Here is a 56672-nt window from a genome sequence, read left to right on the forward strand (position 1 = left end):
GCGGATGCCGAGCGCGTGGCGCACGCCGCGGACGACGTCGGCGCTCATGCCGCGGATCTTGCCGATCTGCACGTCGGAGAAGCCGTGCCGCTTGGCCTTGCGCAGCAGCCCGGGCGTCAGCTCGGGTGCGGCGGTGACCTCGGCGGCCACCTCGTTGATCAGCACCAGCTGGTCGACGAACCACGGGTCGATGCCGGTGGCCGCGAAGATCTCCTCCGGCGTCGCGCCCGCCCGGATCGCGTCCATGACCTTCTTCAGCCGGCCGTCGTGCGGCGTGCGGATCGCGTCGAGCAGGGCGGGCTTGTCGAGCTCCACCCACTCCTGGTGCCAGTCGAAGAGCGCGTCCTTGCTCTCCAACGACCGCAGCGCCTTCTGGAGCGCCTCGGTGAAGTTGCGGCCGATCGCCATCGCCTCGCCCACCGACTTCATGTGCGTCGTCAGCGCCGGGTCGGCGCCCGGGAACTTCTCGAACGCGAACCGCGGCACCTTGACCACGACGTAGTCGAGCGTCGGCTCGAAGGCCGCCGGGGTGCTCTGGCCATCCTCTCGGGTGGTGATGTCGTTGGGGATCTCGTCGAGGGTGTAGCCGATCGCGACCTTCGCCGCGATCTTCGCGATCGGGAACCCGGTCGCCTTGGACGCCAGCGCGCTCGACCGGGAGACGCGGGGGTTCATCTCGATGACGATCACCCGGCCGTCGGCCGGGTTGACGGCGTACTGGATGTTGCAGCCGCCGGTGTCGACGCCGACCTCGCGGATGATGCCGATCGCCAGGTCGCGCAGGTGCTGGTACTCGCGGTCGGTGAGCGTCATCGCGGGCGCGACCGTGATCGAGTCGCCGGTGTGCACGCCCATCGGGTCGAGGTTCTCGATCGAGCAGACGATGACGACGTTGTCGGCCTTGTCGCGCATCACCTCCAGCTCGTACTCCTTCCACCCGATGATCGACTCCTCGATCAGCACCTCGGTGGTCGGGCTGGCGGCCAGGCCGGCTCCGGCGATCCGGGCGAGGTCGCCCTCGTCGAACGCGATGCCCGATCCGGTGCCGCCCATGGTGAACGACGGGCGCACCACGACCGGGTAGCCGAGCTCGGCGACGGCCTTCTCGCAGTCCTCGAGCGAGTGGCAGACGAAGCTGCGCGCGACCTCGCCGCCGACCTTCTCCACGATCCCGTTGAACAGCTCGCGGTTCTCGCCGCGGTGGATCGCCTCGAAGCTCGCGCCGATCATCTCGACGCCGTACTTCTCCAGCACGCCGCGCTCGTGCAGCGCGATGGCCGCGTTGAGCGCCGTCTGGCCGCCCAGCGTCGGCAGCAGCGCGTCGGGGCGCTCCTTGGCGATGACCTTCTCGACGAACTCCGGCGTGATCGGCTCGACGTACGTCGCGTCGGCGAACTCGGGGTCGGTCATGATCGTCGCGGGGTTGGAGTTCACGAGGACCACCCGCAGGCCCTCGGCCTTCAGCACCCGGCAGGCCTGGGTGCCCGAGTAGTCGAACTCGCAGGCCTGGCCGATGATGATCGGACCGGAGCCGATCACCATCACGCTCTTGATGTCCTCGCGGCGGGGCATCAGGCGTCCTCTCCATTGTCGTGGTGGTTTCGAGACGGTTGCTGCGCAACCTCCTCAACCACCGTGTCGGTGGTTGAGGAAGGCGCGCTGGCGCCTGTCTCGAAACCACCCATGAGGCTCACGAACCGGTCGAAGAGGTACGCCGCGTCGTGCGGGCCGGCGGCTGCCTCGGGGTGGTACTGGACGGAGAAGCCCTTCAGCCTCCCGCCGGCGTCGCGGAGCTCGAGGCCCTCGACCACGTCGTCGTTGAGGCAGACGTGGCTGACGCTCGCCTCGCCGTACGGCGTGCTCGTGCTGCCGTCGAGCGGGGCGTCGACCGCGAATCCATGGTTGTGGGCGGTCACCTCGACCTTGCCGGTGGTGCGGTCCATCACGGGCTGGTTGATGCCGCGGTGGCCGTACTTGAGCTTGTAGGTGCCGAAGCCGAGCGCCCGGCCGAAGAGCTGGTTGCCGAAGCAGATGCCGAAGTACGGGATCCCCGCGGCGAGCGCGCCCTGGAGCACCTCGATCTGGTGGGTCGTCGCGGCCGGGTCGCCGGGGCCGTTGGAGTAGAACAGCCCGTCCGGTGCGACCGCCTTGATCTCGTCGAGCGTCGCGGTCGCCGGCAGCACGTGCACCTCGATGCCGCGCTCGGCCATCCGGTGCGGCGTCATGGTCTTGATGCCGAGGTCGAGAGCCGCGACGGTGAACCTCTTCTCACCCATGGCAGGCACGACGTAGGTCTCCTGTGTGGAGACCTCCGAGGCGAGCTCGGCGCCGGCCATCTCCCCCGCGGCACGCACCCGCTCGAGCAGCGCTGCCGGGTCGCTCTCGGTCGAGGAGATGCCGACCCGCATCGCGCCGCGCTCGCGGAGATGGCGGGTCAGGGCGCGGGTGTCGATGCCGGAGATGCCGACGACGCCCTGCTCGCGCAGCTCGTCGTCGAGCGTGCGGCGTGCCCGCCAGCTCGAGGAGCGGCGAGCGGGGTCGCGCACGACGTACCCGGCCACCCAGATCTTCCTACTCTCCGGGTCCTCGTCGTTGACGCCGGTGTTGCCGATGTGGGGAGCGGTCATCACGACGACCTGGCGGTGGTACGACGGGTCGGTGAGCGTCTCCTGGTAGCCGGTCATGCCGGTGTTGAAGACCGCCTCGCCGAACGTCTCGCCCTCGGCGCCGAAGGGCTCGCCGTGGAAGGTCCGGCCGTCCTCCAGGACCAGGATGGCGGCGCCCATCAGGCCAGCTTCCCGTCGAGCACGGTGGCCTTGCCCCGCAGGAACGTGGCGACCACCCGGCCGGGCAGCTCCATGCCCCGGTAGGGCGTGTTGCGGCTCAGGCTGGCCGACTCGCTCGGGTCGATCGTGCGGGTGGCGGCCGGGTCGTAGAGCACGACGTTGGCGGGCTCACCGATCGCTACCGGACGGCCGTGCTGGTCGGAGACCCGGCCGATGCGAGCCGGGGCGTGGGACATCCGCTCGGCGACGCCGGCCCAGTCGAGCAGTCCGGGGTCGACCATGGTCTGCTGCACGATCGACAGCGCCGTCTCGAGGCCGAGCATGCCGAACGCCGCGGCCGCCCACTCGCAGTCCTTGTCCTCGTGGGGATGCGGCGCGTGATCGGTGGCGACGATGTCGATGGTGCCGTCGGCGAGGCCGGCGCGGAGCGCCTCCGCGTCGGCGGCCGTGCGCAGCGGCGGGTTGACCTTGTAGATCGGGTCGTACGTCGCGGCCAGGTCGTCGGTGAGCAGCAGGTGGTGCGGGCACGCCTCGGCGGTGACCTGGACGCCCTTGGCCTTCGCCCAGCGGATCAGCTCGACCGACCCGGCGGTGGAGACGTGGCAGACGTGCAGGCGCGACCCGACGTGCTCGGCGAGCAGGACATCGCGGGCGATGATCGCCTCCTCGGCGACCGCGGGCCAGCCGGCCAGCCCGAGGCGGCCGGAGAGCTCGCCCTCGTTCATCTGGGCGCCCTCGGTCAGCCGCGGCTCCTGGGCGTGCTGGGCGACGACGCCGTCGAACGCCTTGACGTACTCCAGCGCCCGGCGCATCAGCACCGCGTCGCTCACGCACTTGCCGTCGTCGGAGAAGACCCGGACCCGCGCGGCGGAGTCGGCCATCGCGCCCAGCTCGGCGAGCTGCTCGCCGCGCAGGCCGACGGTGACGGCTCCGACCGGGAAGACGTCGCAGTAGCCCGCCTCGCGGCCGAGCCGCCAGACCTGCTCGACGACGCCGGCGGTGTCGGCGACCGGCTCGGTGTTGGCCATCGCGTGCACCGCGGTGAAGCCGCCCAGGGCGGCAGCCCGGGTGCCGGACTCGACGGTCTCGGCGTCCTCGCGGCCCGGCTCGCGCAGGTGCGTGTGCAGGTCGACGAGGCCGGGCAGCGCGACGAGGCCGGTCGCGTCGATGACCTCGGCTCCCTCGGGGGAGTCGGCAGCGTCGCCGATCACACCGTCGTGGAGCAGCAGGTCGGTCGGTGCACCGCCGAGGACCGAGACGTTCTTGATCAGGTAGGTGGTGCTCACTCTTCTCCTCCGACGGCGGGCGCGCTTCCGCCCAGCAGCAGGTACAGGACGGCCATCCGCACGGCGACGCCGTTGGTGACCTGCTCGACGATGACGGACCGGTCGCTGTCGGCGACGTCCGCGGTGATCTCCATCCCTCGGACCATCGGGCCGGGGTGCATGACGATCGTGTGGTCCTGGAGGGTCGCCATCCGGCGGCCGTCGAGGCCGTAGCGGCGGGAGTACTCGCGGGCGGTCGGGAAGAACCCGCCGCTCATCCGCTCGCGCTGGACCCGCAGCATCATCACGGCGTCGGCCTTCGGGATCACCGCGTCGAGGTCGTAGGAGACCTCGACCGGCCACGTCTCGACGCCGACCGGCAGCAGCGTCGGCGGCGCGACGAGGGTGACCTCGGCCCCGAGCGTGTGCAGCAGCAGCGCGTTGGAGCGGGCGACCCGGCTGTGCAGCACGTCGCCGACCACGGCGACCCGTCGCCCGTCGAGGCTCTTCGTCTTCCCTTGGCCGAGGTGCCGGGTCATCGTGAACGCGTCGAGCAGCGCCTGCGTGGGGTGCTCGTGGGTGCCGTCGCCGGCGTTGACCACGCTGGACCGGACCCACCCGGAGTGGGCGAGGCGGTGCGGGGCGCCGCTGGCGCCGTGGCGTACGACGACCGCGTCGGCGCCCATCGCCTCGAGCGTCAGCGCGGTGTCCTTGAGGCTCTCGCCCTTCGACAGGCTCGAGCCCTTCGCGGCGAAGTTGATGACGTCGGCCGAGAGCCGCTTGGCGGCCGCCTCGAAGGAGATGCGGGTGCGGGTGGAGTCCTCGAAGAAGAGGTTGACCACGGTGCGGCCGCGCAGTGCGGGCAGCTTCTTGATCGGCCGGTCGGCGAGCTCGCGGAGCTCGGCGGCGGTGCTGAGGATCAGCTCGGCGTCGTCGCGGCTCAGGTCGCCCGCGCTCAGCAGGTGGCGCTTCACTCGACGACCTCCCCCGGGATGCCCTGGATCGTGACCGCGTCGACGTCGTCGACACCCTCCAGCGTGACCTTCACCCGCTCGACCAGGGACGTCGGGAGGTTCTTGCCGACGAAGTCGGCCCGGATCGGCAGCTCCCGGTGGCCGCGGTCGACCAGCACCGCGAGGCGCACCGCCTTGGGGCGGCCGATGTCGTTGAGCGCGTCGAGCGCGGACCGGATCGTGCGGCCGGAGAACAGCACGTCGTCGACCAGCACGACCGTGCGGCCGTCGACGCCGCCGGGCGGGATCTCGGTCGGCAGCAGCGCCCGCGCCGGCTTGAGGCGCAGGTCGTCGCGGTACATCGTCACGTCGAGCGACCCGACCGGCACGGCGTACCCCTCGACGGAGGCGATCCGCTCGGCGATCCGCCGGGCGAGCGGCACGCCGCGGCTGGGGATGCCGAGCAGGACGAGGTCGTCGGCGCCCTTGTTGCGCTCGAGGATCTCGTGGGAGATGCGGGTCAGCGCCCGCTGGATGTCACCGGCGTCGAGGACGACGCGGGCTCCGTCGGACGACGCCGACGGGCTGGGTTGAGGGTGCGCAGGCAACGGCCCCGGACCTCCTTCTCCGCCTCACGGGACGGCTCGTTAAAGGATGTCGATCGGGAGTCACCCTACCCCGCGCTCGGCGCGCGGCCGAACCGGACCGGCCGGCTTCTCACGCGTCGGACACGTCGACCAGGACCTGCCGACCGCGCCGCCCTCGACGGTGCTATTCGCGTCCGCCCATCAGCCGGTCGGTCAGGGCCTGCACGTCGCGGTCGATGTGATCGATCTTCACGATGATGGTGCCGAACTCAGCTCGCAGGACGCCGATCTCGGCGCGCACTGTGCGCAGCGTGAGCGCGATCATCGCCACCACCAGGGCGACGAACCCTCCGATGAGGGTCCAGGTCTGCGCGTCGTCCACCGTGCCAGTCTCCCCCGTGCGGTCGAGTCAGCGCCACCCGCCCGCGGTCCCCTGTGGACGAACTACCCCTCTCAGGGGGCGTCAGTGACGTCGACCAGGACCTTGCCGACCGCGCCGGCCTCGACGGCGTCGTGGGCGGCGGCCGTCTGCTCCAGCGGGTAATGGTGCAGCGGGAGCCCGGCGTCGTCGCCGACCCGCAGGGCCCCGTCGGCGAGCGCGGCGCAGACGTCGTCGACCGCGGCCCGCAGCAGGCCGGCGTCGAGGGTGTAGAGGATCAGGAACTGGAAGCGCAGGTTCTTCCCGAACGCCACCCGCAGCGGCATCGTCATCTCGTCGCCGCCGTTGTTGGCGTAGATCGAGACCAGGCCGTGCACCTTGACGACGTCGAGGTCGAGGCCGACGTTCTGGGCCGGAGCGACCTCGACGGCGATGTCGACGCCGTCGGGCGCGAACGACCGGATGGCGTCGGCCGGGTCGCCGGCCGTGTAGTCCACCGTGTGGTGGGCGCCCGCCGCGACGGCCAGCGCGGCCTTCTCCTCGCTGCTGACGGTCGTGACCACGGTCGCCCCGGCCCAGCGCGCCAACTGGATCGCGGCGTTGCCGACCGCACCCGCGCCGCCGGCGACCAGCACCACGCGCCCCGCCAGTGCACCCGGCCCGAGGCGCGCGGGGCCGAACTCCGACGCGGTCAGCGCGCGGTGCGCCGTCACCGCCGGGACGCCGATGCTGGCGCCGAGGTCGAAGTCGGCGTTGTCGGGCAGCCGTACGACGTTGGCCACCGGCTGCACCGTGTGCTCCGCCGCCGTGCCGTGGGCCCGGCCGTGCTGGGCGAGCACCACCCACACGCGGTCGCCGACCGAGAACCCGGTCACCCCGTCGCCGACCGCGTCGACGACGCCCGCGCCGTCCTGGCCGGGCGTGACCTCGGCGTACCCGCTCATCATGCCGGCGCGGAACTTCCAGTCGGTCGGGTTGACCCCGGCGCGGACGACCCGCACCCGCACCTCCCCCGGCCCGGGCTCGGGCAGGTCACGCTCGACCAGCTGGAGGACGGACGACGGGCCGGTCTCGCGGTAGACGACTGCGCGCATGGCTTCCTCTCGCGGGGGTGGGTACACCACCACTACCAGAGGTAACCCGACCCAGGAGGTTCATCCATGCCCGAGCTCCCCTTCCCCGAGGACGTCCGCGCGCTCCTCGAGAAGCCGAACCCGGCCGTGGTGGCGACGCTGCGCTCCGACGGCGCTCCGGTGACGGTGGCGACCTGGTACGTGCTCGAGGGCGACCGGGTGCTGCTCAACATGGACCACACCCGGGTGCGGCTCGGACATCTCCGGCGCGACCCCCGGCTGAGCCTGACCGTGCTCGACGAGGGCAACTGGTACACCCACGTCTCGCTCGTCGGTCGCGTCGTCGAGACGTACGACGACGAGGACTTCACCGACATCGACCGGCTCAGCCGGCACTACGGCGGGAAGCCGTACCCCAACCACGAGAGCCAGCGCATCAGCGCCTGGATGGAGATCGACCGCTGGCACGGCTGGGGCGCCGCGAAGCACTGACGTCCGTCGGCCCCGGACCCGTCAGCCGCGCGCTGCCCGGTGCGCCCAGACGTGCCCCCACTCGTCGATCTGGATCTGCAGCCGGTCCTGGCCCCGGTCCAGCACGCTGAGAAGCCAGAAGAACGCCCAGATCCCCATCGTGACGACGGTCAGCAGGGCGTGCAGGAAGTGGTTGACACGCGACCGGTACCCCAGCACCGGGCCGTGCGGCCCCTCGAGCACCACGGTGCCACCCTGGTCGACGACCTGTCGCTCGACGGCCAGGGCGAGGCCGCGCTCGAGCCTCTCCGCCGGCAGCGTCGGCCACGTGCTCGGCTGGGCGGCGCCGTGGAGGAGCGCCGGCTGGAGCGAGTACGTCGCGGCGATCCACCGCTTGCCGTCCCAGCGCCGCCACCGCTCGCCGTTCCAGCCGAGGTCGCCGACCGCTCGGTCGGCCGCCTTGCCGCGGCCGGACGGGCGGGCCTGGAGGATGGTCATGGCCTGATGGTAGGCCGTCCCGACGGTGTGGATCGTGGTTTCGAGGCCGCGCGGCTACAGGGCGGCAGCCATCCCTGCGCACGCCTTCAGCCACTGCATCCGGGTGTGCTGCGACAGCTGCGAGTAGGGCACCACCGAGCCGGCCACGAGGGCCGGGTCGTACGGCACGCGGTACACGCCGCGAGTGCGCTGCTGGTAGACGTCGACGAGGTCGGCGGCGAGCTTGCTGTCGACGGTCGCGGACGGGTCGGACAGCACGGTGACGGTCTTGTGCTTGAGGTTCTGGTAGCCGGCGTCCTGGAGGGCGTCGAGCATCCAGAGGCCGCTGTAGCCGGTGTCCTCGCGGACCGTCGACGTGACGACGAGCAGGTCGGCCGCGCCGGCGGCGGCGAGCCAGTTCTCGGCACGCATGTTGTTGCCCGTGTCGATCAGGATGACCCGGTAGAAGCGCTCGAGCAGCTTGTGGATCGCGTCGAAGTCCTGCGCCCGGATCGTGCCGGTCACGTCGGGCCGCTCGTCGGAGGCGAGCACGTCGAAGTGGGCATCGCCCTGGGAGCGCACGAAGGCACCCAGGTCGCCGATGCGCGACTGGTAGACGTCGGTGAACCGCTCGAGGTCCTCCAGCAGCTCCCGCGTGGTGTTGCGGTGGGCGCTGCGAGTGCCGCGGATGCCGAGCGTGCCGCGGGTCTCGTTGTTGTCCCACGCGACGACGCCGCCGCCGCGGACGGTGCCGAACGTGTAGCCGGCCGCGAGCACGCCGGTCGTCTTGGCCGCGCCGCCCTTGGGGTTGATGAAGGCGATCGTGCGCGGGCCGTCGAAGTCGCGCTGGATCAGCCGGCGGTCCTCGACGTACGAGCGCTCCTCGGCGCCCATCTTCGGGTTGACCAGCCCGCCGGTCCAGCGCCGCATCTTGCCGCGCCAACCCCAGTTCGCCGGGCCGAGGTCCTGGTCGGCGTCGCGGCGGTCGAGGAAGTCGGTCGCCGACATGAAGCGCCGCATCTCCGGCTCATCGTCCGTCGGCTCCGGCGGCGCCGCGTGGGCGGCCGGAGCCTCGACCGGCTGCCGCTGCGCCGGCGGCGGGCCGGCGGGCGGCGGGGTCGCGGGCCGGTACGACGGCGGCGGCGCGGTCGGCCGCGAGACGATCTCGGCGCCGGACGCGTCCGGCGTGGGGTCGGTGAGCGGGTCGTCGAGCCCGTCGGTGAGCGGGTCGCCGTACGTCAACGGCTCGCGGCCCCCGGCGCCGCCCTCCCGGGCGTCGCGTCGCGCGGCGTACGCCGCGAAGTCGTCCGGCGTGTACAGCCGGTCACTGGTGTCGTCGGCATCGTGTCGCGAGCCCCCGTGCCATGCTTCCTGCGACATCGTTCCTCCCTCGTCGGCAGGTCGGTCCTGCCCAGCCATCGTCCTTCCCCCAAAACAGATGAGTCACACGCGCGCGAGCGGTTCAGTCACAGGTCGTCGAGCGCCCTGGCGATCGCGCGGTGGAAGGTCGGGTACGCGTACTGCATCTCGCGGAGCGTGGCCACCGGGATCGCCGCGTGGACGGCCGCGGTGAGCAGCCCGATCACCTCCCCACCGTACGGCGCGGCCACGGTCGCGCCGACCAGCACCCCGCGGTCGGCGTCGGCGACCACCTTGACCACGCCCTCGGCCTCGGCGATCCAGCCACGGCTCGACGCGGCGACGTCGGCGTGGCCCACCGCCACCCGGAGCCCGGCGTCCCTGGCCTGCTCCTCGGTCAGCCCGACCGCGCCCACCTCGGGGTCGGTGAACGTCACCCGGCTGATCGCGTGGTGGTCGGCCCACGGCCCGTCCTCGCCGAGCAGGTCCCGCACCGCGATGCGGGCCTGGTAGAGCGAAAGGTGCGTGTAGGCGCCACGACCGGTGACGTCGCCGACCGCCCACAGCCGCTCGGCCGCCCGCATCCGCTCGTCGGTCTCGATGCTGTCGGCCTCGGGGTCGAGGCCGACGGTCTCCAGCCCGAGGTCGGGGAGGCCCATGTCGCGCCCGACGGCGACCAGCAGCCGGGCGGCGGTGAGGGTGTCGTCGTCGACGGTGAGCGTGAACGCGCCGTCGTACCTGACCGCGGTGACCTCCACCCCCGTCCGCACCTCCACCCCGTCGCGGCGCATCGCCGCGCTGACGACCTCGCAGGCCTCGGGCTCCTCGGGGCAGAGCACCCGGTCGCGCATCTCCAGCATCGTCACCCGTGTGCCGAACTTCGCGAACGCCTGCGCCAGCTCGCACCCGATCGGTCCGCCCCCGAGCACCGCCAGCGACGCCGGCGCCTCGGTCTGCCGCATGACGTCGCGGTTGGTCCAGTACGGCGTGCCGTCGAGCCCGTCCAGGTCCGGCACCGCCGGCCGCGTGCCCGTGTTGAGCAGCACCCCCAGGCGGGCGTCGTACGTCGTGCCGTCGATCTGGACCCGGCCCGGGCCCGCCAGTCGACCCTCACCGCGCACGATCCGCACGCCGGCCTCCGCCAGCGGCTCCGCGTGGGAATGGTCGCTCCAGTCGTGGTTGGCCTCGCGGATCCGCCCGGCTGCGCGCGACCACGGGTCGCCGCGCTGGGCGGAGTGGATCAGCAGCTTCGACGGCGTGCAGCCCCAGAACGGGCACTCGCCGCCGACGAGATCGCGCTCGACGCCCACGACCGAGAGGCCGGCCTCGGCGAGCTTGCGGGCGGCGTACTCACCGCCCGAGCCGAGCCCGAGGACGACCACGTCAACGCTCTCGCGAGCCTCCTCCGTCATGCCGCCACCCTGCCATCATGGGTCATGCCGCTCTCGACACGACGAGCCCTCATCGGCGCCGGCCTGGCCGGCGGAGCCGTCCTCGTGGCGGGCTGTGACGCGGAGCCGGAGGCCGATGCCCCGCCCGCGACCGCCACCCCGCCCGCCGAGCTGGCCGTCCCGGTGTTCGACCCCGGCGACTGGGACTCGGTCCGCGCCCAGTTCCCGCTCGACCCCGACGTCGCCCAGTTCGCGGCGTTCGTGTTGTCGCCGCACACCGCCCAGGTGGACGCGGCGATCGACTTCCACCGGGCGCGGCTCGGGTTCGACACCGAGGCGACCCTCCTCGACGGCCCCCGGCTGGACGACGAGGTCCGCGCCGCTGCCGCCGGGTTCGCGGGCGGCGCCCCCGCGCAGTACGCGCTGACCGACAGCACCACGATGGGGCTCGGCATCGTGTACGGCGGGCTGCCGCTCACCGGCCGCGACGAGGTGCTCTCGACCACCCACGACTTCTTCGCGACCGAGGACTCCCTGCGGCTGCTCGGCCTCCGCACCGGGGCGCGGGTCGTGCGGGTGTCGCTGTACGACGACCCGGCCGCGGCCACCGTGGACGAGATGGTGGACCGGCTGCTGGCCGGGGTCACACCCCGTACCCGCGCCGTCGCGATCACCTGGGTGCACTCGAGCACCGGTGTCCGCACACCCGTCCGCGAGATCGCCGATGCGCTGCCCGACGACGTGCTGCTGTGCGTGGACGGCGTCCACGGCTTCGCCGCCGTCGACATGGACATCCCCGACCTCGGCTGCGACTTCCTGGCCACCGGCACGCACAAGTGGCTCTTCGGACCGCGCGGCACCGGACTGGTCTGGGGCCGCGACTGGGCCCCGATGACGGAGCTGATCCCGACGTTCACGCCCACCAGCCCGGGCGGCCGGATGTCGCCGGGCGGGTACCACGACTTCGAGCACCGGTGGGCGCTCAGCGAGGCGTTCGCGTTCCACGAGCAGATCGGGCGCACGGCGGTCGTCGACCGCACGGTCGAGCAGGCGACCCGGCTCAAGGAGGGCCTGGCCGGAGGCCCGGTCACCCTCGTCACGCCGCTCGACCCCGAGGTGTCCGCCGGCATCGTCTGCCTCGACGTGCCCGGCCTGGCGCCGCCCGACGCGATGCAGCGGCTCCGCGAACAGGGCATTGCGGCCAGCGTGACGCCGTACGCCACGTCGTACCTGCGCCTCGGGCCGAGCATCGTCACCGACGCCGACGAGGTCGACGCCGCGGTCGAGGCGGTCGCGGCACTAGCGTGAGAGGTGCCGGGCCTGCGCCAGCGTGAAGAGCCCGAAGCAGGCGAGCCCGACGCCGATCGCGCAGAGCAGGGCGGGGCCGAACGGCTTGTCGAGCAGCTCGAACAGCGCCTGGTCGAGCCCCCCGGACTTCTCGGCGTCGTGGGTGACCGCGGCGTACCCGAACAGGATGCCGACGATGACGAAGGCGACCCCGCGCGCGGTGTAGCCGATCTTGCCGAAGACGAGGTACGCCGTGCCGGTCTTGCCGCTGCGCCCCTCGGCGTCGAGCTCCTCGGCGAACTTCTCGGTCCAGGCGCGGTAGATCCCGTACAGCCCGAAGCCGATGATCGCCACCGCGACCAGGCCGACGAGGAGCTGGCCCGCGGGGGCGCTCATCAGCCGGGCGGTCCACGTCTCCTCGCTCTGGCCGGACGAGCCGGAGCCGAGCGCGACCTTCAGCCCGCTGGCGCCGATCACGGCGTAGATCGCGGCCTTGCCGAGCGACACCACGCGCTTGCCGACCCGCTTCGCGCCGTCCTCGTCGCGGTGGCCGACCGCGGCTTCGAACAGCTGCCACGCCGCCAGTAGGAACATGCCCAGCGCGACGACCCAGATCAGCACCCCGCCGAGCGGCTGCTGCGCCAGCTCCCGGAACGCGCCCGTGCTCGACGGGTTGCCCGAGCGGTCGCCGAACGCGAGCTGCACCGCGAGCCAGCCGATCAGCAGGTAGACGATCGCATACGCGACCAGCCCGGCGCGGGCGACGTGCTCGATCCAGTCGCTGTCAGGAGAGATCGGCGAGCGCTGACTCGATCGCGCGGTGGAAGGTGGGGTAGGCATAGATCATCGTCCTGAGCGTCTCGACCGGGACCTCCGCGTGCACCGCGACGGCCAGGAAGCCGAGGATCTCGCCGCCCGCGGGGCCCATGGCGGTCGCACCCACCAGCACACCCCGGTCGGCGTCCTCGACGACCTTGATCAGGCCGTGCCCACCCGGGCCGTGGGTGAAACCGCGCGACGACTGCTCCAGCCGGGTCGCGCCGGTGCGCACCGACAGGCCGGCGTCCTGCGCCTGCTGCTCGGTCATCCCGACGCCGCCGACCTCGGGGTCCGTGAACGTCGTGTGCGGCACGGCGTGGTAGCGCGCGGGCGCGCCGGACTCCCCCAGCACGTCGCGCAGCGCGACGGCGGACTGGTACATCGAGACGTGCGTGAACCCGCCCTTCCCCGTCACGTCGCCGATCGCCCAGAGCCCGTCCTGCACCCGCAGCCGCTCGTCGGTGTCGAGCGCGCGCGCCGCCGGGTCGAGGCCGACGGTGTCGAGGCCGAGGTCGTCGAGGTTCGGGTGCCGTCCCGCGGCGACCAGCACCTTGTCGGCGACCAGCTCCTCGCCGGTGTCGAGGGCGAGCGTGAACGCGCCGTCGGCGTACGCCGCCCGCTGGACCTCGACGCCGGTCAGCACCCGGATGCCCTCGTCGGCGAAGACGTCCGCGAGGAGCTCGCTTGCCTCCGGCTCGTCGGCCGCGAGCAGCCGTGGGCCGTGCTGGACCACGGTGACGCGCACGCCGAAGCGCGCGAACACCTGCGCCAGCTCGCAGCCGATCGGGCCGCCACCGACGACGACCAGCGACCCCGGCAGCTCGGCGACGCGCACGGCGTCGCGGTTGGTCCAGTACGGCGTGTCCGCCAGCCCCTCGACCGGCGGGATGGCCGGACGCGTGCCGGTGTTGAGGACGACGCCCCGGCGCACGGCGTACGAGATCGTCTCGCCGCCGGTCTCGACGCTGACGCTGCCCGGGCCGGCCAGGCGGGCGACGCCGTGGTGCACGGTCGCGCCCGCGTCGCGCAGCCGGTCGACGGCGATGGTGTCGTCCCAGTGGGTGGTGGCGTCCTCGTCGATGCGTCGGTGCACGACCGACCACGCGGGGGTCGCCGTGGCCTCGCCGGCGACCTGGGGTGCCCGGCGGGCCTCGGCGACGGCGTCGCTGCCCCGCACCATCATCTTGGTCGGGATGCAGCCGTAGTAGGGGCACTCGCCGCCCACCAGGTGCTTGTCGACGGCCACCACCTCGAGCCCGGCCTTCGCGGCGCCGGTCGCGAGGGCCTCGCCCCCGGGACCGGTGCCGATGACGACCAGGTCGACCTCGCGCTGAGTCATGGGCTCAGCGTAGGGGTCAGACCAGGGTCGCCTTGTTGCGCAGCACCGACCCGAGGATGCCGTTGACGAACTGCGGGGACTCGTCGGTCGACAGCTCGGTGACCAGCGTCATCGCCTCGCTGATGGCGACGGCGTCGGGGACGTCGTCGGCGTACAGGAGCTCCCAGACGCCGAGCCGCAGCACGTTGCGGTCGACGGCGGGCATCCGGGTCAGCGACCAGCCCTCGGAGTACGACGCGAGCACCTCGTCGATGCGCGCCCGGTGGCCCTCGACGCCGCGCACGAGCACCGCGGTGTAGTCGTTGGTCGGGCCCTCGCCCTCGGCGATGGCGCGCTCCAGCGCGTCGGTCGCCGACTCACCGCGCACGTCGGCGGCGAAGAGGACGTCGAGCGCGCGCTTGCGCGCCTTGGTGCGAGCAGACATCAGGCCTTCACACGACCGAGGTAGGACGAGTCGCGGGTGTCGACCTTGACCTTCTCGCCCTGGTTGATGAAGAGCGGCACCTGGATCTCGTGGCCGGTCTCGAGGGTGGCCGGCTTGGTGCGGCCGGTGGCGGAGTCGCCGGCGAGGCCGGGCTCGGTGAAGGTGATCACGAGCTCGACCGACGCGGGGAGCTCGATGAAGAGCACGCGGCCCTCGTTGGTGGCGACGATCGCCTCCTGGTTCTCCAGGAGGAAGTTCTGCGCGTTGCCGACGAGCTCCGGCGCGATCTCGATCTGGTCGTAGGACTGGACGTCCATGAAGACGTACGACGAGCCGTCGTTGTAGAGGTACTGCATCGTGCGGCGGTCGACGGTCGCGGTCTCGACCTTGGTGCCGGCGTTGAAGGTCTTGTCGACGGTCTTGTTGGACTCGACGTTCTTCAGCTTGGTGCGCACGAAGGCGGGGCCCTTGCCCGGCTTCACGTGCTGGAACTCCACGACCGACCAGAGCTGGCCGTCGATGTTGAGAACCATGCCGTTCTTGAGGTCGTTCGTCGATGCCATGCGCGCGTGTCAGCCTTCGTACGTCGGTGGGTTCGGGAGGCGCGGGCCCCGCGGGCGCGCCAGCGCACGAGTCTATCGGCTGGCGCGGCGCCGGGAGTAATCCGCTACGAGAGCTGCCACACGATCCGGACGGTCACCGACGCCTCGTCGCGGCCCGCGCGGATCGGCACCTTGCGGAGCATCTGGTCGTACGCCGCGGCACGGGCCGAGGTCTCCACGACCGGGGTCGGCAGCGGGCGCGCCGACACCTCCCGGATCGTCATCACGTCGCCGAGCGACTGACCCGAGGCCGCGGCGTACTGCTCCGCCTTGGCGCGCGCCTCCTCCACCGCGGCCTCCCGCGCGTCGGCCATGACCTCGTCGGTTTCGCCGACCAGCAGCCGCAGGTCGGACACGCGGACGTCGTTGCCGCCGGCGGCGACGGCCGCACTCACCGCGGCTCCTCCGCGGGACAGGTCGTCGACGAGCACCGACGCGCGCTGGGAGACGCGGTAGCCGACCACGGTCGGCGGGTCGTAGTCGTCGTAGTCGTAGACCGGGTCCATCGACAGCCCGGTCGTCTGTACGTCGCCCTTGGCCACGCCCTCGTCGGCCAGCGCCGACAGCACGCGGGACATCGACGCGCTGGCGGCGTCGAGCGCGTCGCCGAGGTCGGCCCGCTGGAGGCTGACGGCGAGCGCGAACGAGAGCTGGTCCGGCACGGCGCTCGCCTCGCCGCGCCCGGTCATCGTGAGCTCGCGGGGCCGGTCGGCGTCGGCGCCGCCCTCCGACGACGCCGCCGCTGGACTACCGCCGCCGGAGCTGCCGAGCAGGTACGCCGCGACCAGGCCGACGGCCACGACCAGGGCGATGAGGAGGGTGCGCGTGCTGACGGTGATCGAGCGGTCCATGCCCGGTCCGACGCGCTCGCCGTACCCCCGGTTCCCGACTCAACGTCGGGCGACGACCTCGAGGGCCATCCGGTAGCCGTCGATGCCGTGGCCGGCGACGACCTCGGTGGCGTACGGCGTGACGAGGGAGGTGTGCCGGAACTCCTCCGGGCGCTGGTGCGGGTCGGAGATGTGCACCTCGACGAGGGGGGCGACCAGCTGCGCGCAGGCGTCGAAGATCGCGTACGAGTAGTGCGTCCACGCCGCCGCGTTGAGCACGACCGGGGTGGCGTCGTCGGCGGCGGCGTTGAGCCAGTCGAGCATCTCGCCCTCGTGGTTGGTCTGCCGCACCTCGACCTGAAGCCCGAGCTCGCGGCCCCAGCCGACGCACAGGTCGGCGAGCTCGGCGTGGGTCGTGCTGCCGTAGATCTCCGGCTGGCGGCGGCCGAGACGGCCGAGGTTCGGGCCGTTGAGCACCAGGACCTTCACGAGGGGCCTCCGATCGCGGCGTAGGCGGCGCGCAGCAGGTCCTCGTCCGGGCCCGCGAGCACCGCCGGGCTGGCGAGGTCGTGCAGCACCACGAGGCGCAGCAGGTTGCCGCGCGACTTCTTGTCGACCTTCATGGCGGCGAGCAGCGTCTCGAACGGCGCGCCGGCGTACGTCGTGGGCAGGCCGACCCGCCCGAACGCCGCGTGGTGCCGGGCCACCACGTCGGGAGCGAGCAGCCCGGCGCGTCCGGCGACCTCCGCGACGTAGACGCAGCCGATCGCGACGGCCTCGCCGTGCCGGATCCGGTAGTCCTCGGTGCGCTCGATGGCGTGGGCGAGCGTGTGGCCGTAGTTGAGGACCTCGCGGCCCGGGTGTCCCTCGGCGCCGCCGGTCTCCTTGAGGTCGCCGGCGACGACCTCGGCCTTGACGCGGATCGCGCGCTCGACGAGCTCGCGCACCTCCGCCGACTCCGCGGTCAGCGCGGCGGGGTCGGTCGCCTCGACCAGGTCGAGGATCGCCGGGTCGGCGATGAAGCCGCACTTCACGACCTCGCCCAGCCCCGCGACCAGCTCGTCGCGCGGCAGCGTCGCCAGCGTGGCGAGGTCGCAGAGCACGCCGGCCGGCTCGTGGAAGGCGCCGACGAGGTTCTTGCCGGCGCCGGTGTTGATGCCGGTCTTGCCGCCGACGGCCGCGTCGACCATGCCCAGCAGCGAGGTCGGCACGTGCACGACCCGCACCCCCCGCAGCCAGGTCGCCGCGACGAAGCCGCCCAGATCGGTGGTCGCTCCCCCGCCGTACGTCACCACGGCGTCGGAGCGGGTGAAGCCGGCGGCGCCGAGCGCCTCCCAGCAGGCCGCAGCGGTCGCGGCGGTCTTCGCGGACTCGCCGTCGGGCACCGGCAGGTCGAGCACGTCGTACGCCGAGCCGAGCGCGTCGACCACGGGCGCCGCGGTGAGCCCCTCGGAGTGGACGACGGCCACCCGGGTGGCGCCCGTGCCGAGCAGCCCCGGCAGCTGGTCGAGGATGCCGTGGCCCACGACGACGTCGTACGGCGCCGGGCCGGCGACCGGGATGACCGTGCTCATGCGGCGATCCCCAGGGCCTCGACGATCTCGTCGGCGATCTCCTCGGGCGACCGGCCGTCGGTGTCGACGACCAGCGTGGCGACCGACTCGTAGACGGGCGTCCGCTCGTCGAGGAGGGTCTTGATGCGGCCGCGGACGTTGCCGAGCAGCAGCGGCCGGGACGAGCCGAGCCCGACGCGCTTCACTGCGTCGGAGAGCCCGACGCGGAGGAAGACGACGTCGTGGCCGGCGAGCAGGTCGCGGGTGCCCGGGTCGAGCACGGCTCCCCCGCCAAGCGCGAGCACGCCCTCGTGCGCAGCGATCGCCTCGGCGACGGCCGCCCGCTCGAGGTCGCGGAACGCCGCCTCGCCGTCGTCCACGAAGATCTCGGAGATCGTGCGCCCGACGGTCGCCTCGACGTCGTGGTCGGTGTCGCGCACGGACAGGCCGAGGCGCGCCGCCACCAGCCCGGCGACGGTCGTCTTGCCCGCCCCCATCGGGCCGACCATCACGATCATCGGTAGCGCAGCGTGTCGAGGTAGGACTCGGCGTTGCGCCGGGTCTCCTGCACGGAGTCGCCGCCGAACTTCTCCAGCACGGCCTCGGCCAGCACCAGCGCGACCATCGCCTCGGCGACGATGCCCGCCGCAGGCACGGCGCAGACGTCGGAGCGCTGGTGGTGGGCGACGGTCTCCTCGCCGGTGGCGACGTCGACGGTGCGCAGGGCGCGGGGCACGGTCGCGATCGGCTTCATCGCCGCGCGGACGCGGAGGACCTCGCCGGTCGTCATGCCGCCCTCGGTGCCACCGGAGCGGCCGCTGACCCGGCGGATGCCCTCCGGGGTCGGCACGATCTCGTCGTGCGCGAGCGACCCCGGGGTCGCAGCGAGCTCGAAGCCGTCGCCGACCTCGACGCCCTTGATCGCCTGGATGCCCATCAGCGCTCCCGCGAGACGCGCGTCGAGGCGCCGGTCCCAGTGCACGTGGGACCCGAGGCCGGGCGGCAGCCCGTGCACGACGACCTCGACGACGCCGCCGAGCGTGTCGCCGTCCTTGTGGGCCTGGTCGATGCGCTCGACCATCTGCTTGCTGGTGTCGGCGTCGAGGCAGCGCACCGGGTCGTCGTCGAGCCGCGCGACGTCGCCGGGCTCGGGCCAGCTGCCCGCGGGGGCGCGCACACCACCGAGCTCGATGACGTGGGAGACGACGCGCGCGCCGACCGCCTGCTCGAGGAAGTTGCTGGCGACGCGGCCGAGCGCGACCCGCGCGGCGGTCTCGCGGGCGGAGGCGCGCTCGAGGATCGGGCGGGCATCGTCGAAGGCGTACTTCTGCATGCCGACGAGGTCGGCGTGCCCCGGCCGTGGGCGGGTCAGCGGGGCGTTGCGGGCCAGCGCCTCGAGCTCGACCGGGTCGACCGGGTCGGCCGACATCACCTTCTCCCACTTCGGCCACTCGGTGTTGCCGACCTGGATGGCGACCGGGCCGCCCTGGGTCTTGCCGTGGCGGACGCCGCCGACCAGCGTGACCTCGTCCTGCTCGAACTTCATCCGCGCGCCGCGGCCGTAGCCCAGCCGCCGCCGCGCCAGGGCGTCGGCGATGTCGTCGGAGGTCACCCGGACATGGGCGGGCAGCCCCTCCAGGATCGCGACCAGGGAGGGGCCGTGGGACTCACCCGCGGTCAGCCAGCGCAGCATGGGTCCAGTCTTTCACGGTCGGTACGGCGGGCCGCGCGGGTCACCCGGACACGAGACTCGACCACAGCGGGCCGCCGAGCACCACGCCGACGAGCGCCCCGCCGAGGAGGTAGGGGCCGTACGGCGTCGGCTCGCGCAGCAGCCCGCGGTCGCGCTGCAGCACCGCCCGGCCGAGCGCGACGAGCGCGAACACCGCGAAGCCGGCGTACACCCCGACGACGAGCTCGCCCCAGCCGAGGAAGCCCAGGACGGTGCCGACGACCGCGGAGAGCCGGACGTCGCCGTACCCCATGCCCGCCGAGTGCAGCCACCACAGCGTGTGGAAGACCAGGAAGGTGGTGACGCCGCCGACCGCGGACCGCACGACGGCGGTGCCATCGCCGGCCACCCCGCCCACGAGCACGACGAGCCCCACGGCCAGGCCGAGCATCGGCCACACGACCCGGCTCGGGATCAGTTGGGTGTGGCGGTCGACGATCGCCAGCAGCACCGCCTGCGGGACGAGCGGGAGAACCACCCACAGCGCCGGCTCCAGCCCGATCGCCAGGCCGAGCACGGCGCCGACGACGGCACACACGACGGCCGACCTCAGCAGCATCCGGGGCCGCTCGGCCACCTCGGCGATCGGCGACGGCAGTCCGGCGATCACGACGGGGACGGCGAGGCCGGCGGGACCGCACAGCAGCACACCGAGCGCGGCTGCCGCAAGGTCCTCGGTCACCGCGCGTGTCGCGCGCGGAGCTCGGCCTCGCCGGCGGCGCGCATCGCGTCCAGCGGCGCCGGCACCCCGGTGAACATCTCGAACTGGAGGACCGCCTGGTGCACCAGCAGGTCGAGGCCGGAGACGAGCACCCGGCCCTGCGCAGTCGAGGCGAGGGCGGACGCGGCGAGCGGGGTCGGCCACGGGTCGTAGAGCACCTCGAAGACGACCGGCGCGTCGGCGGCCCGCGCGACCAGGTCGGCGTCCTGGGCCGAGGCCGGGATCGTCGAGACCAGGACCTCCCCGTCGACCACCCCGTCGGCCAGCGCGCCGACATCGACGGCCGGGGCCGCGGGGTGGGCGGCGATCGCGGCGGCCGTGGCCGCAGCGCGGTTGGCGCAGCGCGCGAGCAGTCGCACCCGGCGGGCGCCGAGGTCGCACATCGCGAGCCCGGTCGACGCGGCCGTCGCTCCCCCGCCGAGGACGGTGACCGCGGTGACCGCGCCGTCGTAGCGCTCCCGCACCGCGGAGGCCGCCCCGGGCAGGTCGGTGTTGTCGGCCAGCACCGGGGCGCCTTCCTCGAGCAGCAGCGTGTTGGCTCCGCCCGCGAGCCGGGCCCGCTCGGTCACCCGCGGAGCCAGGTCGAGGGCGACCCGCTTCAGCGGCATCGTGAGCGACAGCCCGCGCCAGTCGGCGTCGAGCCCGTCGACGTACGCCGCGAGCCCGGCCTCGTCGACGCGCACCGCGTCGTACGTGATGTCGGTCAGGCCCGCCGCGGCGTACCCCGCCCGGTGCAGGACCGGTGAGAGCGAGTGGGTGATCGGGTCACCCAGGACGGCGCAGCGCATGGTGCTCCCTCAGCAGCGGTCGGACTGCGTCTCGCAGTACTCGTCCAGCTCCTGCCGGAACCCGAGGAACTCGTCGTAGGAGTCGGTGAACTTCGTCTTCCCCGTCTTCAGGTTGACGGTCACGTAGAAGAGCCAGTCGCCGTCGGCGGGGTGCGCCGCCGCCTCGATGGCGTCGTCGCCGGCCGCCTCGATGGGCCCGGGCGGGAGGCCCGGCTGCGTGTAGGTGTTGTACGGCGAGTCCGCGACCGAGTCGATCTCGTCCTGCGTGAGCCGGGCGATCGTCGGCCGGTCGAGCGCGAAGTTGACCGCGGCGTCGATCTGGAGCAGGCCGTTGGTGATGCCGTTGTCGGGGTTCTCGACGCGGTTGTAGATCACCCGGGAGATCTTCGGCATGTCGTCGCCCCGACCCTCTGCCTGCACGAGGCTCGCGACCGTCATCAGCTCGTGCGGCGTGTAGCCGAGGTCCGCGGCCGCGGCCTCGAGGTCGGCGTCCTCGGCCGCCTGCTTCCAGCGGTCGACCATGTCGGTGAGCATCGACTCGGGCGTGGCGTCCGGGCCGAAGTCATAGGTGGCCGGGAAGAGGTAGCCCTCGGGGTTGCCCTCCGCGTAGTCGGGGAGGCCGAGCTGGTCGGGGTTGTCGAGCACCTTCTCGAAGTCCTTCTTCGAGTAGTCCGTCTGCTCGGCGAGGATCTTTACCATCTCCTCGACCCGCAGTCCCTCGGGGAGGGTGACCGTGTCCTTGACCATGTTCGACGGGTCCACGAGGACCTCGACGACGTCGGCGGCGGCCATCTCCTTCTTCAGCGGGAAGTAGCCGGCCTGGATGCTGTTGGACTCCGGGTTCGCGTTGGCGGCGTCGATGAAGGCCTCGACCGAGGCCACGACCCCGTCGGCCTTGAGGTTGCGGCCCATCACGGCGGCGGTGTCGCCGCTCTGCACCTGGAAGGTGACCTTGCCGTGGCCGGGACCCTCGTAGTCCTCCGCGGAGGAGAACTGGTCGCCGACCTTGTCGATGCCCCAGGTGACGACGTAGTAGAAGCCGCCGATCACGACGGCGAGCGCGACCAGCACGGCCAGGCAGCCCGGGACGCTGCGCCCCTTGCGCCGGCGACCGGGCTCGTACGTCGTACCGTCGCCCGACGGCTCGTCGTCGAGCGGAACCGGTTCGTGGTCCGCGTCGTGCTCGTACGTCATGAAGTCTCCTCGAGGATCTCCCCCGGCGCTTCCCCCGTCGCGCGCTCGGCGTCCAGTGCGTGCTGCAGGATGAGGACGGCGGCAGCCTGGTCGACGACGGCGCGCCGCTTGCCCCCCTTGCGGCCCTGGTCGCGCAGCATAGCCTCCGCGGAAAGCGTGGTCATGCGCTCGTCGACCAGGCGCACCGGCACGGGCGCCACGCGCCGGGCGAGCGTCGCCGCGAACTCGCGGACCTTCAGCGCGGCCGGACCCTCCCGCCCCGAGAGCGAACGGGGCAGGCCGACGACGACCTCCACGACCGTCGACTCCTCCTGCTCGGCGGCCAGGATCTTCGCGATCCGGGCCAGGTCGCCCTTGCCGCGGCGCACGGTCTCGACCGGGCTCGCGAGGAAGCCGGAGGGGTCGCTGCGCGCGACCCCGATCCGGGCGTCCCCGGGGTCGATGCCGAGACGTACGCCGTGGCGCATCGGTGCTCCGCCCGGCTCAGCCGGCCGCGACGCGCCCCACCTCGGCGGTGACGACGGCCAGCGCCTCGTCGATCCGCGAGGTGTCGGCGCCGCCGCCCTGGGCGACGTCGGCCTTGCCACCGCCCTTGCCGCCGACCAGCGGGCCGACCGCACGGACCAGGTCGTTGGCGCTCAGCCCGCGGGCCTGCGCCTCGTCGTTGAGCGCGGCCACGACGGAGACCTTGCCGTCGAGGGCACCGATCACGACCACGGCGCCGGGCTCGCCCTGCGGCAGCCGGCCCCGCACGTCGAGCGCGAGCGTGCGCACGTCGCCTCCCCCGGCGCCGTCGGCGCGGTGGGCGACCAGGTTGACCGGCCCGACCTTCGCGGCGCCGGCGGCGAGCTCGCCACCGGCGGCCAGGAGCTGGCCGACCCGGATCTTCTCGATCTCCTTCTCGGCCGCGCGGAGCTTCTCGACGATGTCGTTGACGCGCTCGGGGAGCTGCTCGGGGCGCACCTTGAGCACCTCGGAGAGCTGGTTGACCAGCACGTGCTCGCGGGCGAGGAAGCGGTAGGCGTCGCTGCCGACCAGCGCCTCGACCCGGCGTACGCCGGAGCCGATCGACGACTCGCCCAGCAGCTTGATGACGCCGAGCTTGCCGGAGCTGCCGGCGTGGGTGCCGCCGCAGAGCTCGCGCGCCCAGTCGCCGACGGAGACCACGCGCACGCGGTCGCCGTACTTCTCGCCGAAGAGCGCCATCGCGCCGGACCTGACCGCCTCGGCCTGGCTCATGACCTCGGCCTCGACCGCGAGGTCCTCGAGCACGACGTCGTTGACGCGCGCCTCGACGTCGGCCATCACCGACTCCGGGACGGCGCCGGTGGCGGAGAAGTCGAAGCGGAAGCGGCCGGGCGAGTTCTCCGAGCCCGCCTGGGTGGCGGTCTCGCCGAGCGCCTCGCGGAAGGCCTTGTGCACCATGTGGGTCGCGGTGTGCGAGCGCGAGATGGACCGGCGTCGCTCGAGGTCGACGACCGCGTGGGCGCCGAGCCCAGCGCTGACCTCGCCGTCGAGGACCTTCGCCTTGTGCACGATCAGGCCCGTCACGGGCGACTGGACGTCGTAGACCTCGATCCGGGCTCCGTTGGCGAGCTCGATGACGCCCTGGTCGGCGAGCTGGCCGCCGCCCTCGGCGTAGAACGGCGTGCGGTCGAGGACCAGCTCGATCTCCTCGCCGGGCCCCGCCGACGGGACCACGCCTCCCGCGGCGACGATGCCGCGCACGGTGCCCTCGTCGACCGTCAGGTCGTAGCCGGTGAACTCGACGGCGCGGCCCATCGAGTCGACGACCTCGCGGTACGCCGTGGCGTCGCGGTGCTGGCCCTTCTTCGACCGCGCGTCGTCCTTGGCGCGCTGCCGCTGCTCGTTCATGAGCCGGCGGAAGCCGTCCTCGTCGACCGAGAGCCCCTGCTCCGAGGCCATCTCGAGGGTCAGGTCGATCGGGAACCCGTAGGTGTCGTGCAGCGCGAACGCCCGGTCGCCCGAGAGCTGCGTGCCGCCGGACCGCTTCACCTCGGTGGTCGCCATGTCGAAGATCTGGGTGCCGGCGCGCAGGGTCTGGCGGAACGCGTGCTCCTCGGCGTACGCGACCGTGGAGATCCGCTCCCAGTCCTGGTGGAGCGACGTGTAGGTCTCCCCCATCTTGTCGCGGCTCACCGGGAACAGCTCCGGGAGCGCCGGGTCCTCGTAGCCGAGCAGCCGCATCGAGCGCACGACCCGGCGCAGCAGCCGGCGCAGGACGTAGCCGCGGCCCTCGTTGCCGGGCGTGACGCCGTCGGCGATGAGCATCATCGAGCTGCGCACGTGGTCGGTGACCACCCGGAACCGGACGTCGTCCTCGTGGCTGGTGCCGTAGCGGCGACCGCTCAGCTCCTCGGCCTTGGCGATCACCGGGTAGAGCACGTCGATCTCGTAGTTGTTCTCCTTGCCCTGCAGGAGGAACGCCACGCGCTCGAGGCCCATGCCGGTGTCGATGTTCTTCTTCGGCAGCGAGCCGGCGATGTCGAAGTCGGACTTCGAGCGGACCGCGGAGAGCTCGTCCTGCATGAAGACGAGGTTCCAGAACTCCAGCAGCCGGTCCTCGAGCTCGACGGGCATGTCGGGACCGAGCGCGGCGGGGTCGAAGTCCGGTCCGTACGCCGGGCCGCGGTCGATCAGGATCTCCGAGCACGGTCCGCCCGGGCCGGGCACGCCCATCGACCAGTAGTTCTCCTTCTTGCCCAGCCGCAGGATGCGCTCGTCGGGCAGGCCGGTGACCTGCTTCCAGAGCGCGATGGCCTCCGGGTCCTCGTCGTAGACGCTCGGGTAGAGCCGGCCCTCGGGCAGCCCGAAGCCACCGTCGGCGATCGGCTTGGTGACCAGCTCCCAGGCGAGCTCGATCGCGCCCTCCTTGAAGTAGTCGCCGAAGGAGAAGTTGCCGCACATCTCGAAGAAGGTGTTGTGGCGGGTGGTCTTGCCGACGTCCTCGATGTCCGCGGTGCGCACGCACTTCTGCACGCTGGTCGCGCGCGGGTACGGCGGCGTCTCCTGCCCGAGGAAGTAGGGCTTGAACGGCACCATGCCGGCGTTGACGAAGAGCAGGTTCGGGTCGTCGAGCAGCAGCGAGGCGGACGGCACCGGGGTGTGGCCATTGCGCTCGAAGTGAGCGACGAACCTCCGGCGAATCTCCGCGGTGTCCATCAGTCTGTGCTGCCTTCCTGCTTCTCGGTGGTGGGGATCGCCTTGTGGCGACCTCCGGTGAGCTCGGGAGTCCCATGAGGCACGAGGCCGAGCCGCTCGCGCAACTCGGATTCCTTGTCGGCCTTGCCCTGGGCGACCTCGTCGCGGAACATCCGGGCCCCGACCTCGAGGGCGCCGATGCGGTCCTTGAGGCCGTCGACCGTGAACGCCTCGGCCGCGCGCCGACCCCGGACCATCGCGTAGACGGCGGTGCCGGCTCCGGCCGCGAACCAGAGCCCGCGCCTCATGCCGCGCTGTCCTCGGCTCGCTGGCGGGCCGCCCACTCGCGACGCGCCTCGCGAGTGTCGACCTTGCGCTGCTTGCGCGCGCGGCGCACCTCGCGCTTCATCTCGAACCGGATCCGGTTGCGGGCCTCCGGGTCGAGCGCACGTCGTACGCCGTACGCGAAGCCGGCCGCCTTCACGACGGTCTCGCGGAGCACGAGGTCGGCGAACAGCGCCCCGCCGATCTGCGGCGCCGCCTCCGGCTCGGGCTCGCGCTCCCCCAGGTTCGTGATCACGAACTCGGTCTCGGGCGTCGCCCGCGGCTGGGGCCGCGCGATCCGGCGCTCGATCTCGTCGAGCTGGGCGCGCAGCGCGGCTGTCTCGGCCCGCGCCGTCGCGAGCTCCCGCTCGGTCGCGGACCGGGCGCGCACGAGCGCGACACCGAGCACCAGGGCGGCCAGCGCGAGGAGCCCCGCCGCCGTGGGCACGATCCAGTCCTGCATGGTCACCGACCCTATCGCGCGGCCCCGGAGGTCGAGCAGCGAGCGCCAGCGAGCGTCGTCGAGACCCCCGCACCCCACGACGGCGCGCACGCTGCAGGGGTCTCGACAAGCTCGACCACCGGAGACCACCGCACCCGACGACGGCGCGCACGCTGCGGGGGTCTCGACAAGCTCGACCACCGGAAACCACCGCACCCGACGACGGCGCGCACGCTGCGGGGGTCTCGACAAGCTCGACCACCGGAGACCACCGCTGGTCGAGCAGCGAGCGCCAGCGAGCGTCGTCCGGGTCAGTCCTTGCCCCGGATCAGTCGGCGTACTCGCTCCCAGCGCTCCCGGATCGCCGCTTCGGCGCCCAGGGACGTCGGCTGGTAGTACGCGCGGTCGAGGACCACGTCGGGGGCGTACTGCTGCTCGGCGATGCCGAACGGCTCGTCGTGGCTGTACTTGTACGTCGCGCCGTGGCCGATCTTCTTCGCCCCGGCGTAGTGGGCGTCGCGCAGGTGCGGCGGCACCTGGCCGATCTTGCCGGCCCTGACGTCGGCGAGGGCGGCGCCGATCGCGGTGGTCACGGCGTTCGACTTGGGGGCTACGGCGAGGGCGATGGTGGCGTGCGCGAGCGTGAGCTGGGCCTCGGGCATCCCGATCAGCTGCACCGTCTGGGCGGCGGCGACCGCGGTCTGGAGCGCCGTGGGGTCGGCCAGGCCGACGTCCTCGGAGGCGAGGATCATCAGCCGGCGCGCGATGAAGCGGGGGTCCTCCCCCGCCTCGATCATCCGCGCGAGGTAGTGCAGCGCCGCGTCGGCGTCGGAGCCGCGGACGGACTTGATGAACGCGCTGACCACGTCGTAGTGCTGGTCGCCCTGGCGGTCGTAGCGCACCGCGGCCCGGTCGACCGCCGTCTCGGCGGTGGCGAGGTCGACCGTGTCGAGGCCCTGCGCGACCGCGGCGCCACCCGCGGCCTCCAGGTAGGTCAGCGAGCGGCGCGCGTCGCCGCCTGCGAGCCGGACGAGGTGGTCGAGCGCCTCGTCGTCGACCTTCACCGCACCGGCGAGGCCGCGCTCGTCGACGATCGCCTGCTCCAGCACGGCGCGTACGTCGTCGTCGGTGAGCGACTCGAGCCGCAGCAGCAGGCTGCGCGACAGCAGTGGCGAGATCACGCTGAAGAACGGGTTCTCCGTGGTGGCGGCGATCAGGGTCACCCAGCGGTTCTCGACGCCGGGCAGCAGTGCGTCCTGCTGCGCCTTGGAGAAGCGGTGCACCTCGTCGACGAAGAGCACGGTCTCGCGGCCCCCGGCGACCAGCTCGGCGCGGGCCGCGTCGATGGCGGCGCGGACCTCCTTGACGCCGGCCGAGACCGCCGAGACCTCGACGAACCGGCGGTCCGTCTGCTGGCTGACGATCGACGCGATCGTCGTCTTGCCGGTGCCCGGCGGACCCCAGAGCAGCAGCGACATCGACTGGTCGCCCTCGACGAGGCGACGCAGCGGCGACCCGGGAGCGCGCAGCTGCTCCTGGCCGACCAGCTCGTCTAGCGTGCGCGGGCGCATGCGTACGGCGAGCGGCGCCGACGCGTGCGTGTTCGCGTTCAGAGAGCCGCCGCCCCCGGGCCGGGTACCGGCACCGGGGGCGTCGAAGAGTCCCTCGTCCACGGACTCAGCCTACGAGTCGTGCGTACGGATCAGGCGCTCGCCATCGTCTTCCGCTCGAGGTCGTACCACGTGTCGGCGTAGCCCGGCTCGTTGGCGGCCAGCGGCGACGGGGTCGCGCCGGCGTCCGGAGCGCCGGTGTCGTCGACACCGAGAAGCGGCGCAGTGACCGGCTTGTCCGGGTGCTTGCCCAGCTCGCCGGCGAAGTGGCAGGCGACCTTGTGCCGCTTGCCGACCTGCAGCAGCGGGGGCTCGACCCGGGCGCAGATCTCCTGGGCGAGCGGGCAGCGGGTGCGGAACCGGCACCCCGACGGCGGGTTGATCGGGCTGGGCACGTCGCCCTCGAGCCGGATCCGCTCGCGCCGGCCACCGATGGCGGCCTGCTTGACGTCGGGCACGGCCGACAGAAGCGCCTGGGTGTAGGGGTGGTTCGGCCGGTTGTACAGCGTCTCCCGGTCGGCGATCTCGACGATCTTGCCGAGGTACATCACCGCGACCTCGGGGCAGAAGTGCCGGACCACGGCCAGGTCGTGGGCGACGAAGAGGAACGCGATGTCGAACTCACGCTGCACGTCCTGGAGCAGGTTGACCACCTGCGCCTGGATCGACACGTCGAGGGCGGACACCGGCTCGTCGGCCACGAGGACCTTCGGCTGGAGCGTCAGCGCGCGGGCGATGCCGATGCGCTGCCGCTGACCGCCCGAGAACTCGTGCGGGTAGCGGTTGTAGTGCTCCGGGTTGAGGCCGACGACCTCCAGCAGCTCCTGCACGCGCGGCAGGATCTTGTCCTTGGGCACGATCTTGTGGATGCGCAGCGGCGCCCCGATGATCGAGCCGACCGTGTGCCGCGGGTTCAGGGACGTGTAGGGGTCCTGGAAGATCATCTGGATCTCCCGGCGCAGCGGCTTGAGCGCGTTGGCGCTCGTCTTCGCGATCTCACGACCGTCGAAGTTGATGCTGCCGCCCGTCGGCTCGTAGAGCCGGGTGATCAGCCGACCGGTGGTCGACTTGCCGCAGCCGGACTCGCCCACCAGGCCCAGCGACCCTCCGGTGGGCAGCTGGAAGGAGACCCCGTCGACGGCCTGCACGTACCCGAGGGTGCGGCGGATGATGCCGGCCGACTTCACCGGGAAGTACATCTTCAGGTCGCGGACCTCGAGGATCGGCTTCGCGTCGAGGTCGAGCTGCGTCGGCGCGTGCGCCTCCACCTCCTTGCTGAAGTCCGCGGCGTCGTCGGTGGGGTCCTCGCCCAGCCGACCCTCGGCCGGTGCGACGTCGGCGTTGGGCTGGTCGTTCATCGTTCCTCCACCAGGTCCGGCACGATCTCCGGCAGGACCTCTTGTTCGTACACGGCATCCGGGTTCGCGAGGTGGCACCGCTTCAGGTGCTCCTCGGACCGGGTACCCGGAGTCAGCTCGGGCAGCGTGGTCCGGCACAGGTCGCCGGGAACCTTGTCGCGGTGGGTGCACCGCGGGTGGAAGGCGCACCCGCTCGGCGGGTCGAGCAGGCTCGGCGGGTTGCCCGGGATCGGCAGCAGCCGGGAGTTGGTGTCACCGGTGACGTCCGGGACGCTCGACAGCAGTCCCCACGTGTAGGGCATCTCCGGGTGCGTCATGATGTCGCGGCCCGTGCCGTACTCGACGCAGCGACCGGCGTACATCACCAGCACGTCGTCGGCCATCTCGGCGATCACGCCGAGGTCGTGGGTGATGATGATGACCGCCGACTCGAACTCCTTCTGGAGGTCCTGGAGCAGGTCGAGGATCTGCGCCTGCACGGTCACGTCGAGCGCCGTCGTCGGCTCGTCGGCGATCAGCAGGCTCGGGTTGTTGATCAGGCCCATCGCGATCATGGCGCGCTGGCGCATGCCGCCCGAGAACTGGTGCGGATAGTCGTCGACCCGGCGGTCCGGCTGCGGGATGCCGACGCGGTCGAGCATCTCGACGGCGCGGGCCTTCGCCACCTTCTTGCTGACGTCGTGGTGGACCCGGTAGGCCTCGGCGATCTGGTTGCCCACCGTGTAGTAGGGGTGCATCGCCGACAGCGGGTCCTGGAAGATCATCGCGACGTCGCGGCCGCGACGCCGCCGCATCTCCTCGTCGGAGATGGTGAGCAGGTCGGTGCCGTCGAACATGATCCGGCCGCTGACGATGGCGTTGGAGCCGCGGTGGAGGCCGAGGATCGCCGAGCTCGACACCGACTTGCCCGAGCCGGACTCGCCCACGATGCCGAGGGTGCTGCCCTTGGCGAGCGTGTAGGAGAGCCCGTCGGTGGCCTTCACGATGCCGTCGGCAGTCGGGAAGTGCACCTTGAGGTCCTCGACGGAGAGGAGAGGTGTGGTCATCTCGAAGTTCCTACTAGTCAGGCCAGGCGGACGCGGGGGTCGATGTACGCGTACAGCACGTCGACGACGATGTTCGCGAGGATCACGAACGCACCCGCGAGCAGCAGCAGGCCGATGAGCACGGGCAGGTCGTAGGACTGGTTCGCACGCACCGCGAGCGCTCCGAGGCCGTGGAAGCTGAACACGGACTCGGTGATGATCGCACCGCCGAGCAGGCTCGCGAAGTCAAGACCCACCATCGTGACCAACGGGGTCAGCGCCGCACGCAGCGCGTGCTTGAACAGCACCTTGCGCTGCTTGAGCCCCTTCGACTTCGCGGTGCGGATGTAGTCCTCCGTCAGGGACTCGAGCACGAACGCCCGGGTCATCCGGACGTAGCCCGCGAGGTAGAAGAGCGCGAGTGTCAGCGCCGGCAGGAGCAGGTTCGACAACCAGCCGCCGATGCCTCCCTCGGCGATCGTCTCGTACTGCGGGAACGGCACTATCCCCCACTTGATGGAGACGTACTTGAGCAGGAAGATGCCGATGAAGAACGTCGGGAACGCGTAGACGACCAGCGTGAGCCCGACGATGCCCCTATCGATGAGGGAGCCCTTCGTCACCGCGGCCAGCAAGCCAAACAGGATGCCGAGGGTGACCCAGATGAAGAGGGCCACGAGGGCGAGCGAGATCGAGATCGGCGCGGCTTCCTTGACGAGCTCGTTGACGGTCTTGGCGTTGACCTGGGAGTAGCCGAAGCACGGCGCCGGGCAGTGCACGATGATGTCCGGAGCGGCCGCCTGGAGCTCGGGGTCGTCGGGGTAGTCACGGCCGACGGCGATGCCCTTGAGGAAGTCGGTCCACTGGACGACGGTGGGCTTGTCATAGCCGAGAGCCTTCTCGGTCGTCGCGCGCTTCTCGGGCGTGCAGTTCTTGCCGCACGCGAACCGGGTCACGTCGACCGGAGAGGCGAAGAAGAGGAAGAACGTCATCAGGCTCAGGGCGAGCAACAGGATGATGCCGATGAAACCTCGGCGTACGAGATAAGCGAACAAGGCCGCAACTGCCTTCGGGTCGGGTGGGGACGGGGATCCCGCGGGAAGGCGGGGACCCGGTGGACCGGGCCCCCGCCCTTGCAGATCTAGTGAACTAGACCGCGGTTTGTCACTGAGTGACGCCGATCGGACCGAGGTCCGGGTACGACGACGACGCAGCGTCGGTCATGAAGTTGGTGATGCCGGAGCCACGCAGCCAGTAGAACACCGTCACCTCGAGCGGGATGTAGGCGGTGTCGTTGGCGAGGACCGTGTCGGCCTGCGTGAGCAGCTCGTTCTGGGTCTCGATGTCAGGGGCGGTCGCCGCCTGGTCAACGAGGTCCTCGAACTCCTTGCTCTCGTAGTAGCCGTAGTCCTGGCCGAGGTTGGTGACGTTGCCGTTGGCGTCGGTCGCGAAGTTGGCACGCGAGTCGAACAGCGGCGGGAGGACCGTCATCGCGGACGGCCAGTCAGCACCCCAACCGGCCCAGACGACGCTGGACTCCTTGTCGGGCTGGTTGATGACGTCGTAGTACGTGTCACCCAGCGGGTCGAGGGTGACCTTGAAGCCAGCCTTCTCCCAGCCCTGCTTCAGGATGGCCGCAGCCTTGTCCTGGGTCTCGGACTGACCGTAGGTGTAGGTGATCGGGTACGGCATCTCGACGCCGGCCTCCTCGAGGAGAGCCTTCGCCGCCTCGGGGTCACCGCTGTTCGGGCCCGAGAACGCCGCCTGCTCGGTGTAACCCGGCAGCGAGGGGTTGATGATCGACTCGCCGGGGACACCGGCCTTCTCGCCACCCAGGGCCTTGACCCAGCCGTCGAGGTCGACCGAGACGGCGAGCGCCTGGCGGACCTTCGGGTCGGTCAGCACCTTCTGGTTGGGGACCAGGTAGCTGGTGTAGGGCGACTCCACCGTGGTGGCGCGCTCGGCGACCGGGCCCTCGATCTGGCTGAAGTAGGCGGGAGGGATACGCGCCGTGGTCACGGCGTTGACGTCCTCGCCCGCGTCCGCGACCAGACGGTCGAGGATCGGCTCGGCGGCGGTGTAGATCTCCCAGTTGATCTGGTCCGGGTTGGCCTGACGGATCGTCTCCGGGGTGTCCGTGTTCGGGTCGTAGTTCTCGTTCCGAACCAGGGTCGCGCCCTTGTTGACGTCCCAGCTGCCGCCCTCGACCTTGTACGGGCCGTTGGAGAGGACGGTCCACTTGGACTTGTCACCCTTGTCGATCGACTCCTTGTAGGGGTCGGTCGCCATCAGCGACGCCACCGACAGCGGGAAGTCCGGCCACGGCTTGTTGAAGTTGTACGTGATCGTGTTGCCGTCGCAGGTCACGGCCTTGTCGAAGAGCTCCTGGCCCTTGCCGGTGTAGGGGCCCTTGTAGGCACCGTCCGGGATGTCGAGGTAGCTCTTCAGGTAGAAGCCGGCACCACCGGTGAGGACGTCGTCGGCGAACGCACGCGAGGCGCCGTACTTGAAGTCCTCACACGTGATCTCGGAGCCGTCCTCCCACTTGATGCCGTCCTTCAGCGTGAAGGACCACACCTTGCCGCCCTCGCTGGAGGTACCGGTGTCGGTCGCGAGGTCCGGGACCGGCGTGTTGGCGACCTCGGGGTCCTCGCTGAACGGGAACGCCACCAGCGAGCGGTAGAGCGTCCGGCGGAAGTTCGCCAGCTGGACGCCGTAGTAGATCCGCTGCGGGTCGGTGCTCTCGAACGGGAAGTGCTGCAGCCAGAGCAGGGTGCCGCCCTTGGCCGAGCTCTCGCTAGAGCCGCCGCCGTTCGAGTTGTCGTCGTCGGATCCGCTGCCTCCACAAGCAGCGAGAGAGGCCGCCAAGGCCGCCACCGCGCCTAGGGCAGCCATCCGCTTTCGCATCTTGGCCATTACTTCTCCTTGATCATGTACGCGCCGAAGCCGGCGGCACTTCCGGCGACGCTGTGCCGCCGAAGACTGTGTGGGTCGAGTGGTCGGGCTCGGGTCAGCCGCGATCACCCTTCGGGTCGAGCGCGTCGCGCAGGCCGTCGCCGAGGAGGTTGAACGAGACGACGATGAGCGCGATCAGGAATGCGGGCGCGAAGAAGTACAGGAAGTCACCGGAGGCGTACTGGATCGAGTCACGCAGGATGTTGCCGAGGGTCGGCGTCGGCGGGCGCACGCTGACGTTCAGGTAGGCGAGCGCCGCCTCCGCGGAGATGAACGCCGGCATGTAGAGCGTGAACGTCACGAGGACGGGCGCCCAGAGGTTGGGCAGCAGCTCCTTGAACCAGATCCGCCGGCGGCTCGCGCCGAAGAGGCGGGCGGCGTCGACGAACTCGCGCTCGCGCAGCGACAGCACCTGGCCCCGGATGAGTCGCGCGGTGCCGGTCCAGCCGAAGAAGCCGAGCACCAGGATCACGAACAGGCCCTGGGAGAGCGGCCCCTCGGGCACTCCGAGGTTCTCCGTGAGCAGCGCCAGGCCGACCGGGGCGGCGGCCAGCAGGAGCAGCGTCTGCGGGAAGGCCAGCACCAGGTCGATGACCCGGCCGATGATGGAGTCGACCCAGCCGCCGGTGTAGCCCGCGATGACACCGAGCACGACGCCCAGCGTGACCGCGATCACGGACGCGGAGAGCGCGACGGCCAGTGAGAGGGCGATGCCGAGCCAGATCCGGCTCAGCACGTCACGGCCGATTCCCGGCTCCACGCCCAGCGGGTGGTCCCACGAGATGCCCCACCAGTCGCCGATCGGCAGCGCGTCCGGGCCGATCAGGTCCTGGTGGGGCGTGAGCGGGTCGATGACACCGAGCCAGTCGAGGATCGGGGCGAGGATGCCCGCGATGAGGTAGATCACGACGATGGTCAGCGCGACCATCGACTTCTTGTCCTTGAAGAACCGAGCCATCGCCAGCTGGGTGGGCGACTTGCTCGCGACAGCCTTGCTGCGGGATTGGTCCGCGTTCGGGTCGGGAGTTCGCGACTCGAGCTCGTTCACCGGGCTGGCGGTCATGGCACCTCTGTCTGGATCGAATGTTGCGTGGTCGACACCACACGAAAAGCCGGGGCTCCGGTGTCGACAACCGGAGTGACTCTATGTGACGCATACCCATCATCGGGTCTTCGGTGTGTAACGATCTGGTCTCGGCAGGCTCGGTGGTGTATCCGCCGGAACGGCCCCACCGCGCGACACCCTGCGGTCGACTCGAGCAAGAGCCGCGCACCTTCCTGCGTCGATTCGCGCGGACGACAGGAACTGCGGCGCCTCGTCGGCCGCCACCCCGTCGGGTGTGGCGAAGGGTACCCCCCGACGCCCGTAACTCGTTATGAGTCCGTTACTCGGGACGGTCGTCCGAAGCGGGTACGGCGTCGACGCCCGCCTCCTTGCGCTGCTCCGGGGTGATCGGCGCCGGTGCCGCGGTCAGCGGGTCGAAGCCGCCGCCGGACTTGGGGAAGGCGATCACGTCGCGGATCGACTCGCTGCGGGAGAGCAGCGCGACGATGCGGTCCCAGCCGAAGGCGATGCCGCCGTGGGGCGGCGCGCCGTACTTGAACGCCTCGAGGAGGAAGCCGAACTTCTCCTGCGCCTCGGCCTCGTCGATGCCCATGATCGCGAACACGCGCTTCTGGATGTCCTCGCGGTGGATACGGATCGACCCGCCGCCGATCTCGTTGCCGTTGCAGACGATGTCGTAGGCCCAGGCCAGCGCGTTGCCGGGGTCCTGGTCGAAGGTGTCGACGTCCTGCGGCGACGTGAACGCGTGGTGGACGGCCGTCCAGGCGCTGTAGCCGAGCGCGACGTCGCCGGAGGCCGTGGCGTCGGCGGTCGGCTCGAACAGCGGCGCGTCGAGAACCCAGAGGAAGCTCCACTCGTCCTCGTCGATCAGGCCGCAGCGGCGGCCGATCTCCAGCCGGGCGGCGCCGAGCAGGGCGCGGCTCGCCTTGACGGCACCGGCGGCGAAGAAGATGCAGTCGCCCGGCTGGGCGCCGACGTGCGCGGCCAGGCCGGCCTTCTCCTCGTCGGTGATGTTCTTGGCCACCGGGCCGCCGAGCTCGCCGTCCTCCTGGACGAGCACGTAGGCGAGGCCGCGAGCGCCGCGCTGCTTGGCCCACTCCTGCCAGGCGTCGAGCTGCTTGCGGGGCTGGCTCGCTCCCCCGGGCATCACGACCGCGCCGACGTACGGCGCCTGGAAGACCCGGAACGGGGTGTCCTTGAAGTACTCGGTGCACTCCACGAGCTCCTGGCCCATCCGCAGGTCGGGCTTGTCGGAGCCGTAGCGGGCCATCGCCTCGGCGTACGTCATCCGGGTGAGCGGCACGGGTACGTCGTGGCCGATCAGCTTCCAGAGCGCGACCAGGATCTGCTCCGCGACGGCGATGACGTCGTCCTGCTCCACGAAGCTCATCTCGATGTCGAGCTGGGTGAACTCCGGCTGCCGGTCAGCGCGGAAGTCCTCGTCGCGGTAGCAGCGTGCGATCTGGTAGTAGCGCTCCATGCCGGCGACCATGAGCAGCTGCTTGAAGAGCTGCGGGCTCTGCGGCAGGGCGTACCAGCTGCCGGGCTGCAGCCGGGCCGGGACCAGGAAGTCGCGGGCACCCTCGGGCGTCGACCGGGTCAGCGTCGGGGTCTCGATCTCGACGAAGCCGTGGTCGTCGAGCACGTCGCGCGCGGCCCGGTTGACCTGGCTGCGGAGGCGGATCGCGTTGCCCGGGCCGGAGCGGCGCAGGTCGAGGTAGCGGTGCCGGAGCCGCGCCTCCTCGCCCACGTCGACGTGGTCGCTGATCGGGAACGGCAGCGGCGCGGCGGCGCTGAGCACCTCGACGTCGCTCGCGACGACCTCGATCTCACCGGTGGCGAGGTTGGGGTTCTCGTTGCCGTCCTTGCGCCTGGTCACCTCGCCGGTGACCTTGAGGCAGTATTCGGCGCGGAGGTGGTGGGCGACGGCCTCGTCGCGGATCACGACCTGCACGACGCCGCTCGCCTCGCGGAGGTCGATGAACGCGACTCCCCCGTGGTCTCGTCGGTTCGCCACCCACCCCGCGAGGGTGACGGTCTGGCCGACGTGCTCGGCGCGCAGCGCGCCGGCGTCCTGGGTGCGGATCACTGCTTCTTCTCCTCGTTGACGACCTGCGGTCGCAGGTCTTCGGTGGGTGGGGTCCAGGTCGCCGGGTCGGCGGCCACCTGCTCCCCCGATCGGATGTCCTTGACCTCGCCCTGGTCCGGGAACCAGACGAAGGGGATGCCGCGGCGCTCGGCGTACCGGATCTGCTTGCCGAACTTCTGCGCGTTCGCGGCGACCTCGCACGGGATGCCGCGGCGGCGCAGCGCGTCGGCCACGGTGGTGCTGTGGCTGCGGCTCTCCTCGTCGGTCACCGCCACGAGCACCGCGCTCGGCACCGGGCGGCTGCCGGCGACGACGCCGTCGGCGAGCAGCGGGATCAGGGTGCGGGAGACGCCGAACGAGACGCCGACGCCGGGGTACGTCGTGCGGCCGTCGGACGCGAGGGCGTCGTACCGCCCGCCGCCGCCGACCGACTTCAGGCGCTCGTAGCCCTCCATGAAGATCTCGACCACGGTGCCGGTGTAGTAGTCGAGGCCCCGCGCGATGCGCAGGTTGGCCTCGACCGTGACGTGGCGGTGCCCGCCGGCCGCGCAGCCCTCGACGACCGCGGCGAGCTCGGCCAGGCCCTCCTCGAGGAGGTCGTCCTCGATGCCGAGCGCGCGCACCTGCTCGACGAACGAGGTGTCGGCCACCCGGATCGTCGCGAGCTCGAGGCACCGCTGGGCCTGCTCCGGCGTCGCGCCGGCGTCGCTGACGAGCAGCCCGGCGACCTGCTCGGCCGGCAGCTTGTCGAGCTTGTCGATCGTGCGGATCGCCGCCGTGACGTCGGGGAGCCCGAGGCCGCGGTAGAAGCCCTGGATCAGCTTGCGGTTGTTGAACTGGAAGCTCACCGGCGGGATCGGCAGCGCGTCGAGCGCATCGACCATCACCCGCATCACCTCGACGTCGTGGTGGAAGGGCAGGACGTCCTTGCCCACGATGTCGACGTCGGCCTGGGTGAACTGGCGGTAGCGGCCCTCCTGCGGCCGCTCGCCGCGCCACGCGGGCTGGACCTGGTAGCGCCGGAACGGGAACTCCAGGTGGCCGGCGTGCTCGAGCACGTAGCGGGCGAACGGCACGGTGAGGTCGAAGTGCAGGCCGAGCCCGGCGTCGCCCTCCTCGTCGCCGGCCTGGAGCCGCCGGAGGACGTAGATCTCCTTGTCGATCTCGCCGCCCTTGGCGAGCCGGTCGAGCGGCTCCACGACGCGGGTCTCGATGTTGGCGAAGCCGTGCAGCTCGAAGGTGTGCGACAGCGACGCGATCACCTCGCGCTCGACGACGCGGGCGGCAGGAAGCAGCTCGGGGAACCCGCTCAGCGGGGTGGGCTTGCTCAAGGTCAGAGGTCCTGGAGGTAGGGGTTGGTCACGCGCTCCCGGCCGATCGAGGTCTGCTCACCGTGACCCGGGAGCACGACGATGTCGTCGGCGAGGGGGAGCACCTTGCTCTTGAGGCTCTGCAGCATCGTCGGATGGTCGCCGCCGGGCAGGTCGGTGCGGCCGATCGACCCCGCGAAGAGCAGGTCGCCGGAGAACATCACCTCGGAGACGTCCTCGCGGTCGTACGGCGTACGGAACGTCACCGAGCCCTCGGTGTGGCCGGGAGTGTGGTCGACGACGAAGCGCAGCCCGGCGAGCTCGAGCTCCTGGAGGTCGGTCAGCTCGCGCACGTCGTCGGGCTCGGCGAACTCGTAGTTGCCGCCGAGCAGCATCTGCGTGGTCTCGCGCGACATGCCGGCCATGGGGTCGGCGAGCAGGTGCCGGTCGCCGGGGTGGATCCAGGCCGTCGCGTCGTACGTGCCGGAGACGGGGGCGACGCACCACATGTGGTCGATGTGGCCGTGGGTGACCAGCACCGCGACCGGCTTGAGCCGGTGCTCCCTCACGACCTCGGCCACGCCGTCGGCGGCGTCCTTGCCGGGGTCGATCACCACGCACTCGGTGCCCGGGCCGGTGGCGGCGACGTAGCAGTTGGTGCCCCACGGACCCGCGGGGAAGCCGGCGATCAACACCCCGGCAGACTATCGAGCCGCCCGGCATCGCGTCGCATCGGTGGTGGGCGGCTCGGCCGGGCACCCGCCCACCTTGACTAGCATGGAGCCGTGACCAGTGAGCAGTGGGGCCGCGTCGACGACGACGGGACCGTGTACGTGAAGACCGCCGACGGCGAACGCTCCGTGGGGCAATACCCCGAGGGCACGCCCGAGGAGGCGCTGAAGTTCTTCACGGAGCGGTACGACGCGCTCGCCTTCGAGGTCGACCTCCTGGAGAAGCGGGTCGCCAGCGGGGTGATGTCGCCCGAGGAGGCGACCACCTCGGTGCGCACCGTGCACGACCAGGTCGCGACGGCCAACGCCGTGGGCGACCTGGCCGCCCTGGTCGCCCGCCTCGACGCCCTCGCACCCGTGCTCGAGCAGCAGCGCGAGGCCCGCAAGGCCGAGCGCGCCCAGCGCTCCGCGGAGGCGCGCGTCGGCAAGGAGCGCATCGTCGCCGAGGCCGAGACCCTCGCGGAGGGGTCCGACTGGCGCCACGGCGCCAACCGGATGCGCGAGCTGCTCGACGAGTGGAAGGCCCTCCCCCGCATCGACCGGTCCTCCGACGACGCCCTGTGGCGGCGGTTCTCGACGGCGCGCACGGCGTACACCCGGCACCGCAAGGCGCACTTCGCCGAGCAGCACGAGAAGCGGGACGCGGCCCGGGCGATCAAGGAACGACTCGCCGACGAGGCCGAGTCGCTGGCGACCTCGACCGAGTGGGGTCCGACCGCCGCCCGCTACCGCGACCTGATGCGCCAGTGGAAGGCCGCCGGCCCCGCCCCGCGCGAGGTCGACGAGGCGCTCTGGAAGCGCTTCCGTGGCGCCCAGGACACGTTCTTCGGCGCCCGCGACGCAGCGGCCGCCGAGCAGGACAAGGAGTTCGCCGCCAACGCCGAGGTCAAGGAGGGGCTCCTGGTCGAGGCCGAGGCGCTGCTCCCGGTTTCCGACCTGGACGCCGCCAAGCGCGGCTTCCGCGACCTCGCCGACCGCTGGGACGCCGCCGGCAAGGTCCCCCGAGACCGGATGAAGGACCTCGAGGCCCGCTTCCGCCGCGTCGAGCAGGAGATCCGCGGTGTCGAGGACGAGCAGTGGCGCCGCTCCGACCCGGAGAAGTCCGCCCGCGCCGACGACATGGTCTCCAAGCTCGAGTCCGCCATCGCCCAGGTCGAGGCCGACCTGGAGAAGGCCCGCGCAGCCGGGAACGACAAGAAGGTCAAGGAGCTCGAGGAGAACCTCGCCTCGCGGCAGTCGTTCCTCGAGATGGCCAAGCGCGCGAGCGCCGATTTCTCCGGCTGAGCGTCGCCGGACCGTTCGTTCGAGGCTCTTACTGAGTGACGCGGTACGCGTCGAAGACCCCCGGCACGGACCGCACGGCCTTCAGGACGGTGTCGAGGTGCTTCGCCTCGGCCATCTCGAACGTGAACCGGCTCTTGGCGACCCGGTCGCGGGTCGTGGAGAGGTTGGCGCTGAGGATGTCGACGTGGGCGTCGCTGAGCGCCATGGTGATGTCGGACAGCAGCCGGGCGCGGTCGAGCGCCTCGACCTGGATGTTGACCAGGAAGCTCGACTGGCCGGTCGGCGCCCACTCGACGTCGACGAGCCGCTCCGCCTGGGACTGCAGGCTCGAGGCGTTGGTGCAGCTCTGCCGGTGCACCGATACTCCCCCGCCCTTGGTGACGAAGCCGAGGATCGGGTCGGGCGGGACCGGCGTGCAGCACTTCGCGAGCTTCACCCAGACGTCGGGGGCGCCCTTGACGATGACGCCGGCGTCGCCACCGGGCTGGACCTTCGACCGGTTGCGGCGGCCGGTGATCGTCACGCCCTCGGCGAGGTCCTCCGCGGCCCCGTCGTCTCCGCCGTGCAGGTCGATGACCCGGCGTACGACGGCCTGCGCGGACAGGTTGCCCTCGCCGACCGCGGCGTAGAGCGCGGACACGTCGGCCAGCTTGAAGTGCACCGCCGCGAGCATCAGCGCCTCGTGGGACATCAGCCGCTTGAGGGGCAGGCCCTCCTTGCGCATCAGCTTGGCGATCTGCTCCTTGCCCCGGTCGATCGCCTCCTCGCGCCGCTCCTTGGTGAACCACTGGCGGATCTTCGAGCGGGCGCGCGGCGACTTCACGAAGCCGAGCCAGTCGCGCGACGGACCCGCGGTCGGGGACTTCGACGTGAAGACCTCGACGACGTCGCCGTTCTCGAGCGCGGACTCCAGCGGCACCAGGCGGCCGTTGACGCGGGCGCCGATGGTGTGGTGGCCGACCTCGGTGTGTACGGCGTACGCGAAGTCGACCGGGGTCGCGCCGGTCGGCAGGGCGATCACGTCGCCACGCGGCGTGAACACGTAGACCTCGGCGCGGTTGATCTCGAAGCGCAGCGACTCGAGGAACTCCCCCGGGTCCTCGACCTCGTTCTGCCAGTCGAGCAGCTGCCGGACCCACGTCATGTCGTCGCCGTCGGCGGACCGGTCGGTGTCGATGCCGGCGCGGCTGTCCTCCTTGTACTTCCAGTGCGCGGCGACGCCGTACTCGGCGCGGCGGTGCATCGAGTACGTGCGGATCTGCAGCTCGACCGGCTTGCCCTGCGGCCCGATGACCGTCGTGTGCAACGACTGGTACATGTTGAACTTCGGCATCGCCACGTAGTCCTTGAACCGGCCGAGCACCGGGTTCCAGCGCGAGTGCAGCACGCCGAGGACCGTGTAGCAGTCGCGGTCGTTCTCGACGAGCACGCGGATGCCGACCAGGTCGTAGATGTCGGAGAAGTCGCGGCCGCCGACGATCATCTTCTGGTAGATCGAGTAGTAGTGCTTCGGTCGCCCGGTGACCGTCGCCTTCACCTTCGCGTCGCGCAGGTCGGCCTCGACCTGGACGATCACCTCGGCGAGGAACTGGTCGCGCGACGGCGCCCGCTCGGCGACCAGCCGGACGATCTCGTCGTAGATCTTGGGGTGCAGGGTCGCGAACGCGAGGTCCTCGAGCTCCCACTTGATGGTGTTCATGCCCAGCCGGTGGGCCAGCGGGGCGTAGATGTCGAGGGTCTCGCGGGCGACCCGCTCCTGGGTCTCCTGCCGCACGTAGCGCAGCGTGCGCATGTTGTGGAGGCGGTCGGCGAGCTTGATGACCAGCACCCGGATGTCGCGCGACATCGCGACGATCATCTTCCGGATCGTCTCGGCCTGCGCGGAGTCGCCGTACTTGACCTTGTCGAGCTTGGTCACGCCGTCGACGAGCTGGGCGACCTCGTCACCGAAGTCCTGGCGCACCTGCTCGAGGGTGTACGGCGTGTCCTCGACGGTGTCGTGCAGCAGCGCCGCGGCCAGCGTCGGCTCCGTCATGCCGATGTCGGCGAGGATCGTGGTGACCGCGAGCGGATGGGTGATGTAGGGGTCGCCGGACTTGCGGGTCTGCGTCCCGTGCATCTTCTCGGCGGTCAGGTAGGCGCGCTCCAGCAGCGCCAGGTCGGCCTTGGGGTGGTTGGCGCGGACGGCCCGGAAGAGCGGCTCGAGCACCGGGTTGGCGCCCTGGCCGCGGGTGCCCATCCGGGCCAGCCGCGCCCGCATGCTGCGGGTCGACGGCCCGGGTTCGGACGCACGGCGCGGGCCGGTCGCGGCCGGCGGGGCGGTGCGTTCCTCGGTCACCTTGGACAGTCTAGGCGTCAGACGGTCAGCAGCGTGGTCAGTGCGGCGTCCTCGCCGATCGCCTGGCGGCCGGGCAGGAAGCCGAGCTCCATCAGCATCGCGATGCCGTGCACGTGGGCGCCGCACTTCTCGACCAGGTCCATCGTCGCCCGGGCGGTGCCGCCGGTCGCCAGCACGTCGTCGACGAGCAGCACCCGGTCGCCGGGCTGCAGCGCGTCCTGGTGCACCTCGAGGGTGGCCTCGCCGTACTCCAGGGAGTAGGAGACGGCGTACGTCGGGCGCGGGAGCTTGCCGGCCTTGCGGACCGGCACGAAGCCCACGCCGAGCGCCAGCGCCACCGGCGCCCCGAGGATGAACCCGCGCGACTCCATGCCGAGCACCTTGTCGACCACCGGCTGGCCGGCGTCGTCGCGACCGGCGGCGGCCAGCGCGTCGATCACCGTGTGCAGCGCGGTGTGGTCGGCGAGGAGCGGCGTGATGTCCTTGAAGAGGACCCCGGGCTCGGGGAAGTCGGGGACGTCGGCGATCAGGGCGATGGCCGACTCGAGGCCGACGCCGGGCTCAGCCATGGCCGTGCGTCACTTCCGGCCGCGCTTGGACTTCGACTGGCGCGTGGGCTGCTGACGCCCCGACGCGCCGCTCTGCCGCACCGGGCCACGGGCCGGCGGGGCCACGCGACCCCGACCGGCGGCCTCCGGACGGCGAGGCTCCTGCGCGCTGGGCGCCGGCTGGGACACCGGAGCGCCCTCCTCGAGGTCCCCCTCGGCCTCGTCCTCCAGCCCGGGCTCGTCGCGGACCGGCATGTCGTCGGCGAAGGCGGGCACGGACGCGTACGGGTCGGCGTGCCGCTTCGCGGCGGCACGGGCACGCCGCTCGGCCAGCTTGACCTCGGACTCGGTGGACTTCATGTGCACCAGCACGCGCGGGGCGATGAAGACCGACGAGAACACGCCGGCGGCCATGCCGACGAACTGGGCGAGCGCCAGGTCCTTCAGCGAGCTGGCGCCCAGCTGGACGGCGCTCACGTAGAGGATCGCGCCGATCGGGATGAGCGCGACGATCGAGGTGTTGATCGAGCGGACCAGCGTCTGGTTGACGGCCAGGTTGGCCGCGTCGGCGTAGCTCTGCCGGCTGGTGCGCAGCTCGTGCGTGTTCTCGCGGATCTTGTCGAACACGACGACCGTGTCGTACATCGAGAAGCCGAGGATCGCGAGCAGGCCGGTCACGGCCGCAGGCGTGACGGGGAATCCGGAGAGTGCGTAGACGCCGATCGTCAGCGCGATGTCGTGGAAGAGGGCGATGAGCGCGGCCACGGACATCTTCCACTCGCGGAAGTAGCCCCAGATGAAGAGCACCACGAGCCCGAGGAAGATCCCGACGCCGATGATCGCGCGCTTGGCGACGTCGCGACCCCAGCTGGCGCCGATCTCGTCCTTGGAGATCTGGTCGTCGGACGCACCCGTGACGTCCTGGATGATCCCGCGGATCTCCCGGTCGCCGGCGACGTCGACGTCCTCGGTCTGCACGATGATCGCGCTGTCGCCGGAGGTCGTCACCGTCGGCTGGGCCTCGCCGCCGACGCTCGAGTCGCCGATCTCGTCACGCAGCTCGTCGACCGTGTCCTGCGTGGCGACCGAGGCCGGCAGGTCGTCGACGCGGAACTGCGTGCCGCCGGTGAACTCGATGCCGAAGTTGAGCCCCTTGATGACGATCACGAGGATCGCGAGGCCGACGAGGGTGCCGGAGATGGCGTACCAAAGGGCGCGCTTGCCGATGAAGTCGAAGGACTTCCGCCCCTGGTAGAGCTCGTTGCCGAGCCGTGAGAACTTGCCCATCAGGCCTTACCTCCCGTGGCGACGCGGTCGATGCCGAGCGTGCTCGCGCTCAGGCCCGAGAGCTCGCCGCCGCCGTTGAAGAACTTGAAGCGGGCCAGGTAGGTCACCAGCGGCTTCGTGAACCAGAAGAGGATCGCGAGGTCGATCAGGGTCGACAGGCCGAGCGCGAAGCCGAAGCCCTTCACGACGCCGGAGGCGAAGAGGTAGAGCACGGCGGCCGACAGCAGCGACACGACGTTCGCGGCAAGACGGGTCTTGCGCGCGCGCCGCCAACCGGTCTCGACGGAGACCCGCATCGACCGTCCCTCACGCATCTCGTCACGGATGCGCTCGAAGAAGATGATGAACGAGTCCGCGGTGACACCGACGCCGATGATCAGGCCCGCGATGCCGGGGAGCGTCAGCGTGAAGCCGGCGGTGTTCCCCAGGAGCAGCACCAGGGCGTAGGTGATCGCCGCGGCGGTGAGCAGCGACATGAGGACCACGAGCCCGAGGCCGCGGTAGTACACGAGGCAGTAGATCATCACCAGCAGCAGGCCGAGCGCGCCGGCGGTCAGGCCCGCCGACAGCTGGTTGCCGGCCAGCGACGGGCCGATCTGCTCGGTCGAGATCCCGTCCTCCTCGAACGAGATCGGCAGCGATCCGTACTTGAGGCTCGTGGCCAGGCTCTCGGCCGACGCCTTGGTGAAGTTGCCGGAGATCTGGGCGTTGCCGTCGGGGATCCGGCCGTCGAACGTCGGCGCGGAGATGACCTGGCCGTCGAGGACGACCGCGAACTGCTGCTCGCTGCCCGCCATCGCGTTGGACAGGTCGGCGAAGACGTCCTTGCCGTCGCCGCCGAGGGTCAGGTTCACCTGCCAGGCGACGCCGCCCTGCGGGATGCCGGCCGACGCCTCGCTCAGGTCCGTGCCCTCGATCGCCGCGGGCGAGAGGAGGTACTTGGTGGCCGCGTCCTCCTCGGTCCCGCAGGTGACCAGCCACGTGGTCGGGTCGTCGACCGGCGGCTCCGTCGCCGGGCAGGTGTACGACGCGAAGGCGTCGATCGCCTCCTGCGGCGGGTTCTGGATGAAGGCGAGGGCCTCCTGCGCGCTCGCGCCGGTGCCGGTGGCGGGCGGGCTCGCCTCCTCGGTCGGCGACGCGGTCGGCGACTCAGCGGGCGACTCAGCGGGCGACTCCGTGGGCGCGGGGGTCTCGGTGGCGGTCTCGTCGGCCAGGTACGCCGGACGGTTCTTCGCCGCGCCCTTCTTGGTCGACTTCTTCTTGGCCGGCTCCTCCGACGGCGAGGCCGACGGGTCCAGGGGCGACGTGCCGGAGTCGGGGTTGGTCGGCGAGGGCGTGGCGGTGGCGCACGGGCCGGGAACCTGGCTCGAGCAGGCGACGGTGCGGAACCGCAGCTGCGCCTGCCGCTTCACGGTGTCGATCAGCGAGTTGGAGGTGTCACCCGGGATCTCGACGATGATCACGTCGTTGCCCTGCGTCGTGACCTCGGCCTCGCTCACGCCCGACCCGTTGACGCGGTCGTCGATGATGGCCGCGGCCTTCTCGAGGTTCTCCTGCGACGGGTCGCCCTCGGCGATCATCGTGACGCGGGTGCCGCCCTGGAGGTCCAGGCCGAGGGCCGGCTTCCAGTTGCCGCCGAGCGCGACGAGGCCGAACAGCACGACCACGCCGAGCAGGAAGATCAGCAGCGTCCGCCCGGCGTGAGCGGCTGCGTTGCGAGCCATGTCAGTTCCCTTCCGGGGCGGTGCCCGGCTTTCCGTCCTCTACCTCGGTGTCGGCGCGGTCATCGCCCGCGTCCTCCGCCTCGTCGATGTCGTCGTGGCGCTCCACCCTGGAGCCGATCGCAGCGCGGGCGACCTTGATGACGACGCCGTCGGCGACCTCCACCCGGAGGTGGTCGTCGCCGATGTGGCTGACGGTCCCGAAGATGCCGGAGGTCAGCACGACCTCGTCACCCTCGGTCAACGAAGACTGCATGCGCCCGAGTTCCTTCTGGCGCTTGGACGCCGGGCGGATGATGAACAGCCAGAAGAGCAGCACGATGCCGACGAGCGGCAAGAACTCCACGACGAATGACCTCTCGAGCGTTGTTCGGGGCACACGACCCAGAACGGGCGGGCCGACGGGCCAGTCTAACCAGCGCGGTGGCCGGCCTCACGAATCCGCCCCAACTCGTGACCTCCGGGTGACGCTCCGGTCTCCCGCGGCCCAGTCCTCGATCAGGCCTCGATCAGTCCTCGAACAGCGTCGCGTCGCCGTCGGGGAAGGCGGACGCCGGCGGCGGCGTCAGGCCGAGGTGCTGCCAGGCGGCCGGGGTGGCGACCCGCCCGCGCGGCGTACGCGCCAGGAAGCCGTTGCGGACCAGGAACGGCTCGGCGACCTCCTCCACCGTCTCCCGCTCCTCCCCCACGGCGACCGCGAGCGTGGAGATGCCGACCGGTCCCCCGCCGAACCGGCGGCAGAGCACGTCGATGACCGCCCGGTCGAGGCGGTCGAGCCCGAGCTGGTCGACCTCGTAGAGGTCGAGCGCCGCCCGGGCCACCGGCAGCGTGACGACGCCGTCGGCGCGGACCTGGGCGTAGTCGCGGACCCGGCGCAGCAGGCGGTTGGCGATGCGGGGCGTGCCGCGCGAGCGGGAGGCGATCTCGGCGGTCCCGTCGGCGACGACGTCGACGTCGAGCAGCCGGGACGAGCGCTGCACGATGAGGTCGAGCTCGTCGGCCTCGTAGAACTCCAGGTGCGCGGTGAAGCCGAACCGGTCGCGGAGCGGGCCGGGCAGCAGTCCCGCCCGGGTGGTCGCGCCGACGAGCGTGAACGGCGGGATGTCCAGCGGGATGGCGGTCGCGCCGGGCCCCTTGCCGATGACGACGTCGACCCGGAAGTCCTCCATCGCCATGTAGAGCATCTCCTCGGCGGGCCGCGACATCCGGTGGATCTCGTCGACGAAGAGGACGTCGCCCTCGTTCATGCCGGAGAGGATCGCCGCCAGGTCGCCCGCGTGGGTGATCGCCGGCCCGCTGGTGAGGCGCAGCGGCGCCCCCATCTCGGCGGCGATGATCATCGCGAGGGTGGTCTTGCCGAGGCCGGGCGGGCCGGAGAGCAACACGTGGTCGGGCGCGCGCCCGCGCCGACGAGCCGCCTCGAGCACTAGGCCGAGCTGGTCGCGCACGCGCACCTGGCCGACGACCTCGTCGAGCGACCGCGGTCGGAGCGCAGCCTCGACCACCCGCTCGTCGCCCTCGGCCTCCGCAGCCGTGAGCGAGCGCAGGTGGGTGGTCTCCGACTCGTCCAGGTCGTCCTCGTGGAACGGCACGGGATCAGGCCTTGCTCAGGGTACGGAGGGCGGCGCGGAGCAGGGCGGCCACGTCGGGGGCGTCGCCCGCCTCGGGGGCGACGGCGTCGACGGCCTTCTCGGCGTCCTTCGCGGACCAGCCGAGGCCGACGAGGCCCTGGTGGACCTGGTCGCGCCAGGGCGCGGCGGCGATCGGTGCGGACGGCGCGTGGCGCCCGGTCGGCGCCCCGATGCGGTCCTTGAGCTCGAGGATGATCCGCTGCGCGCCCTTCTGTCCGATGCCGGGGACCTTCGTCAGCGTCTTCACGTCGTCGGAGGCGATGGCCCGGCGCAGGTCGTCGGGGCTGAGCACGGCGACCATGGCCTGCGCGACCTTGGGGCCCACGCCGGAGGCGGTCTGCACGAGCTCGAAGGTCTGCTTCTCGTCCTCGTCGGCGAAGCCGAAGAGCGTCAGCGAGTCCTCGCGCACCACCATGCTCGTCGGCAGCGTCGTCGCCTGGCCGACGCGCAGCGTCGCGAGGGTGCCCGGCGTGCACATCACCTCGAGGCCGACCCCGCCGACCTCGACGACTGCGCTGGACAGGCTGACGGCGGCCACCGGGCCGCGCACGAACGCGATCACGCCGTACTCCTCTTCTGGGGCCTGCCTGCCGCGGCGACCGCGGCCTGGAGGCGAGCCTGGGCGCCACCGCGCCAGATGTGGGTGATGGCCAGCGCGAGCGCGTCGGCGGCGTCGGCCGGCTTCGGCATGGTGTCGAGCCGCAGGATCCGGGTCACCATGGTGCCGACCTGCGCCTTGTCGGCGCGCCCGTTGCCGGACACGGCGGCCTTCACCTCGCTCGGCGTGTGCAGCGCGATCGGCAGGCCGCGACGCGCGGCGCAGACCATCGCGATCCCGCTCGCCTGGGCGGTGCCCATCACGGTGCTGACGTCGGAGCGCGCGAACACGCGCTCGATGGCCACGGCGTCCGGCTGGTAGTCGTCGAGCCAGGCGTCCACGCCCTTCTCGATCGTCACCAGGCGCTCGGGCACCGACAGGTGGGACGACGTGCGCAGCACGTTGACGTCGACGAGGCTGAGCGGCCGCCCGACCGAGCCCTCGACCACGCCCATGCCGCATCGGGTCAGCCCGGGGTCGATCCCCAGCACGCGCATCGGTCGCCCTTCCGTCCGAACAGGTGTTCGGTGGCAACGCTAACCGGCGGGTCCCCCGGTTGCCCGGAGGACACGCCCGACGCCCAAGGCCGCCTTTCGTCTCACCGGGTTTCGACGCGCTCGCGCGACTTCGTCCCTCAGTCGCGTCGCTTGCTCAACCTGGCGAGCGACGCGAGCCGCGACTTCGTCGCGCCTCCTGCTCGCTCAGATGGCCTCGAGCACGTCGTCGGGGATGTCGGCGTTGCTGAAGACGTTCTGCACGTCGTCGAGGTCGTCCACGGCGTCGACGAGACGGAAGACCTTGCCGGCCACGTCGACCTCGGCGACCGGGATGTCCATGGTCGCCACGAACTGGACCTCGGCCGACTCGTAGTCGATGCCGGCGGCCTGGAGCGCCGTGCGCACCGCGACCACGTCGGAGGAGTCGGACTGGACCTCGAAGGTGTCCCCGAGGTCGCTGACGTCCTCGGCGCCCGCGTCGAGGGTCGCCTCGAGCACGTCGTCCTCGCTGACCTCCCACGGCTTGCCGGCGCGCTCCTGCTCCTTGCCGACCACCACGACGCCCTTGCGGGTGAAGAGCCGGGAGACCGACCCCGGGTCGGCCATGGTGCCGCCGTTGCGCGTGACCGCGGTGCGGACCTCCATCGCCGCGCGGTTGCGGTTGTCGGTCAGGCACTCGACGAGGAGCGCGACGCCCTGGGGTCCGTAGACCTCGTACATGATCGTCTCGTAGTCGACGCCGCCGCCGTCGAGGCCACCGCCGCGCTTGACCGCGGAGTCGATGTTCTTGTTGGGCACCGACTGCTTCTTCGCCTTCTGGATGGCGTCGTAGAGCGTGGGGTTGCCGGCGGGGTCGGGACCACCCATCTTGGCAGCGATCTCGATGTTCTTGATCAGCTTGGCGAACAGCTTGCCGCGCTTCGCGTCGATCGCGGCCTTCTTGTGCTTGGTGGTCGCCCACTTGGAGTGGCCAGACATGCGTCCCTCTTCTACTCAGCTCTCGACCAGGTCCACGAACAACCGGTGAACCCGGGTGTCGCCACCCACTTCGGGGTGGAACGACGTCGCCATCAGCGGGCCCTGACGGACCGCGACGATCCTACCCGCGGCCGGCCCGGCGTCCACGCGAGCGAGCACCTCGACCCCCTCGCCGGCGTCCTCGACCCACGGCGCGCGGATGAAGACCGCGTGCACCGGGTCGGCCAGCCCCGCGAACGCGAGGTCGTGCTCGAAGGAGTCGACCTGGCGACCGAACGCGTTGCGCCGGACCGTCACGTCGAGCCCGCCGAGCGTCTCCTGGCCGGGGGCGCCGTCGAGGATCCGGTCGGCGAGCATGATCATGCCCGCGCAGGTGCCGAAGACGGGCATGCCCTCCTTGATGCGCTGCCGGATCGGCTCGAACAGGTCGAAGGTGCGCGCCAGCTTGGCCATCGTCGTCGACTCCCCGCCCGGTACGACGAGTCCGTCGCAGGCGTCGAGCTCGGAGGTACGGCGTACCGTCAGCGCCGCGACGCCGAGCCCGCGCAGCACGCGCACGTGCTCCCGGACGTCGCCCTGGAGCGCGAAGACACCGACGGTGGGGATCGACACGCCGCAAGCGTAGGTCCGGCCCGCCGTCGAGCAGCGGTCGGGCCGACCGAGACGGCCCTATCCTCTCGTTGTGAGACGAACCCTGGTGGCGGCTGCCGCCTGCCTGGCGCTCCTGGCCCCCGGTCCGGCCGGTGCCGACGTCGCTGCCGCGGGCTCGGAACCGCGCGTCGACGGCTGGCCGACCACCACGCCGGCCGCGGCAGGCTTCCGCCCCCAGCGCCTGGCGAGCATCGCCGCGGACGCCCGCCGGCTCGACAGCACCTGCCTGGCCGTCGTCCGGCACGGCCGGCTGGTCGCCGACTGGAACTGGGGCACCCCGCGCACGGTCGGCAGGCAGACCTTCTCGGTCACCAAGTCGATCACCAGCGCCCTCGTCGGCATCGCCGTCCGCGACGGCGACCTCCGGCTCGGCGACCGGGTGGCACGCCATGTCCCGTCGTGGCGCGGTACGGACTCGTCCCGCGTCACCGTGCGCGACCTGCTCAGCAACACCAGCGGCCGCTTCTGGTCGTTCGAGTCCGACTACGTCGCGCTCACCGCTGCCCGCGACCGCACGGCGTACGCCGTGGGTCTCGGCCAGCAGCACCCGCGCGGCACGGTGTGGGCCTACAACAACGCCGCGATCCAGGTGCTCGACCGCGTGCTGCGCCGGGCCACCGGCCGGCCCACCGACAAGCTGGCCGCCGACCGGCTCTTCGGCCCGCTCGGCATGACGCACACGACCATGACCCGCGACCTCGGCGGCCGCTCGACGAACGTCTACTTCGGCGTCCAGTCGACCTGTCTCGATCTCGCCCGCTTCGCCCGGCTCTACCTGCAGCGCGGGGTCGTCGACGGCCGGCGGCTGCTGTCCCGCGGCTGGGTGCGCCAGTCGGTCGGACGCTCGTCGTCCGACCTGAACGCGGCGTACGGCCTGCTCTGGTGGGTCAACCGGCGCGGGGTGCTCCGCAGCGCGACCGACCCCGTCGACGCCGACGGCCGGCCGATCGAGACCCGCGTCGGCCGACTCGTGCCCGGCGCCCGCGGCTCCCTGTTCGCGGCCCTCGGCCTCGGCGGCCAGGTGGCGATGGTCGATCCGGCCAGCCGCACCGTCGTCGTGCGGATGGGACCCGCGGTCACCGGTGGAGAGTACGGCGTGCGCGACGCGGCCCGGGTCGTCACCGAGGCGCTGCGCTGACCGGACCCACCCGGCCCGGGTCTACCAGCCGCGCTCGGCGAGCCGGTGCGGCTGCGGGAGCTCCTCGACGTTGATGCCGACCATGGCCTCGCCGAGGCCGCGCGAGACCTTGGCGACCACGTCGGGGTCGTCGTGGAAGGTCGTCGCCTTGACGATCGCCTCGGCCCGCTGCGCCGGGTTGCCGGACTTGAAGATGCCCGAACCGACGAACACGCCCTCCGCGCCGAGCTGCATCATCATCGCCGCGTCGGCGGGGGTCGCGATGCCACCCGCGGTGAAGAGCACCACCGGCAGCTTGCCGCGCTCGGCGACCTCCTTGACCAGGTCGTACGGCGCCTGCAGCTCCTTGGCCGCGACGTACAGCTCGTCGCCCTCGAGCGCCGCGAGCCGGCGGATCTCCCTGCGGATCGTGCGCATGTGGGTCACGGCGTTCGAGACGTCGCCGGTGCCGGCCTCGCCCTTGGAGCGGATCATCGCCGCACCCTCGGTGATCCGGCGCAGCGCCTCGCCCAGGTTGGTCGCGCCGCACACGAACGGCACCGTGAACGCCCACTTGTCGATGTGGTTCTCGTAGTCGGCCGGCGTGAGCACCTCGGACTCGTCGATGTAGTCGACGCCCAGCGACTGCAGCACCTGCGCCTCGGCGAAGTGGCCGATCCGGGCCTTGGCCATCACCGGGATCGAGACGGTCTCGATGATGCCGTCGATCATGTCCGGGTCGCTCATCCGGGAGACGCCGCCCTGCGCGCGGATGTCGGCGGGCACGCGCTCGAGCGCCATGACGGCCACGGCGCCGGCGTCCTCCGCGATCTTCGCCTGCTCCGGCGTGACGACGTCCATGATCACGCCGCCCTTCAGCATCTCGGCCATGCCCCGCTTGACGCGGGTGGTGCCGGTGCCGGACGTGCTGTCTGGGGTGTGCTCGGGGGCGCTGTCGACCATGTCTCAGATCGTAGTGCCGGACTCCGCGAGAGCCTGCTTCCGGACCACCCACACGCGCTGCGCGACCGTGATCGTCGACGCGATGGACAGCGCCCAGAGCGCGATGTAGAGCAGCACCGGCAGGTCGAAGATGGCGCTGAAACCGGTCATCACCAGGATCGCCACCAGCCGGTCGGCCCGCTCGGCGATGCCGACCTTGACGTTGAAGCCGAGGGTCTCGCCGCGCGAGCGGGCGTACGACGTGACCGCGCCCATCAGCAGGCAGACGAGGCTGAGCACCAGGTAGAGCCGGCTCGGCTCCTCCCATGCGAAGTAGAGCGCCAGGCCGATGAAGATCGCGCCGTCGGCGACCCGGTCGAGCGTCGAGTCCCAGAACGCCCCGAACTTGCTGACCCGCCCCATCGACCGCGCCATGTGGCCGTCGATGAGGTCGCTGAAGACGAACGCGGTGATCACCAGGACCCCGGTGAGCAGCATCCCCTGCGGGAAGAAGACGAGCGCACCCGCGCACACGCCGAGCGTGCCGACGAGGGTGACGACGTCCGGGCTGACGCCGAGCCGGATCAGCAGGTTGGCGATCGGCGAGATGACCTTCGTCCAGAAGGCGCGGAAACGTTCCATCATGGCGGGCAGCAGGCTACCGGGAGATCAGACAGCCTGCGGCACGGCCTGCGGCCGGTCGAGCACCGGCTCGAAGGCGAGCTCGGCGGCGCCGACGAGCGACGCGTCGTCGCCGAGCATGGCCGAGCGGATCGCGGTCTCGGCCCGCGGCGCCATCATGCTGCCGCCCTCGACGGAGTCGAGCACCCGGGTCTCGGCCGCCCGCCACACCTGCGAGAGGCTGCCGCCGAGCACGACGACCTGGGGGTTGAGCAGGTTGACGATCGCCCGGATGCCGACGCCGCACCAGGCCGCGACGTCGTCGACGGCCTCCTGCGCCCGCACCTCCCCTGCCCGCGCGGCGGCGATGACCTCGGCCACCGCGGCCGGTCCGCCGCCGGCGAGCCGGCCGGCGGCCTGGAGCAGGACGTTCTCGCCGACCTTCATCTCCCAGCAGCCGACGGCACCACAGCGACAGGTCGGCCCCTGCGAGTCGACCTGCATGTGGCCGACCTCGCCGGCGTACCCGCTCGCCCCGGTCAGCGGCTGACCGCCCACGAGGAAGCCGCCACCGATGCCGACGCTCGCGCTGAGGTAGACGACGTCGGAGAATCCGACCGCCGCACCGCGGATGTGCTCGGCGAGCACGCCCAGGTTGGCGTCGTTGCCGGTCGAGACCGGCCGCTGCAGCCGCTCGGCGAGCAGAGCGGTGAACGGCTCGTCGGTCCACCCGAGGTTGGGTGCGAACCGCACCAGCCCGTCGCCGGCCCGTACGGCGCCCGGCACGGCGACGCCGACACCGAGGCACCGACCGTGCTGGGAGGTGGCGAGGCTCTCCTCGATCATCTGGGTGACCGAGTCGACGACGTGTGCGACGTCGTGCTCGCCGCGCTGGTGGCCGCGGGTACGCCGGTCAAGGACCTGTCCCCCGAGGCCGACCAGGGCCACGGCGATCCGGTCGACGCCCACGTCGACCGCCACCACGACGTTGTCCTCGCAGGGCACCACGAGGTGCGAGGGGCGCCCGCGCCCACCCACCACCGCCGTCCGCTCGGTCACGAGACCGAGCGTCTGCAGCTCTCCGGTCAGCGCGCCGATCGTGCTCCGGTTGAGCCCGAGCTCCTTCGTGAGCACGGCGCGCGTCGTCGGTCCGCGGCGGTGCACCGTCTGGAGGATGGCGCGCAGGTTCGCGCGCCGGAGCTCCTCGGTGCCGACGCCGGTGGGGGTGGGCATCGCGGGCTAGACCCGTCCGGTTGCCGTGGCGCGTCGCCTGCTCAGTGCGTCGACGGAGGCGGCCAGCAGCAGCACTCCACCGGTCACCATGTAGTACACGCTGGACGGCTGGTCGAGCAGGATGATGCCGTTGCGGATCACCGCGACCACCAGGCCGCCGATGACCGCATCGGTGATGAACCCCTTGCCACCGAACAGGCTCGTTCCGCCGATCACGGCCGCTCCGACCGCGAGCAGCAGCGTGTCGCTGCCACCGGTGTTCGGCGAGACCGAGTTCGTGCGGCTGGCGGCGAGGATGCCCGCGACCGCGGCGATGGTCGAGCACGTCATGAAGCACGACACCCGGACCCACGCGACGTTGATGCCGGCCCTGCGCGCGGCCTCGGCGTTGCCGCCGACGGCGTAGATGTGCTTGCCCCAGGACGTGCGGTTCAGCAGGTAGCCGAGCACGACCACGAGGATCAGGATCACGAGCACGACGTTGGGCACGCCCTTGAGCGACTTCAGCGCCGGGTTCGGGCTGCGCTCCGCCGAGAGGTACGCCGTGACGCCCAGCACCAGGATCGCCAGCCCGCCGGTCTTGAGCAGCCAGAGCAGCATCGGCTGCGCGGCCAGGCCCTTGCGGCGCCGGCTCTGCATCGTGAGCAACCCCGCCGCGCCGTACCCGACGATGACCACGACGGCCAGCGTCCAGCCCGCCCACAACGGCATGGACCCGTTGTTGAGCTTGATGACGAAGTCGTTGCGGATGCCGATCGTGCCGCCCTCGCCGATCAGCCAGAGCATGACGCCCTGGAGACCGAGGAAGAGCGCCAGCGTCACGACGAACGACGGGATGCCGATCCGTGCGACCAGGAGGCCGATGCCGAGACCGATCACCGTGCCGGTCAGCAGCGCCGCGATGAGCGCCGGAATCAGCGGCCAGTCGTTGTTGGTGAGCGTGATGCCGAGCACGGCTGCCGCCGTACCGCCCGTGAAGCCGGCGGACAGGTCGATCTCGCCGAGCAGCAGCACGAACGTGATGCCCATCGCCAGCACCATGACGGCCGCGGACTGGCCGATCAGGTTCGCGAAGTTGAGCTCGGTCGTGAAGGTGTCCGGCCGCATCACGGAGAACACGATCACCAGGGCGAGCAGGCCGAGGACGGCCGGCAGCGAGCCGACGTCACCGCCCCGCACCTTCTCGACGTACGCGCGGCCGATGGTGCCGAGCGTTGCGCGCTCCTCGGTGGGAGCCGTCGTCTGGGCGCTCATCAGATCTCTCCGTTGGTCTCGGCGGCACCGCCGCGCTGCTCGGACGAGCCCGTCGTGATCAGCTCGACCACCTCGCCGCGGGTGACGTCGTCCTTGCGGACCTGGGCGACCATCTGGCCGAGGTAGAGTACGGCGATGTCGTCGGCGACCTCGAAGACGTCGTTGAGGTTGTGGCTGATCAGCACGACGCCCAGGCCGCGGTCGGCGAGGCGGCGGACCAGTAGCAGGACCTGCTCGGTCTGGGCGACGCCCAGCGCGGCGGTCGGCTCGTCGAGGATGACGACCCTGGAGTTCCAGAGCACGGCGCGGGCGATCGCGACCGTCTGCCGCTGACCGCCGGAGAGCGCCGCGACATGGGTGCGCACCGACTTCAGCGTGCGCACCGACAGCCCGTCGAGCGTCTCGCGCGCCCGCAGCTCCATGGCGTCGCCGTCCAGCCGGACCGACGGCCCGAGCTCGCGGCCGAGGAACATGTTGTCGACGACGTCGAGGTTGTCGCAGAGCGCGAGGTCCTGGTAGACGACCTCGATGCCGAGGTTGTTGGCGTCCTTCGGGCCATGGACCTTCACGGGCTGGCCGTCGAAGAAGTACTCGCCCTCGTCGAAGGCGTGGATGCCGGCGATGCCCTTGATCAGGGTGCTCTTGCCGGCACCGTTGTCGCCGACCAGCGCGGTCACGTGACCGGGTCGGACGTCGAGGTCGACGCCGCGCAGCACGTGCACGGCTCCGAAGCTCTTCTGGATGCCCCGCAGGCTCAGCAGCGGCTGGTCCGATGTGATCGGTGCTGCCTCTTCGGTGGCTGGGACGGACACAGGGTTCTCCTCCGCCGATGGTGGATGACCCGGACCCGGTCGGGGGTCTCCGGGCATGACAAGGGTGGTTCGGGGGCCCGTCCCGACTGGAACGGGCCCCCGAACGCGAGTGTTACTGGATGCCGGCCTTCTCGCAGGCCTTCGCGAACTCGTCGACGCAGACGTCGTCGGCGCTCTGGAAGCCGGCGTCGATCACGGTCTTCACCGTGTCGGCCGTGATCCACTCCGGCGTGGCCAGCACGGACGGGACCATCTCACCGGTCTCGGTGTCCTCGACCTCGCCGGTGGCCATCGACGACGGGTCGTCGCCGTTGATCAGCGCGATCGCGAGCTCGGACGCGGCCTGGGCCTCGAGGTCGGTGTTCTTGTACACCGTGCCGCACTGGTAGCCGGCGAGGGTGTTCTGCAGTCCTTCGACGGAGGCGTCCTGGCCGGTCACCGGGACGTCGCCCGCGGTGCCGTTGTCCTTCATGCGGGCGATGATGCCGCCGGCCATGGTGTCGTTGGCCGACACGACGCCGTCGATCTTGCCGTTGTTCTGCGTGTAGAGCTGCTCGTAGGCGTCGCCCGCCTTGGTGGCGTCCCAGAAGCCGCTCTGGTCACCGACCAGCTTCCACTGGGTCATCGGCTTGAGGACCTCGTCGTACCCGGACTTGAACAGCGCCGCGTTGTTGTCGTTCGGGTCGCCGTTGATGTAGATGATGTTGCCCTCGGTCTTGCCCGAGTCCTCCAGGCAGGCGGCGAGGCCGTTGCCCATCAGGCGGCCGACCTCGACGTTGTCGAACGAGACGTAGAACGACGCGCCGCCACCCAGGGTGAGGCGGTCGTAGTCGATGCTCTGCACCCCGGCCTCGGCGGCCTTGCTGAGGCACGCCTTGCCCGACTCGGAGTCGAGGTTGACGATCATCAGGACGGTGACACCCTCGTTGATCATGCTGTCGCAGATCTCGCCGAACTTCGCGACGTCGCCGCCGGCGTTGTCGATGATCGACTCGACGCCCGCGTCGTCGAACGCGGCCTGCAGGCTGGGCCGGTCGTTGGCCTCCCAGCGCGGGGAC

The 56672-nt window shown here is 71.6% G+C and carries 55 protein-coding genes (2 of these 55 only partly in view); 4 read left to right on the forward strand and 51 right to left on the reverse strand.

Annotated elements, in window-relative coordinates; translation table 11 throughout:
- The 7 genes from carB to ACFQQI_RS23875 all read right to left on the reverse strand — a co-directional run.
- Positions 1 to 1572: the 5' end (the start) of a carbamoyl-phosphate synthase large subunit gene (gene carB, locus ACFQQI_RS23845; protein WP_378569111.1), read on the reverse strand. Its footprint begins 1740 nt before the window's first position; only the first 1572 of its 3312 coding nucleotides appear in the window; the start codon lies at positions 1570 to 1572; the stop codon falls past the left edge of the window.
- Positions 1572 to 2786, reverse strand: coding sequence for a glutamine-hydrolyzing carbamoyl-phosphate synthase small subunit (gene carA / locus ACFQQI_RS23850; RefSeq protein ID WP_378569112.1), 1215 nt, complete (start codon positions 2784 to 2786; stop codon positions 1572 to 1574). Before carA ends, carB begins: the two co-directional genes overlap by 1 nt.
- Positions 2786 to 4072 (reverse strand): dihydroorotase, encoded by a 1287-nt coding sequence (locus tag ACFQQI_RS23855; protein WP_378569113.1) that lies wholly within the window; start codon positions 4070 to 4072, stop codon positions 2786 to 2788. The genes carA and ACFQQI_RS23855 overlap by 1 nt, the downstream gene beginning before the upstream one ends.
- Complete coding sequence (locus ACFQQI_RS23860) at positions 4069 to 5025, reverse strand: aspartate carbamoyltransferase catalytic subunit (RefSeq protein WP_378569114.1); 957 nt, start codon at positions 5023 to 5025, stop codon at positions 4069 to 4071. Before ACFQQI_RS23860 ends, ACFQQI_RS23855 begins: the two co-directional genes overlap by 4 nt.
- The gene (pyrR, locus tag ACFQQI_RS23865) at positions 5022 to 5612 is read right to left on the reverse strand and encodes a bifunctional pyr operon transcriptional regulator/uracil phosphoribosyltransferase PyrR (protein WP_378569115.1); all 591 of its coding nucleotides are present in this window, start codon (positions 5610 to 5612) and stop codon (positions 5022 to 5024) included. The genes ACFQQI_RS23860 and pyrR overlap by 4 nt, the downstream gene beginning before the upstream one ends.
- 163 nt (positions 5613 to 5775) lie before the next feature.
- A complete protein-coding gene (locus ACFQQI_RS23870; protein WP_378569116.1) occupies positions 5776 to 5973 on the reverse strand; it encodes a hypothetical protein in 198 nt (65 codons plus the stop codon).
- A gap of 71 nt (positions 5974 to 6044) precedes the next feature.
- Positions 6045 to 7064, reverse strand: coding sequence for an NADPH:quinone reductase (locus ACFQQI_RS23875; protein ID WP_378569117.1), 1020 nt, complete (start codon positions 7062 to 7064; stop codon positions 6045 to 6047).
- 66 nt (positions 7065 to 7130) lie between these two features.
- Here ACFQQI_RS23875 and ACFQQI_RS23880 point away from each other — a divergent pair, with 66 nt between their 5' ends.
- The gene (locus ACFQQI_RS23880; protein ID WP_378569118.1) at positions 7131 to 7535 is read left to right on the forward strand and encodes a PPOX class F420-dependent oxidoreductase; all 405 of its coding nucleotides are present in this window, start codon (positions 7131 to 7133) and stop codon (positions 7533 to 7535) included.
- A 21-nt stretch (positions 7536 to 7556) separates the two neighbouring features.
- Here ACFQQI_RS23880 and ACFQQI_RS23885 read toward each other — a convergent pair whose 3' ends face one another.
- The 3 genes from ACFQQI_RS23885 to ACFQQI_RS23895 all read right to left on the reverse strand — a co-directional run bounded on the left by ACFQQI_RS23885 (position 7557) and on the right by ACFQQI_RS23895 (position 10762).
- Positions 7557 to 8012, reverse strand: a complete 456-nt coding sequence (locus ACFQQI_RS23885) for a hypothetical protein (RefSeq protein ID WP_378569119.1) — start codon at positions 8010 to 8012, stop codon at positions 7557 to 7559.
- A 54-nt stretch (positions 8013 to 8066) separates the two neighbouring features.
- A complete protein-coding gene (locus tag ACFQQI_RS23890; protein ID WP_378569120.1) occupies positions 8067 to 9371 on the reverse strand; it encodes a MinD/ParA family protein in 1305 nt (434 codons plus the stop codon).
- A gap of 86 nt (positions 9372 to 9457) precedes the next feature.
- Entirely contained in the window at positions 9458 to 10762 is a 1305-nt protein-coding gene (locus tag ACFQQI_RS23895) for a dihydrolipoyl dehydrogenase family protein (protein WP_378569121.1), read from the reverse strand.
- Positions 10763 to 10786: 24 nt separating this feature from the next.
- Between ACFQQI_RS23895 and ACFQQI_RS23900 the strand changes: the two genes are divergently transcribed.
- A complete protein-coding gene (locus ACFQQI_RS23900) occupies positions 10787 to 12049 on the forward strand; it encodes an aminotransferase class V-fold PLP-dependent enzyme (RefSeq protein ID WP_378569122.1) in 1263 nt (420 codons plus the stop codon).
- Here ACFQQI_RS23900 and ACFQQI_RS23905 read toward each other — a convergent pair.
- The 25 genes from ACFQQI_RS23905 to ACFQQI_RS24025 all read right to left on the reverse strand — a co-directional run bounded on the left by ACFQQI_RS23905 (position 12041) and on the right by ACFQQI_RS24025 (position 38066).
- The gene (locus tag ACFQQI_RS23905) at positions 12041 to 12868 is read right to left on the reverse strand and encodes a DUF1206 domain-containing protein (RefSeq protein WP_378569123.1); all 828 of its coding nucleotides are present in this window, start codon (positions 12866 to 12868) and stop codon (positions 12041 to 12043) included. The genes ACFQQI_RS23900 and ACFQQI_RS23905 overlap by 9 nt on opposite strands.
- The gene (locus ACFQQI_RS23910; protein ID WP_378569124.1) at positions 12813 to 14186 is read right to left on the reverse strand and encodes a dihydrolipoyl dehydrogenase family protein; all 1374 of its coding nucleotides are present in this window, start codon (positions 14184 to 14186) and stop codon (positions 12813 to 12815) included. The genes ACFQQI_RS23905 and ACFQQI_RS23910 overlap by 56 nt, the downstream gene beginning before the upstream one ends.
- A 16-nt stretch (positions 14187 to 14202) precedes the next feature.
- The gene (nusB, locus tag ACFQQI_RS23915; protein ID WP_378569125.1) at positions 14203 to 14610 is read right to left on the reverse strand and encodes a transcription antitermination factor NusB; all 408 of its coding nucleotides are present in this window, start codon (positions 14608 to 14610) and stop codon (positions 14203 to 14205) included.
- The gene (gene efp / locus ACFQQI_RS23920; RefSeq protein WP_378569126.1) at positions 14610 to 15173 is read right to left on the reverse strand and encodes an elongation factor P; all 564 of its coding nucleotides are present in this window, start codon (positions 15171 to 15173) and stop codon (positions 14610 to 14612) included. The genes nusB and efp overlap by 1 nt, the downstream gene beginning before the upstream one ends.
- Before the next feature lie 104 nt (positions 15174 to 15277).
- Positions 15278 to 16063, reverse strand: coding sequence for an SIMPL domain-containing protein (locus ACFQQI_RS23925; protein ID WP_378569127.1), 786 nt, complete (start codon positions 16061 to 16063; stop codon positions 15278 to 15280).
- Between the two features lie 39 nt (positions 16064 to 16102).
- On the reverse strand, positions 16103 to 16531 hold the full coding sequence (locus tag ACFQQI_RS23930) for a type II 3-dehydroquinate dehydratase (RefSeq protein ID WP_378569128.1): 429 nt from the start codon (positions 16529 to 16531) through the stop codon (positions 16103 to 16105).
- Complete coding sequence (gene aroB / locus ACFQQI_RS23935) at positions 16528 to 17616, reverse strand: 3-dehydroquinate synthase (protein ID WP_378569129.1); 1089 nt, start codon at positions 17614 to 17616, stop codon at positions 16528 to 16530. The genes ACFQQI_RS23930 and aroB overlap by 4 nt, the downstream gene beginning before the upstream one ends.
- A complete protein-coding gene (locus tag ACFQQI_RS23940; RefSeq protein WP_378569130.1) occupies positions 17613 to 18113 on the reverse strand; it encodes a shikimate kinase in 501 nt (166 codons plus the stop codon). The genes aroB and ACFQQI_RS23940 overlap by 4 nt, the downstream gene beginning before the upstream one ends.
- A complete protein-coding gene (aroC, locus tag ACFQQI_RS23945; protein WP_378569131.1) occupies positions 18110 to 19288 on the reverse strand; it encodes a chorismate synthase in 1179 nt (392 codons plus the stop codon). Before aroC ends, ACFQQI_RS23940 begins: the two co-directional genes overlap by 4 nt.
- Before the next feature lie 40 nt (positions 19289 to 19328).
- Positions 19329 to 20009, reverse strand: a complete 681-nt coding sequence (locus ACFQQI_RS23950; protein ID WP_378569132.1) for a prepilin peptidase — start codon at positions 20007 to 20009, stop codon at positions 19329 to 19331.
- Positions 20006 to 20836 carry a shikimate dehydrogenase gene (locus ACFQQI_RS23955; RefSeq protein ID WP_378569133.1) on the reverse strand — a complete coding sequence of 277 codons (831 nt, stop codon included), beginning with the start codon at positions 20834 to 20836 and terminating at the stop codon, positions 20006 to 20008. Before ACFQQI_RS23955 ends, ACFQQI_RS23950 begins: the two co-directional genes overlap by 4 nt.
- Positions 20837 to 20845: 9 nt before the next feature.
- Positions 20846 to 22030 (reverse strand): endolytic transglycosylase MltG, encoded by a 1185-nt coding sequence (gene mltG / locus ACFQQI_RS23960; RefSeq protein ID WP_378569134.1) that lies wholly within the window; start codon positions 22028 to 22030, stop codon positions 20846 to 20848.
- Positions 22027 to 22497 (reverse strand): Holliday junction resolvase RuvX, encoded by a 471-nt coding sequence (gene ruvX / locus ACFQQI_RS23965; protein ID WP_378569135.1) that lies wholly within the window; start codon positions 22495 to 22497, stop codon positions 22027 to 22029. Before ruvX ends, mltG begins: the two co-directional genes overlap by 4 nt.
- A 16-nt stretch (positions 22498 to 22513) precedes the next feature.
- Complete coding sequence (gene alaS, locus ACFQQI_RS23970) at positions 22514 to 25213, reverse strand: alanine--tRNA ligase (protein WP_378569136.1); 2700 nt, start codon at positions 25211 to 25213, stop codon at positions 22514 to 22516.
- Positions 25213 to 25500, reverse strand: coding sequence for a DUF6167 family protein (locus tag ACFQQI_RS23975; RefSeq protein ID WP_378569137.1), 288 nt, complete (start codon positions 25498 to 25500; stop codon positions 25213 to 25215). Before ACFQQI_RS23975 ends, alaS begins: the two co-directional genes overlap by 1 nt.
- A complete protein-coding gene (locus ACFQQI_RS23980) occupies positions 25497 to 26069 on the reverse strand; it encodes a hypothetical protein (RefSeq protein ID WP_378569138.1) in 573 nt (190 codons plus the stop codon). The genes ACFQQI_RS23975 and ACFQQI_RS23980 overlap by 4 nt, the downstream gene beginning before the upstream one ends.
- Positions 26070 to 26269: 200 nt before the next feature.
- On the reverse strand, positions 26270 to 27631 hold the full coding sequence (locus ACFQQI_RS23985; RefSeq protein ID WP_378569139.1) for a replication-associated recombination protein A: 1362 nt from the start codon (positions 27629 to 27631) through the stop codon (positions 26270 to 26272).
- Between the two features lie 29 nt (positions 27632 to 27660).
- Positions 27661 to 28767 (reverse strand): ABC transporter ATP-binding protein, encoded by a 1107-nt coding sequence (locus tag ACFQQI_RS23990; RefSeq protein ID WP_378569532.1) that lies wholly within the window; start codon positions 28765 to 28767, stop codon positions 27661 to 27663.
- A 155-nt stretch (positions 28768 to 28922) separates the two neighbouring features.
- The gene (locus ACFQQI_RS23995; RefSeq protein ID WP_378569140.1) at positions 28923 to 29972 is read right to left on the reverse strand and encodes an ABC transporter ATP-binding protein; all 1050 of its coding nucleotides are present in this window, start codon (positions 29970 to 29972) and stop codon (positions 28923 to 28925) included.
- A 17-nt stretch (positions 29973 to 29989) separates the two neighbouring features.
- Entirely contained in the window at positions 29990 to 31006 is a 1017-nt protein-coding gene (locus ACFQQI_RS24000) for an ABC transporter permease (RefSeq protein WP_378569141.1), read from the reverse strand.
- 109 nt (positions 31007 to 31115) lie between these two features.
- On the reverse strand, positions 31116 to 32867 hold the full coding sequence (locus ACFQQI_RS24005; RefSeq protein ID WP_378569142.1) for an ABC transporter substrate-binding protein: 1752 nt from the start codon (positions 32865 to 32867) through the stop codon (positions 31116 to 31118).
- 94 nt (positions 32868 to 32961) lie between these two features.
- A complete protein-coding gene (locus ACFQQI_RS24010) occupies positions 32962 to 33969 on the reverse strand; it encodes an ABC transporter permease (protein WP_378569143.1) in 1008 nt (335 codons plus the stop codon).
- A gap of 322 nt (positions 33970 to 34291) precedes the next feature.
- On the reverse strand, positions 34292 to 36061 hold the full coding sequence (aspS, locus tag ACFQQI_RS24015; RefSeq protein WP_378569144.1) for an aspartate--tRNA ligase: 1770 nt from the start codon (positions 36059 to 36061) through the stop codon (positions 34292 to 34294).
- Entirely contained in the window at positions 36058 to 37392 is a 1335-nt protein-coding gene (gene hisS, locus ACFQQI_RS24020) for a histidine--tRNA ligase (RefSeq protein ID WP_378569145.1), read from the reverse strand. Before hisS ends, aspS begins: the two co-directional genes overlap by 4 nt.
- A 2-nt stretch (positions 37393 to 37394) precedes the next feature.
- Complete coding sequence (locus ACFQQI_RS24025; protein WP_378569146.1) at positions 37395 to 38066, reverse strand: MBL fold metallo-hydrolase; 672 nt, start codon at positions 38064 to 38066, stop codon at positions 37395 to 37397.
- Between the two features lie 90 nt (positions 38067 to 38156).
- Here ACFQQI_RS24025 and ACFQQI_RS24030 point away from each other — a divergent pair, with 90 nt between their 5' ends.
- The gene (locus ACFQQI_RS24030) at positions 38157 to 39386 is read left to right on the forward strand and encodes a DUF349 domain-containing protein (protein WP_378569147.1); all 1230 of its coding nucleotides are present in this window, start codon (positions 38157 to 38159) and stop codon (positions 39384 to 39386) included.
- Between the two features lie 28 nt (positions 39387 to 39414).
- On the opposite strand, the gene ACFQQI_RS24035 is transcribed toward ACFQQI_RS24030, so the two are convergent.
- From ACFQQI_RS24035 to pdxT, 10 genes are all read right to left on the reverse strand, one after another.
- Positions 39415 to 41724 (reverse strand): RelA/SpoT family protein, encoded by a 2310-nt coding sequence (locus tag ACFQQI_RS24035; protein WP_378569148.1) that lies wholly within the window; start codon positions 41722 to 41724, stop codon positions 39415 to 39417.
- Positions 41725 to 41741: 17 nt separating this feature from the next.
- Positions 41742 to 42293: an adenine phosphoribosyltransferase gene (locus ACFQQI_RS24040; protein ID WP_378569149.1), complete on the reverse strand. Its 552-nt coding sequence runs from the start codon at positions 42291 to 42293 to the stop codon at positions 41742 to 41744.
- A gap of 9 nt (positions 42294 to 42302) precedes the next feature.
- Positions 42303 to 43559, reverse strand: a complete 1257-nt coding sequence (gene secF / locus ACFQQI_RS24045) for a protein translocase subunit SecF (RefSeq protein ID WP_378569150.1) — start codon at positions 43557 to 43559, stop codon at positions 42303 to 42305.
- Entirely contained in the window at positions 43559 to 45283 is a 1725-nt protein-coding gene (gene secD, locus ACFQQI_RS24050; RefSeq protein WP_378569151.1) for a protein translocase subunit SecD, read from the reverse strand. The genes secF and secD overlap by 1 nt, the downstream gene beginning before the upstream one ends.
- Before the next feature lies 1 nt (position 45284).
- A complete protein-coding gene (yajC, locus tag ACFQQI_RS24055; protein WP_378569152.1) occupies positions 45285 to 45626 on the reverse strand; it encodes a preprotein translocase subunit YajC in 342 nt (113 codons plus the stop codon).
- Between the two features lie 163 nt (positions 45627 to 45789).
- Positions 45790 to 46872: a Holliday junction branch migration DNA helicase RuvB gene (gene ruvB / locus ACFQQI_RS24060; RefSeq protein ID WP_378569153.1), complete on the reverse strand. Its 1083-nt coding sequence runs from the start codon at positions 46870 to 46872 to the stop codon at positions 45790 to 45792.
- Between the two features lie 4 nt (positions 46873 to 46876).
- A complete protein-coding gene (gene ruvA / locus ACFQQI_RS24065; protein WP_378569154.1) occupies positions 46877 to 47473 on the reverse strand; it encodes a Holliday junction branch migration protein RuvA in 597 nt (198 codons plus the stop codon).
- Positions 47470 to 47997: a crossover junction endodeoxyribonuclease RuvC gene (gene ruvC, locus ACFQQI_RS24070; RefSeq protein WP_378569533.1), complete on the reverse strand. Its 528-nt coding sequence runs from the start codon at positions 47995 to 47997 to the stop codon at positions 47470 to 47472. The genes ruvA and ruvC overlap by 4 nt, the downstream gene beginning before the upstream one ends.
- Before the next feature lie 213 nt (positions 47998 to 48210).
- Entirely contained in the window at positions 48211 to 48984 is a 774-nt protein-coding gene (locus ACFQQI_RS24075; protein WP_378569155.1) for a YebC/PmpR family DNA-binding transcriptional regulator, read from the reverse strand.
- A 15-nt stretch (positions 48985 to 48999) separates the two neighbouring features.
- Positions 49000 to 49596: a pyridoxal 5'-phosphate synthase glutaminase subunit PdxT gene (gene pdxT, locus ACFQQI_RS24080; RefSeq protein ID WP_378569156.1), complete on the reverse strand. Its 597-nt coding sequence runs from the start codon at positions 49594 to 49596 to the stop codon at positions 49000 to 49002.
- A 70-nt stretch (positions 49597 to 49666) separates the two neighbouring features.
- On the opposite strand from pdxT, the gene ACFQQI_RS24085 reads away from it, so the two are divergent.
- Positions 49667 to 50773: a serine hydrolase domain-containing protein gene (locus ACFQQI_RS24085; RefSeq protein WP_378569157.1), complete on the forward strand. Its 1107-nt coding sequence runs from the start codon at positions 49667 to 49669 to the stop codon at positions 50771 to 50773.
- Positions 50774 to 50794: 21 nt separating this feature from the next.
- Here the strand turns inward: ACFQQI_RS24085 and pdxS are convergent, their stop codons facing one another.
- The 6 genes from pdxS to ACFQQI_RS24115 form a co-directional block, all read right to left on the reverse strand.
- Complete coding sequence (gene pdxS / locus ACFQQI_RS24090; protein ID WP_378569158.1) at positions 50795 to 51715, reverse strand: pyridoxal 5'-phosphate synthase lyase subunit PdxS; 921 nt, start codon at positions 51713 to 51715, stop codon at positions 50795 to 50797.
- 3 nt (positions 51716 to 51718) lie between these two features.
- The gene (pgsA, locus tag ACFQQI_RS24095) at positions 51719 to 52339 is read right to left on the reverse strand and encodes a phosphatidylinositol phosphate synthase (RefSeq protein ID WP_378569159.1); all 621 of its coding nucleotides are present in this window, start codon (positions 52337 to 52339) and stop codon (positions 51719 to 51721) included.
- Positions 52340 to 52363: 24 nt separating this feature from the next.
- Positions 52364 to 53548 carry an ROK family protein gene (locus tag ACFQQI_RS24100; RefSeq protein WP_378569160.1) on the reverse strand — a complete coding sequence of 395 codons (1185 nt, stop codon included), beginning with the start codon at positions 53546 to 53548 and terminating at the stop codon, positions 52364 to 52366.
- A gap of 6 nt (positions 53549 to 53554) precedes the next feature.
- The gene (locus ACFQQI_RS24105; RefSeq protein ID WP_378569161.1) at positions 53555 to 54802 is read right to left on the reverse strand and encodes a sugar ABC transporter permease; all 1248 of its coding nucleotides are present in this window, start codon (positions 54800 to 54802) and stop codon (positions 53555 to 53557) included.
- On the reverse strand, positions 54802 to 55614 hold the full coding sequence (locus ACFQQI_RS24110) for an ATP-binding cassette domain-containing protein (RefSeq protein ID WP_378569162.1): 813 nt from the start codon (positions 55612 to 55614) through the stop codon (positions 54802 to 54804). The genes ACFQQI_RS24105 and ACFQQI_RS24110 overlap by 1 nt, the downstream gene beginning before the upstream one ends.
- A 112-nt stretch (positions 55615 to 55726) precedes the next feature.
- Positions 55727 to 56672, reverse strand: the 3' portion of a protein-coding gene (locus ACFQQI_RS24115) for a sugar ABC transporter substrate-binding protein (RefSeq protein WP_378569163.1). It continues 188 nt past the right edge of the window; the window shows 946 of its 1134 coding nt (coding positions 189-1134); the start codon falls outside the window, past its right edge; the stop codon is at positions 55727 to 55729.

This window comes from Nocardioides sp. GCM10030259 (assembly GCF_042666375.1).
Lineage (GTDB): Bacteria > Actinomycetota > Actinomycetes > Propionibacteriales > Nocardioidaceae > Nocardioides.

Bases quoted from the DNA above. Each gene is read 5' to 3' on its own strand.
- secD (WP_378569151.1), bottom strand. From the start codon at position 45,283: ATGGCTCGCAACGCAGCCGCTCACGCCGGGCGGACGCTGCTGATCTTC.
- secF (WP_378569150.1), bottom strand. From the start codon at position 43,559: ATGGGCAAGTTCTCACGGCTCGGCAACGAGCTCTACCAGGGGCGGAAG.
- pgsA (WP_378569159.1), bottom strand. From the start codon at position 52,339: ATGATGGAACGTTTCCGCGCCTTCTGGACGAAGGTCATCTCGCCGATC.
- ACFQQI_RS23910 (WP_378569124.1), bottom strand. From the start codon at position 14,186: ATGACTCAGCGCGAGGTCGACCTGGTCGTCATCGGCACCGGTCCCGGG.
- ACFQQI_RS23990 (WP_378569532.1), bottom strand. From the start codon at position 28,767: ATGTACTTCCCGGTGAAGTCGGCCGGCATCATCCGCCGCACCCTCGGG.
- efp (WP_378569126.1), bottom strand. From the start codon at position 15,173: ATGGCATCGACGAACGACCTCAAGAACGGCATGGTTCTCAACATCGAC.
- ruvX (WP_378569135.1), bottom strand. From the start codon at position 22,497: ATGCGCCACGGCGTACGTCTCGGCATCGACCCCGGGGACGCCCGGATC.
- ACFQQI_RS24100 (WP_378569160.1), bottom strand. From the start codon at position 53,548: ATGCCCACCCCCACCGGCGTCGGCACCGAGGAGCTCCGGCGCGCGAAC.
- aroC (WP_378569131.1), bottom strand. From the start codon at position 19,288: ATGCTGCGCTGGCTGACCGCGGGTGAGTCCCACGGCCCCTCCCTGGTC.
- ACFQQI_RS23925 (WP_378569127.1), bottom strand. From the start codon at position 16,063: ATGGACCGCTCGATCACCGTCAGCACGCGCACCCTCCTCATCGCCCTG.
- ACFQQI_RS24005 (WP_378569142.1), bottom strand. From the start codon at position 32,867: ATGGCCAAGATGCGAAAGCGGATGGCTGCCCTAGGCGCGGTGGCGGCC.
- ACFQQI_RS23875 (WP_378569117.1), bottom strand. From the start codon at position 7,064: ATGCGCGCAGTCGTCTACCGCGAGACCGGCCCGTCGTCCGTCCTCCAG.
- ACFQQI_RS23900 (WP_378569122.1), top strand. From the start codon at position 10,787: ATGCCGCTCTCGACACGACGAGCCCTCATCGGCGCCGGCCTGGCCGGC.
- ACFQQI_RS24010 (WP_378569143.1), bottom strand. From the start codon at position 33,969: ATGACCGCCAGCCCGGTGAACGAGCTCGAGTCGCGAACTCCCGACCCG.
- ACFQQI_RS23975 (WP_378569137.1), bottom strand. From the start codon at position 25,500: ATGAGGCGCGGGCTCTGGTTCGCGGCCGGAGCCGGCACCGCCGTCTAC.
- ACFQQI_RS23955 (WP_378569133.1), bottom strand. From the start codon at position 20,836: ATGCGCTGCGCCGTCCTGGGTGACCCGATCACCCACTCGCTCTCACCG.
- nusB (WP_378569125.1), bottom strand. From the start codon at position 14,610: ATGTCTGCTCGCACCAAGGCGCGCAAGCGCGCGCTCGACGTCCTCTTC.
- ACFQQI_RS23905 (WP_378569123.1), bottom strand. From the start codon at position 12,868: ATGCCTACCCCACCTTCCACCGCGCGATCGAGTCAGCGCTCGCCGATC.
- ACFQQI_RS24105 (WP_378569161.1), bottom strand. From the start codon at position 54,802: ATGAGCGCCCAGACGACGGCTCCCACCGAGGAGCGCGCAACGCTCGGC.
- ACFQQI_RS24040 (WP_378569149.1), bottom strand. From the start codon at position 42,293: ATGGCTGAGCCCGGCGTCGGCCTCGAGTCGGCCATCGCCCTGATCGCC.
- pdxS (WP_378569158.1), bottom strand. From the start codon at position 51,715: ATGGTCGACAGCGCCCCCGAGCACACCCCAGACAGCACGTCCGGCACC.
- ACFQQI_RS24075 (WP_378569155.1), bottom strand. From the start codon at position 48,984: ATGTCTGGCCACTCCAAGTGGGCGACCACCAAGCACAAGAAGGCCGCG.
- ACFQQI_RS23940 (WP_378569130.1), bottom strand. From the start codon at position 18,113: ATGATCGTGATGGTCGGCCCGATGGGGGCGGGCAAGACGACCGTCGCC.
- mltG (WP_378569134.1), bottom strand. From the start codon at position 22,030: ATGACGTACGAGCACGACGCGGACCACGAACCGGTTCCGCTCGACGAC.
- ACFQQI_RS23995 (WP_378569140.1), bottom strand. From the start codon at position 29,972: ATGACCACACCTCTCCTCTCCGTCGAGGACCTCAAGGTGCACTTCCCG.
- aroB (WP_378569129.1), bottom strand. From the start codon at position 17,616: ATGAGCACGGTCATCCCGGTCGCCGGCCCGGCGCCGTACGACGTCGTC.
- carA (WP_378569112.1), bottom strand. From the start codon at position 2,786: ATGGGCGCCGCCATCCTGGTCCTGGAGGACGGCCGGACCTTCCACGGC.
- alaS (WP_378569136.1), bottom strand. From the start codon at position 25,213: ATGGACACCGCGGAGATTCGCCGGAGGTTCGTCGCTCACTTCGAGCGC.
- ACFQQI_RS23895 (WP_378569121.1), bottom strand. From the start codon at position 10,762: ATGACGGAGGAGGCTCGCGAGAGCGTTGACGTGGTCGTCCTCGGGCTC.
- ACFQQI_RS23890 (WP_378569120.1), bottom strand. From the start codon at position 9,371: ATGTCGCAGGAAGCATGGCACGGGGGCTCGCGACACGATGCCGACGAC.
- ACFQQI_RS23885 (WP_378569119.1), bottom strand. From the start codon at position 8,012: ATGACCATCCTCCAGGCCCGCCCGTCCGGCCGCGGCAAGGCGGCCGAC.
- ACFQQI_RS23880 (WP_378569118.1), top strand. From the start codon at position 7,131: ATGCCCGAGCTCCCCTTCCCCGAGGACGTCCGCGCGCTCCTCGAGAAG.